The 57,671-nt window shown below is 62.4% G+C and carries 47 protein-coding genes and 1 pseudogene (2 of these 48 only partly in view); 21 read left to right on the top strand and 27 right to left on the bottom strand.

The genetic code is table 11. The features are described from left to right. The 5 genes from E4656_RS08710 to E4656_RS08690 all read right to left on the bottom strand — a co-directional run. Window positions 1-921, bottom strand: the 5' portion of a protein-coding gene (locus E4656_RS08710) for a helix-turn-helix domain-containing protein (protein WP_135482803.1). It extends 6 nt beyond the left edge of the window; the window shows 921 of its 927 coding nt (coding positions 1-921); it begins with the start codon at window positions 919-921; the stop codon falls past the left edge of the window. A 162-nt stretch (window positions 922-1,083) separates the two neighbouring features. Next, entirely contained in the window at window positions 1,084-1,926 is an 843-nt protein-coding gene (locus E4656_RS08705; RefSeq protein ID WP_135482802.1) for a carbohydrate ABC transporter permease, read from the bottom strand. 24 nt (window positions 1,927-1,950) lie between these two features. Then, complete coding sequence (locus E4656_RS08700; RefSeq protein WP_135482801.1) at window positions 1,951-2,910, bottom strand: carbohydrate ABC transporter permease; 960 nt, start codon at window positions 2,908-2,910, stop codon at window positions 1,951-1,953. A 94-nt stretch (window positions 2,911-3,004) separates the two neighbouring features. After that, a complete protein-coding gene (locus tag E4656_RS08695; protein ID WP_135482800.1) occupies window positions 3,005-4,255 on the bottom strand; it encodes an ABC transporter substrate-binding protein in 1,251 nt (416 codons plus the stop codon). Between the two features lie 150 nt (window positions 4,256-4,405). Further along, window positions 4,406-6,325 (bottom strand): beta-N-acetylhexosaminidase, encoded by a 1,920-nt coding sequence (locus E4656_RS08690; RefSeq protein WP_135482799.1) that lies wholly within the window; start codon window positions 6,323-6,325, stop codon window positions 4,406-4,408. A 154-nt stretch (window positions 6,326-6,479) separates the two neighbouring features. Between E4656_RS08690 and E4656_RS08685 the strand changes: the two genes are divergently transcribed. From E4656_RS08685 to nagB, 4 genes are read left to right on the top strand one after another with little or no spacing between them, the layout of a single operon-like run. Continuing rightward, a complete protein-coding gene (locus tag E4656_RS08685) occupies window positions 6,480-7,388 on the top strand; it encodes a glucosamine kinase nucleotide-binding domain-containing protein (RefSeq protein WP_135482798.1) in 909 nt (302 codons plus the stop codon). After that, window positions 7,385-8,158 (top strand): GntR family transcriptional regulator, encoded by a 774-nt coding sequence (locus tag E4656_RS08680; RefSeq protein ID WP_205849152.1) that lies wholly within the window; start codon window positions 7,385-7,387, stop codon window positions 8,156-8,158. Before E4656_RS08685 ends, E4656_RS08680 begins: the two co-directional genes overlap by 4 nt. Next, window positions 8,148-9,323, top strand: coding sequence for an N-acetylglucosamine-6-phosphate deacetylase (nagA, locus tag E4656_RS08675; protein WP_135482797.1), 1,176 nt, complete (start codon window positions 8,148-8,150; stop codon window positions 9,321-9,323). The genes E4656_RS08680 and nagA overlap by 11 nt, the downstream gene beginning before the upstream one ends. 2 nt (window positions 9,324-9,325) lie before the next feature. After that, window positions 9,326-10,120: a glucosamine-6-phosphate deaminase gene (gene nagB / locus E4656_RS08670; protein ID WP_135482796.1), complete on the top strand. Its 795-nt coding sequence runs from the start codon at window positions 9,326-9,328 to the stop codon at window positions 10,118-10,120. Here nagB and E4656_RS08665 read toward each other — a convergent pair. Further along, the gene (locus E4656_RS08665; RefSeq protein ID WP_167855989.1) at window positions 10,098-10,730 is read right to left on the bottom strand and encodes a GNAT family N-acetyltransferase; all 633 of its coding nucleotides are present in this window, start codon (window positions 10,728-10,730) and stop codon (window positions 10,098-10,100) included. The two genes, nagB and E4656_RS08665, sit on opposite strands and share 23 nt — an antisense overlap. A 1,291-nt stretch (window positions 10,731-12,021) precedes the next feature. Here E4656_RS08665 and E4656_RS20750 point away from each other — a divergent pair. From E4656_RS20750 to pykF, 3 genes and pseudogenes are all read left to right on the top strand, one after another. Beyond that, window positions 12,022-12,579 (top strand): annotated as a pseudogene (locus E4656_RS20750) (methyl-accepting chemotaxis protein); the annotation flags it as partial. Between the two features lie 62 nt (window positions 12,580-12,641). Beyond that, window positions 12,642-14,009, top strand: coding sequence for an ABC1 kinase family protein (locus tag E4656_RS08655; protein WP_240753945.1), 1,368 nt, complete (start codon window positions 12,642-12,644; stop codon window positions 14,007-14,009). Window positions 14,010-14,166: 157 nt separating this feature from the next. Further along, window positions 14,167-15,582: a pyruvate kinase PykF gene (gene pykF, locus E4656_RS08650; RefSeq protein WP_135482793.1), complete on the top strand. Its 1,416-nt coding sequence runs from the start codon at window positions 14,167-14,169 to the stop codon at window positions 15,580-15,582. 53 nt (window positions 15,583-15,635) lie between these two features. Here pykF and E4656_RS08645 read toward each other — a convergent pair whose 3' ends face one another. The 4 genes from E4656_RS08645 to E4656_RS08630 form a co-directional block, all read right to left on the bottom strand. Beyond that, entirely contained in the window at window positions 15,636-16,187 is a 552-nt protein-coding gene (locus E4656_RS08645; protein ID WP_135482792.1) for a biotin transporter BioY, read from the bottom strand. Further along, complete coding sequence (locus E4656_RS08640) at window positions 16,177-16,842, bottom strand: energy-coupling factor transporter transmembrane component T family protein (RefSeq protein ID WP_135482791.1); 666 nt, start codon at window positions 16,840-16,842, stop codon at window positions 16,177-16,179. The genes E4656_RS08645 and E4656_RS08640 overlap by 11 nt, the downstream gene beginning before the upstream one ends. After that, window positions 16,839-17,585 carry an energy-coupling factor ABC transporter ATP-binding protein gene (locus E4656_RS08635; RefSeq protein WP_135482790.1) on the bottom strand — a complete coding sequence of 249 codons (747 nt, stop codon included), beginning with the start codon at window positions 17,583-17,585 and terminating at the stop codon, window positions 16,839-16,841. Before E4656_RS08635 ends, E4656_RS08640 begins: the two co-directional genes overlap by 4 nt. Window positions 17,586-17,953: 368 nt before the next feature. Then, window positions 17,954-19,783: an ABC transporter ATP-binding protein gene (locus E4656_RS08630; RefSeq protein WP_135482789.1), complete on the bottom strand. Its 1,830-nt coding sequence runs from the start codon at window positions 19,781-19,783 to the stop codon at window positions 17,954-17,956. 185 nt (window positions 19,784-19,968) lie between these two features. Between E4656_RS08630 and E4656_RS08625 the strand changes: the two genes are divergently transcribed. Then, the gene (locus tag E4656_RS08625) at window positions 19,969-20,730 is read left to right on the top strand and encodes a phosphatase (RefSeq protein WP_135482788.1); all 762 of its coding nucleotides are present in this window, start codon (window positions 19,969-19,971) and stop codon (window positions 20,728-20,730) included. Window positions 20,731-20,738: 8 nt separating this feature from the next. On the opposite strand, the gene E4656_RS08620 is transcribed toward E4656_RS08625, so the two are convergent. After that, window positions 20,739-22,361: a methyl-accepting chemotaxis protein gene (locus E4656_RS08620; RefSeq protein ID WP_135482787.1), complete on the bottom strand. Its 1,623-nt coding sequence runs from the start codon at window positions 22,359-22,361 to the stop codon at window positions 20,739-20,741. Window positions 22,362-22,578: 217 nt separating this feature from the next. Between E4656_RS08620 and E4656_RS08615 the strand changes: the two genes are divergently transcribed. After that, window positions 22,579-23,481, top strand: a complete 903-nt coding sequence (locus E4656_RS08615) for a DMT family transporter (RefSeq protein ID WP_135482786.1) — start codon at window positions 22,579-22,581, stop codon at window positions 23,479-23,481. A gap of 17 nt (window positions 23,482-23,498) precedes the next feature. Here E4656_RS08615 and E4656_RS08610 read toward each other — a convergent pair whose 3' ends face one another. Both E4656_RS08610 and E4656_RS08605 read right to left on the bottom strand, forming a co-directional pair. Then, the gene (locus E4656_RS08610; protein ID WP_135482785.1) at window positions 23,499-24,218 is read right to left on the bottom strand and encodes a DUF3581 family protein; all 720 of its coding nucleotides are present in this window, start codon (window positions 24,216-24,218) and stop codon (window positions 23,499-23,501) included. Between the two features lie 104 nt (window positions 24,219-24,322). Continuing rightward, a complete protein-coding gene (locus E4656_RS08605) occupies window positions 24,323-25,951 on the bottom strand; it encodes a putative bifunctional diguanylate cyclase/phosphodiesterase (RefSeq protein ID WP_167855988.1) in 1,629 nt (542 codons plus the stop codon). Window positions 25,952-26,161: 210 nt separating this feature from the next. On the opposite strand from E4656_RS08605, the gene E4656_RS08600 reads away from it, so the two are divergent. From E4656_RS08600 to E4656_RS08590, 3 genes are all read left to right on the top strand, one after another. Continuing rightward, on the top strand, window positions 26,162-27,160 hold the full coding sequence (locus E4656_RS08600; RefSeq protein ID WP_135482783.1) for a threonine ammonia-lyase: 999 nt from the start codon (window positions 26,162-26,164) through the stop codon (window positions 27,158-27,160). Window positions 27,161-27,224: 64 nt separating this feature from the next. Further along, the gene (locus tag E4656_RS08595; protein ID WP_167855987.1) at window positions 27,225-27,971 is read left to right on the top strand and encodes a substrate-binding periplasmic protein; all 747 of its coding nucleotides are present in this window, start codon (window positions 27,225-27,227) and stop codon (window positions 27,969-27,971) included. Between the two features lie 69 nt (window positions 27,972-28,040). Further along, complete coding sequence (locus E4656_RS08590) at window positions 28,041-29,315, top strand: GGDEF domain-containing protein (RefSeq protein ID WP_135482781.1); 1,275 nt, start codon at window positions 28,041-28,043, stop codon at window positions 29,313-29,315. A 30-nt stretch (window positions 29,316-29,345) separates the two neighbouring features. On the opposite strand, the gene hutH is transcribed toward E4656_RS08590, so the two are convergent. From hutH to hutI, 4 genes are all read right to left on the bottom strand, one after another. After that, complete coding sequence (hutH, locus tag E4656_RS08585) at window positions 29,346-30,878, bottom strand: histidine ammonia-lyase (protein WP_135482780.1); 1,533 nt, start codon at window positions 30,876-30,878, stop codon at window positions 29,346-29,348. After that, window positions 30,878-32,563: a urocanate hydratase gene (hutU, locus tag E4656_RS08580; RefSeq protein WP_135482779.1), complete on the bottom strand. Its 1,686-nt coding sequence runs from the start codon at window positions 32,561-32,563 to the stop codon at window positions 30,878-30,880. The genes hutH and hutU overlap by 1 nt, the downstream gene beginning before the upstream one ends. Before the next feature lie 40 nt (window positions 32,564-32,603). Continuing rightward, complete coding sequence (hutG, locus tag E4656_RS08575; RefSeq protein WP_240753943.1) at window positions 32,604-33,536, bottom strand: formimidoylglutamase; 933 nt, start codon at window positions 33,534-33,536, stop codon at window positions 32,604-32,606. Window positions 33,537-33,739: 203 nt separating this feature from the next. Further along, complete coding sequence (hutI, locus tag E4656_RS08570; protein WP_135482777.1) at window positions 33,740-34,939, bottom strand: imidazolonepropionase; 1,200 nt, start codon at window positions 34,937-34,939, stop codon at window positions 33,740-33,742. 276 nt (window positions 34,940-35,215) lie between these two features. On the opposite strand from hutI, the gene E4656_RS08565 reads away from it, so the two are divergent. Continuing rightward, a complete protein-coding gene (locus E4656_RS08565) occupies window positions 35,216-36,550 on the top strand; it encodes a YjiH family protein (protein WP_135482776.1) in 1,335 nt (444 codons plus the stop codon). 7 nt (window positions 36,551-36,557) lie between these two features. On the opposite strand, the gene hutC is transcribed toward E4656_RS08565, so the two are convergent. The 3 genes from hutC to E4656_RS08550 all read right to left on the bottom strand — a co-directional run bounded on the left by hutC (window position 36,558) and on the right by E4656_RS08550 (window position 39,847). Next, entirely contained in the window at window positions 36,558-37,274 is a 717-nt protein-coding gene (hutC, locus tag E4656_RS08560) for a histidine utilization repressor (protein WP_135482775.1), read from the bottom strand. Between the two features lie 17 nt (window positions 37,275-37,291). Next, window positions 37,292-38,590 carry a D-amino acid dehydrogenase gene (locus tag E4656_RS08555; protein ID WP_135482774.1) on the bottom strand — a complete coding sequence of 433 codons (1,299 nt, stop codon included), beginning with the start codon at window positions 38,588-38,590 and terminating at the stop codon, window positions 37,292-37,294. 66 nt (window positions 38,591-38,656) lie between these two features. Then, window positions 38,657-39,847, bottom strand: a complete 1,191-nt coding sequence (locus E4656_RS08550; protein WP_135482773.1) for a M24 family metallopeptidase — start codon at window positions 39,845-39,847, stop codon at window positions 38,657-38,659. 75 nt (window positions 39,848-39,922) lie between these two features. Between E4656_RS08550 and E4656_RS08545 the strand changes: the two genes are divergently transcribed. Both E4656_RS08545 and E4656_RS08540 read left to right on the top strand, forming a co-directional pair. Then, window positions 39,923-40,765 (top strand): hypothetical protein, encoded by an 843-nt coding sequence (locus tag E4656_RS08545; RefSeq protein WP_240753942.1) that lies wholly within the window; start codon window positions 39,923-39,925, stop codon window positions 40,763-40,765. Between the two features lie 49 nt (window positions 40,766-40,814). Beyond that, window positions 40,815-42,131 carry a peptidoglycan-binding protein gene (locus E4656_RS08540; protein WP_135482772.1) on the top strand — a complete coding sequence of 439 codons (1,317 nt, stop codon included), beginning with the start codon at window positions 40,815-40,817 and terminating at the stop codon, window positions 42,129-42,131. Window positions 42,132-42,150: 19 nt separating this feature from the next. On the opposite strand, the gene E4656_RS08535 is transcribed toward E4656_RS08540, so the two are convergent. After that, a complete protein-coding gene (locus tag E4656_RS08535; protein WP_167855986.1) occupies window positions 42,151-43,737 on the bottom strand; it encodes a putative bifunctional diguanylate cyclase/phosphodiesterase in 1,587 nt (528 codons plus the stop codon). Between the two features lie 181 nt (window positions 43,738-43,918). Here E4656_RS08535 and E4656_RS08530 point away from each other — a divergent pair, with 181 nt between their 5' ends. Continuing rightward, window positions 43,919-44,686, top strand: coding sequence for an META domain-containing protein (locus E4656_RS08530; protein ID WP_167855985.1), 768 nt, complete (start codon window positions 43,919-43,921; stop codon window positions 44,684-44,686). Window position 44,687: 1 nt separating this feature from the next. Here E4656_RS08530 and E4656_RS08525 read toward each other — a convergent pair whose 3' ends face one another. After that, the gene (locus tag E4656_RS08525; protein ID WP_135482769.1) at window positions 44,688-45,074 is read right to left on the bottom strand and encodes a diacylglycerol kinase; all 387 of its coding nucleotides are present in this window, start codon (window positions 45,072-45,074) and stop codon (window positions 44,688-44,690) included. 97 nt (window positions 45,075-45,171) lie between these two features. Continuing rightward, window positions 45,172-47,556 carry an ATP-dependent DNA helicase gene (locus E4656_RS08520; RefSeq protein WP_205849150.1) on the bottom strand — a complete coding sequence of 795 codons (2,385 nt, stop codon included), beginning with the start codon at window positions 47,554-47,556 and terminating at the stop codon, window positions 45,172-45,174. A gap of 130 nt (window positions 47,557-47,686) precedes the next feature. Here E4656_RS08520 and thiI point away from each other — a divergent pair, with 130 nt between their 5' ends. After that, a complete protein-coding gene (gene thiI, locus E4656_RS08515) occupies window positions 47,687-49,180 on the top strand; it encodes a tRNA uracil 4-sulfurtransferase ThiI (protein ID WP_135482768.1) in 1,494 nt (497 codons plus the stop codon). 38 nt (window positions 49,181-49,218) lie between these two features. On the opposite strand, the gene E4656_RS08510 is transcribed toward thiI, so the two are convergent. Together E4656_RS08510 and E4656_RS08505 are read right to left on the bottom strand one after the other, a co-directional pair. After that, window positions 49,219-50,913 carry a VRR-NUC domain-containing protein gene (locus E4656_RS08510; protein ID WP_135482767.1) on the bottom strand — a complete coding sequence of 565 codons (1,695 nt, stop codon included), beginning with the start codon at window positions 50,911-50,913 and terminating at the stop codon, window positions 49,219-49,221. Then, entirely contained in the window at window positions 50,910-51,737 is an 828-nt protein-coding gene (locus E4656_RS08505; protein ID WP_135482766.1) for an HAD family hydrolase, read from the bottom strand. The genes E4656_RS08510 and E4656_RS08505 overlap by 4 nt, the downstream gene beginning before the upstream one ends. A 191-nt stretch (window positions 51,738-51,928) precedes the next feature. On the opposite strand from E4656_RS08505, the gene E4656_RS08500 reads away from it, so the two are divergent. The 4 genes from E4656_RS08500 to E4656_RS08485 all read left to right on the top strand — a co-directional run bounded on the left by E4656_RS08500 (window position 51,929) and on the right by E4656_RS08485 (window position 55,736). Beyond that, window positions 51,929-52,876 (top strand): sensor domain-containing diguanylate cyclase, encoded by a 948-nt coding sequence (locus E4656_RS08500; RefSeq protein ID WP_135482765.1) that lies wholly within the window; start codon window positions 51,929-51,931, stop codon window positions 52,874-52,876. Window positions 52,877-52,951: 75 nt separating this feature from the next. After that, a complete protein-coding gene (locus tag E4656_RS08495; RefSeq protein ID WP_135482764.1) occupies window positions 52,952-54,109 on the top strand; it encodes a glycerate kinase in 1,158 nt (385 codons plus the stop codon). A 268-nt stretch (window positions 54,110-54,377) separates the two neighbouring features. Next, complete coding sequence (locus E4656_RS08490; RefSeq protein WP_135482763.1) at window positions 54,378-55,349, top strand: hypothetical protein; 972 nt, start codon at window positions 54,378-54,380, stop codon at window positions 55,347-55,349. Window positions 55,350-55,409: 60 nt separating this feature from the next. Beyond that, complete coding sequence (locus E4656_RS08485; RefSeq protein ID WP_135482762.1) at window positions 55,410-55,736, top strand: hypothetical protein; 327 nt, start codon at window positions 55,410-55,412, stop codon at window positions 55,734-55,736. A gap of 12 nt (window positions 55,737-55,748) precedes the next feature. Here the strand turns inward: E4656_RS08485 and cydC are convergent, their stop codons facing one another. Beyond that, window positions 55,749-57,422 carry a thiol reductant ABC exporter subunit CydC gene (gene cydC, locus E4656_RS08480; protein WP_135482761.1) on the bottom strand — a complete coding sequence of 558 codons (1,674 nt, stop codon included), beginning with the start codon at window positions 57,420-57,422 and terminating at the stop codon, window positions 55,749-55,751. Further along, window positions 57,409-57,671 carry the 3' end of a thiol reductant ABC exporter subunit CydD gene (gene cydD / locus E4656_RS08475; protein ID WP_135482890.1) on the bottom strand. The gene runs 1,450 nt beyond the window's last position, so only the last 263 of its 1,713 coding nucleotides appear in the window; its start codon lies off the right edge, out of view — the gene reads right to left on this strand; its stop codon occupies window positions 57,409-57,411. Before cydD ends, cydC begins: the two co-directional genes overlap by 14 nt.

Raw genomic sequence — 57,671 nt, 5'->3', positions numbered from 1 at the left:
TTGGTGGGCCTGCTGCATCCACAGCAGTTGATCTTCCTGTTGTACATAACGCTGGCTGGCATCGCGGCGGTACTGGCTGGGTGTCATGCCCTTGAAGTCACTGAACCGTCGATTGAAATTGGCCACATTGTTGAAGCCGACTTCGTAGCAGATGGTAGTGACGTGCTGGTCGGTTTCCACCAGCAGGTGGCAGGCCCGGCTGATGCGCACCCGGTTGACGAAATCCACAAACCGATGACCGGTAGCCTGGCGGAAGAAGCGCGAGAAGTAGGTCTCTGTCATACCCACCAGGCGTGCCATGTCACCCAGGCTGATCGGGCTCTCGTAGTGGGCCATCACATGGTCGATCACCCGGTTGATCTTCTGTTGTGCGGCCTCGTTGGCCGGTGAATCGACCTGCACTGATGACAGCAGGCGATAGTCCGGCCAGGCGGCCAGTTCCTGCATCAGGGCCAGAAAGCGTTGCAGGCGGGCCAGCCCGGTGGTTTCACGAATGCCGGCCAGTTGGCTGCGTACCCAGTGCGGGTCGGTGCCGAGAAACTCCAGCCCCGAGCGGGAGCGCTCGAGCATGGGACGGATTTCATTCAGTTCGGGCAGCAGGCGCATGGCCTCGTCCAGCGTCGAGGGGCTGAAATGCAGCGCCATGTCACGCAACTCGGCCCGGTACTGGTCGCCGTTGCAGACCCAGTTGTGAGGCAGTCTGGGGCCGGTCAGTATCAACTGGCCCGGGGCGAAGGGGCCGATATGGTCGCCCACGAACACCTTGCCGCGCGTGGCCACGATAAAGTGCAGCTCGTAGTCATCATGGGCATGCCAGCGGATCAGTTCGCTGGGAACGCCATGTTCGATGTAGCGCACGGTACCGGCGCGATGATCGGTGATTTCCAGTTCCGGCGCTGTGGTCTGACGCTGTTGGCTCATGGCACTCTCCCGCTCCCGGCCTGACGGCACTCTGCAGGGGCGTTGTGTGGGGTCCCCCAATTACCCATTTAACGACGAACCACCACAAACCACCAGTATGTACTGCCGAAAAATCTGTACTATTTTGTCATCCCTGCCCGAGTCTGCAGGCAGGCCGCTGGTCTACTCCTTCAGGGCGCCCTGCGTAAGCCCGGAAATGAACTGGCGTGATGCCAGCAGGAAGGCCACTATCGTGGGCACCATCATGATGATGATACCGGCGAACATCATGTGCCACTGTACCGAATACTGCTGATTGAACTGCCGGATACCCAGGGTCAGCGGGAAGTTCTCCGAGCTTTGCAGGAAGATCAGCGGCAGAAAGTACTCGTTCCATGACAGCACAAAGGTGAGCAGGGCCACCGTTGCCACCGCCGGCTTGACCAGGGGCAGCATGATACTCCAGTAGATGCGAAACGGCAGTGCACCGTCCATGCGGGCAGCTTCCTCCAGTTCCTTCGATATGCCGCGCATGAAGGACACCAGAATGAACACAGACACCGGCATCATGCTGGCCGATTGCACCAGAATGACCCCCAGCAGGCTGTCCAGCAGGCTCAGTTCGCGCACAATCACGAACAGGGGCGCCAGGGTCAGGCGGATGGGAATGATGACCCCAAGCATGAAACACATGAAAATGAAGGTGCTGCCGCGAAAGGGCATGCGTGACAGCACAAAGGCCGTCGTGGTGGCACAGAACACCACCAGCACCACGCAGGAGACGGCTATGATGGCCGAATTGAGAAAGTAGGTGCCGAAGTTCGCCGATGTCCAGGCGTCGAGGTAGTTGCTCCAGGTCACCGGGTCCGGAAAGCCGAACGGCTCCCGAAATACCTGGCCCACATTAGGCTTGAGGGAGTTCAGGATGGCCGCGCCGAAAGGCAGCAACACCACGGTAGCCCAGGCCAGCAGGATCACCTGGACGACCAGTTGCTCTCGGTGGCTGAGGCGGAAAATCTTGTCCATAACTTGAACCTCTTTTGCGAGCTCTCAGTCTCGGCGCAGATTGCGCAGAGCCAGGATGATGGCCGCCGGCATGATCATGATGGCCGTCAGCAGGCCGATGGCTGCCGCCATGCCGAAGTTGGTGTTCACTGACGCTGCCGAGCCCCCGAAGGCGGTGCGGAACAGATAGGTGCCCATGACATCGGTGGAGCGCAGCGGACCGGCCTCGGGCCCCATGATCAGCAGGGTGTAGTCGGCATTGTTGAACACGTCGACCATGATGATGACGGTAATCAGCACAAAGGCCGGCGCCAGCACCGGCATGACGATATGACGGATGGCCTGCAGCCGGTTGGCACCGTCCAGGATGGCCGCCTCCAGCAGGTCATTGCGCACGGCCAGAATGGCCGACAGCACCAGCATGATCGCGAAACCCATGCGGTGCCAGGAGTAGAAGAGGGCGAGTGTAACCAGCGCCGTGTCTTCACTGCCCAGAAACGGAATCGGAGCCTCGGTGATGCCAAGGCCGGTCAGGGCGGCATTCAGCGGCCCCCGGGTGTTGACGAACAGATCAAGCAGGAAGGCCACCGCTGCGGCAGCCAGCGGATAGGGCAGAAAAAACAGGGTCTGGTAGGTCTTGCGACCCCAGGTTCTGAAACTCAGCAGCAGGGCCAGGCCAGTGCCGATAATCAGGAAGCTGCCGATGACCACGAAAAAGAAGATGACATTCTGGAAGAAGGCATTGAACAACTGGTCGCGGAAATAGGGGTTCAGCAGCACCTGGCGAAAGTTGTCGAGCCCGACATAGTGCATCTCGCCGATACCCCGCCAGCGCACCTGAGAAAGGTACAGCAGACCCAGCAGGGGAATGAAATTGAACAGACCATAGAGGACGACACCGGGCACGAGCAGCAAGGTGCGCTCAAGGCGTTCCCGTATGGCATAGCTCATGCGCCGACGACCTTTGGTGGTATCGGCGGGCGTCGTGGAAAGAGAGCGTGTCATAGGGTTTATCCGGTCAGCATGGATAAAAAGGCCGACCGCCGGAGAGGTTCAGGCGGTCGGCAGTCGGTTGGCTCACAGATAATGGATCACTGTCTCAGCTGCAGTGATCAGCGCCCACATAGCCCCAGCCATTGAGGCCATTCTGAATAGCCTGAGCTGTACTTTCCGCATCGGCCCTGCCCGCAACCAGACGGGCCACTTCATCGGCCACGAGCTGTGCATAGCTCGGCTCGTCGGCATTCAGTTCGTAGGAGAAGAACGGATTGGCAGCCACATTGTTCTCGGCGATCAGCCGCGCTGCGGTCGCGATGCGTTCATCGTCCACATTCAGATCATAGTTGGCGGCCGGGAGGCCGACATGTTCCGCGTAGAGCTGGGCGAACTCTTCCGTGATCACAAACTGCAGTACCTTCTCGATGGCATCCTGCTTGTTGGAGTTCGGGTTGGCGGCCAGACCGAAATCCGGGAAGCCATAGGCCCTACCTTCCGGGATAGGCATGATGCCCAGCTCCAGATCCGGTTCAATATCGAACATGGGTGAGGCCGGTCCGGCGGACCAGATACCGTCGATCATCATGGCTGATGTACCCAGTGCCACATCGGTACGCATGGCGCCATAGTCATCCGCAAGGGGGTTCGGGTTCAGCCAGCCATTGTCGCGCCAGCGTTCAACCGCACGCAGGGCATCCACATAGGCGTCATCAGTAAAACAGGCGTCCCCGGTAATCACGTCGCGGGTCCAGTCATCTCCGGCAAAGCCGGCGATCAGCACTTCGTTGAACACCTGGTTGACCCACCAGCCGGCGCGCGCGCCCACATGCATCGGTACGATGCCGTTCTCCTCCAGCGTGGCGAAAGCCGCTTCCAGTTCGGCCAGGGTCTGGGGTTCACTGATGCCGTGCTGCTCCAGTGCTGCCCTGTTGTAGAGAATCGCCTGCAGCTCCATGCCGACAGGCACCGAGTAGACCACGCCGTCCGAGCCGGTGCTGCCGGTAATGGCGGCAGCACCGAACATGTCCAGATCGACGTCATAGTCGCTGATGGGAGCGATCACGTCTGCGTCCATCCAGGATGACAGCCAGGGCGCTCCGGCCTTGGCAAAGAACAGATCGGGCCGATTGCTCTGCATGTCGACGCGCAGCTTGGACTCGAAATCTTCCGTGGTGGTGTCCAGGCGGACAGTCACGCCGTCAATCAGGTTGTTGTCGTTGATATAGGTCCACAGGGCTTCATCCTGAGGGCGCCAGGTGTAGGTGTTCAGTACGGTGTCCGCATAGACGGCCGTGCCGGCGCTCAGCGTAATGGCTGCCGTCAGACCTGCCAGGGTGCCTTTGATGTGTTTCATGGGGAGTCCTCTTGCCTGTTTTGTTGTTCTGTTGTTTTCGTTCTTGTTGATCAGCCCCTTTCAATACCAACAAGGGCCAATTAAGATACCAAAATAATACCTATTCTGTGCCATTGCAAGATCTGATCGAGCTGTCAGGGCCAGATTGTTTCACCACCCCAGCGCCGGAGTCCGGTAGTGCCAGCCCGCCTGCTGCCAGTGCCAGCGATGCTGCAGGCAGCGCTGACGAAAGTCCTCCAGGTTTCTGGTTTCGGCGCTGGACCAGGCACGTTCGGCCACTGCCAGCAGTCTGGGCAGCAACATGTAGGCGCGGCGTTCGGGCCGATCCGGCAGTTCGCTCCACAGGCAGGCCTGCAGGCCCTGCAGACGGTCCCGGGTGGCGGCATCCGTGTGTTCCCAGCCGGCCAGCGGTTCGTACTGATAGGCCTGTGCCAGGTCCGTGGTGCCGGCCCAGTAGTAGCCCGGCTCATGAAAACCCGGGTCCCAGGCCAGGTCGAGGTAGCAGTACTGGGCCGGTGTAAGCACAACCTGATATCCCTGCTGCGCAGCAGCCAGTCCGGCTTCCACGCCCTGCCAGGAGTAGACCGCAGTCAGCGGGCTGACCATGCCGTCGACAATGATTTCCTCCCAGCCACTGATGGTGCGTCCGTGGGTCTCCCGCAGCCAGGTTTCCAGTTCCCGCAGCAGCCAGCCATGCAGTTGCTCCACCCCGGCCAGCCCCAGTTCCTCTGCCCGCGCCCGGGCCTGTGGGCTGCCGGTCCAGACACCCGCCGGGACCTCGTCCGAACCCAGATGAACGGGTGCGTCGGGGAACAGCTCAACCACTTCGCTCAGGATATTCTTCAGTATGGTCAGCGTGGCGCTGACGCCCGGGTTCAGGGTGTTGTCGTCATAGCTCTGCACGCTCAGGTAGCGGGACTGATCGGCCGGGTCCTGCAGTTCCGGCAGGGCACGCAGCATGGCGCGGGCATGGCCGGGCAGATCGATTTCCGGAATGACCCGGATGCCCAGTGCGCCAGCGTGGCGCACCAAGGCTCTGACTTCATCCTGGCTGTAGAACCCCCCATGAGTATGGGCGCCGGTGCCCATCTGGGGCGGCATGGCCCGGTCCGGTCCGCGCCAGGCGCCGATCGAGGTCAGGGTCGGATAGGTCCGGATGTCGAGCCGCCAGGCTTCGTCATCGGTCAGGTGCCAGTGCAGGCGGTTCAGGCGATAGAGGGCGCAGAGTTCAAGCAGGTCGTGCAGTTCATCGATGGGCACGAAGTGGCGGGCGGTGTCGATGTGCAGGCCGCGGTAGTCGAAACGCGGTGCATCCTCGATGACCACGGGTTGCACTCTATGCCCGGCCAGCCATTGCACCAGGCTGGACAAGCCGGCATGGATGCCGGCGCCGTCGGCCACCGTCAGTTGTCCGCCGTGTGCCTCGATGGTCAGCCTGTAGCCGCCCTGCGGCAGGTCGGGCTGTTGTTCCAGGGTCAGGGGCCAGGCGGCGTTACTGTCCGGCGTGGTGGTCAGTTCCGGCCCGGCATAGCGCCGGAACAGCTGTGCCCAGGCGGTCGGGTCATCAAGTTCAGCCTGATCCGGAGTCCAGACGATGCGGGTCGGGCACGCAAAGGTGGTGGCCTCCGACAGCGTCAGCGCCTGGGGTTGCGGTATCAGTGTCTGCACACTGTCGGGCCGGGACACGGGCACCGGCTGCAGGTCCCAGTTCAGCAGTCCCGGTTGAATGTCCAGCTCGTGACACTGCCCTTCTGCGGTGCGCAGAAAATACCCGTAAGGACAGTCCGTGGCCTTGCGCAGCTTGCGTTTGCAGCTGTGCAGACGCAGTGTCAACTGATCGTCGGGCCCCAGTTGGGGCAGACGAATCCGGTGCAGATCGCCATCGCGACTGATCAGCTCGGCGCCCGAGATTTCACCGGCTTCAAGAGTTTCGGCCAGAGAAAAGTGCAGTTCGGCATTGACCAGCCGAACACCACTGGTGTTGGTGAGCACCAGGGTGAGCTGATAGCTTGCGGCATCCGGTGTGACCTGTTGCAGATGTCCGGCGATCGGGCAGGCTGTATCGGGCACGTCGGGCTCCTTTTGTGCGGACGTTGATTGTCATGGCTCTCTAAAGGTATTATATTGGTATTATCAGGGTCGGGTAAAGCGCTGCTTGCATGTTTCATCCCGGGCACATTGAAGCCGCAACAGGTCAGTATCACGCTATGGGAATACAGTCGGTATGAATTCAGCAGTTACCGAAGAACCGCTCTACGTCGGGGTGGACGGCGGCGGCACAGGCTGTCGCGGGCGGCTGGAAAATGCTGCCGGTGACTGCCTGGCCGAAGCCAGCGCCGGGCCAGCCAACCTCTACCAGCAGCGTGAGCAGGCGCTGGTCGCTGTTGAACAGTGCGTCGACACCCTGTTGCGCAGCGCTGGTATCGGGCCGCAGGGCCAGTCCCGGGTGCATGCCGGCCTGGGCCTGGCGGGGGCGGAGCTGCCTTCAGCCCGCCAACTGGTTGCAGGCTGGCAGCCGCCCTGGGCCTCCGTGCAGGTGGTCAATGATGCGCATGTGGCCTGTCTGGGCGCGCACCAGGGGCAGGATGGCGGGCTGGTTGTCGTCGGCACCGGCATTGTCGGCTGGGCCATCCGCGCAGGCCAGGGGCAGATTCTCGATGGCTGGGGTTTTCCGCTGGCCGATCAGGGCAGTGGTGCCTGGCTGGGGCAGCGGGCCCTGCAACTGACCCTGCGTGCCAGTGACGGCATGGTTCCCGAGACACCGCTGACCCGTCATCTGCTGGCCCGGTTCGCTGACAACCCGCGGCGCATCACCGAGTGGGCCGCAACGGCCCGTTCGGGTGATTATGCACACTATGCACGCACCGTGGTCGAGTATGCCGATCAGGGTGACGCTGCTGCCGAGACACTGCTGCAGGAACAGGCGCGCGAGGTGGGTCTGCTGGTGCAGCGGCTGCTGGACATGCACGCCAGTCCGGTGGCCCTGCTGGGCGGATTGGCTCCGGCCGTGTCAGCGCATTTGCCGGCTGCACTGACCCGTTTTCTGGTGCCCGCGCGTGAAGATGCCATTGCGGGCGCCCTTTATTTCATCAGGCAGAATGCCACCCGTTCAGAGGACTCTATCCGACCATGACTGATATGCAGACGCTGCTTGACTATCTGCGTCCAGACCCCAAACGTCCGGGCTCTCTCTATGTACAACTGGCCCGGGCCCTGAAGCAGGCCATGCATGAAGGCATGCTGGAAGAGGGCGAGTACCTGCCGCCGCAGCGTGATCTGGCGGTGGCGCTGGGGGTGTCCCGCGTGACCGTGCGCAAGGCGATCGAAACACTGGTCGAGCAGGGGTTGCTTATGCAGCGTCAGGGCGCAGGTACTCGCGTACTGAAACCGCAGCAGGAAGCCATACACAAGAACCTGTCGGTGCTGAACAGCTTTACCGAGGACATGGCAGCACGGGGCCTGCCTTCCCGCTCCGAGTGGCTGTCACGGGAGCGGATACAGTCATCGCCGCGTGAAGCCATAGCGCTCAACCTGTCGCCGGGCAGCATGCTGACCCGCTATGCCCGGGTGCGCTATGCGGGGGACAACCCCATGGCGTATGAAGTGGCTTCGGTGCCGGGGCACATCATCCAGTCGGTGGATGAGGTCGGAGCGTCCCTGTATGCCGCTCTGGAGGCTCATGACGCGCGTCCGGTCAGGGCGCTGCAGACCATGACTGCGCGCAATGCCGACCAGCAGGTGGCGGACTACCTGAGCATGACGCCGGGTGAGGCCGTGCTCTATATCGAGCGTCAGGGCTTTGATCAGCACAACCGCCCGGTAGAGTTCACGCGCTCATATTACCGGGGTGACATCTACGACTTTGTCACGGAACTCAAAATGGATACTCGTGATGTACAATGAGCAAACCCGGGTGCTGGTCGGCGCGCGGCTGTTCGATGGCGAGCGCTTTCTGGACCGCCACGCCGTGGTACTGCAGGGCGAGCAGATCGCGGCGCTGACGCCACAGCATGAAGTGCCGGCAGAGCTGCCCACTACCGACCTGCAGGGTGGACTGCTGGCGCCGGGTTTTATTGATCTGCAGGTCAACGGTGGCGGTGGTGTGCTGTTCAACAATGCGCCGACAGTGGACAGCCTGACCCTGATGACCCGAGGCCATCGTACTGCCGGCACTACCCGCCTGTTGCCGACCACCATCAGTGATACCGAAGACAATCTGCAAGCCTGTGTGGCAGCTGTTCTGGCGGCGCGTGCAGACAACCCCGGCATACTGGGGCTGCATATCGAAGGTCCCTTTTTCAGTCACTTGCGCCGGGGGGTGCACCGGGAAGACTATCTGCGCCCGCTGCGCGACCGCGATGTGGACTATCTGATCGACGTGGCCGCCGCGCTGCCCATCCTGCTGACCCTGGCTCCGGAACGCACAACTCCCGGGCAGATCCGGCGCCTGGTCGAGGCCGGCATCCGAGTGTCTGCCGGCCACAGCAATGCCACCCAGGCGCAGGTGGCAGCCGCCATCAGCGAAGGCCTGAGCGGCTTTACGCATCTGTTCAATGCCATGCGCAACCTGGAAGGTCGGGAGCCGGGCGTGGTGGGCGCGGCTCTGGTCGATCAGTCAACCTGGGCCGGCATCATCGTTGATGGCTGGCATGTGCACCCGCAGTCGGTGCGTCTGGCCTGGCGCTCCAAGCCGGACGGGCACCTGTATCTGGTCAGCGACGCCATGGCCACCGTGGGTGCGGCCGATCCGGAGTTCGACCTGTACGGCGAGCGTATTCGACGCCAGGAAGGGCGGCTGATCAACAGCGAAGGCAAGCTGGCCGGTTCCGCGATCGGGCTGGCCGAGGCAGTGCGGAATGTGATCGAACAGGTCGGGCTGCCGGCGGCAGAGGCACTGCGCATGGCCGCGCTCTACCCGGCCACCTATTTTGGCGTCGCAGACCGCCTGGGCCGGCTGGCACCCGGCTACCAGGCTGATCTGGTGCATCTGACTGACGACTGGCAGGTAACCCGAAGCTGGGTGGCCGGCCAGTATGAACTTCACCAACCCGTCGTACAGGCACACTGAACATGCAGGTAGTTATTGTGAGAACGGCCGCCGAGGTGGCGCAGTTTGCGGCCGACCGTGTGGCCGCCCAACTGCAGCGGAAACCCGACTCGGTGCTGGGGCTGGCCACCGGTGCCACCCCGGTGGCCACCTATGAGTTGCTGATTGAACAGTATCGGCAGGGCAGGCTGAGCTTTGCGCGCTGCCATACCTGCAATCTGGATGAGTACCTGGGCCTGGGGCCGGAGCACCCGCAGAGCTATCGCCGGTTCATGCAGGACAAGCTGTTCAACCATATCGATGTGCTGCCGGAGCAGACTCATCTGCCCGACGGCCTTGCCGCCGACCCGGAGGCTGAATGCCAGCACTACGAAAACCTGATCCGGCAACTGGGCGGTGTTGACCTGCAACTGCTGGGGATCGGCCGTAATGGCCATATCGGCTTCAATGAACCCATGTCCAGCCTGGGCAGCCGGACCCGGATAAAAACCCTGACTCCGGACACGGTCGAGGCCAACGCCCGCTATTTCCGGCCAGACGAGTTTCAGCCGCAACTGGCCCTGACCATGGGCATTGGCACCATCATGGAAGCGCGGCAGGTGTTGTTGCTGGCCACCGGCGAGGCCAAGGCGGAAGCCGTGGCCACCATGGTAGAGGGGCCGGTTGCGGCGCGCTGCCCCGCTTCCGCGCTGCAGTTCCATCCGACGGTCTGCGTGGTGCTCGATGAAGCGGCGGCGGCCGACCTGACCCGGAAATCCTTCTATCAGTATGTGGAGGCGCAGGCCCGGGCTCTAGTCAGAGATCCTGCACCATGGTGATGCTGCCCGGTGCGGACTTGTCCCACTCGCGAAAGCCCTGCTTGCGATAGAAGGCCTGCGCGCGGCTGTTTTTTGCATTCAGTACCAGATGTACACCGAATACCGCCTGTTCACGCAGAGCCTCGAGGAACGCCTGCATCAGGCGGCCTCCGTTGCCCCCGCCCTGGGCGGCTGGCAGCAGGTTGATATGCAGATGCGCCGGGTAACGGCTCGCCACCGCCGGTACTGCCGGCGGCTCGTCTATCAGCGCCCGCATGCCGGCTTCCAGTTCGGAGACCGGAGCGGTCGCCTCTGTCCGCCTGGCCTGTACCGTTGGCCACCAGTGGCGGTGCTGCCATTCGGCCAGGCCCTGGCTGGTTCTGGTGCCGACGATGTAACCCTGCGGCAGGCCGTCAATCGTGAGCGTGAAGGCACAGCGTGGATCATAGGCCACATAGGGGCCCATATAGATCAGGCCGGGGATATCCGGGTCATGAAAGTCGGTTGTCGGTGCCAGCCCGCCGTCGGCGGTTTGCAGGCAGATATGATAAAGCCGCGGCAGGTCGGCCGGATGCACCGGCCGGACAGCTGCAGCGCCCGGGCTGTTGCCTGTGGTGTCGGATGTGGTCATAGCGAGCATGGCCGAGTCAGTCGAGTCTGTGAGTCTATTTCAATTGACTCTCGAACCCAATACAGGCCTTGCCTTGGCCAAACCATCGCAGGCGCACTCTGGCTGATTCCGCGCAGAGTGCTATACGCCCGGATGGGCATCGGTGCCTCAGGTTGACAGACTGGTTTCGGTTAATCCCGGTCCGGGGCTAAACAATCGAGCCAGAAAGTCGATAATTGCAGAACCAGCCTGTTTGCATACTGGTTGACTGCCCGGGAGAGGCAGCGCCGATTACCACACACACCGATCACAAGGACCGTCACCCCTCTAACGGGAGAAACAGATGACGATCATAGGGCGCATGCGGGCGCTGCTTATTGCACAGATTGTGGCTCTGGTAGCCATCAGCGGTATCGTGCTGGCGGGATTGCAACTCGCGGGCACTCTGGCGGCCTACTATCCGGACCAGTTGCTGCCCGGTGCGGTGGCGGTGAAGAACCTCAATATAGCCGGGCAGCAGTATTATCTGAACCGTTTCGACCCACGGACCCTGGAGCAGATTCGCGAGCAGGGTGATGTGGCGCTGGAAACATTGCAGGCCACAGCCGGTGCCGGCGATCAGGAACGGGTTGTGCGGGCGGTGCAGGAAATTGCTGATGCCTGGGAAGTCTTGCGAGTGGAAGAAGGGCCTGCGGCCGGTCGTGAAAGCTTCCCCGCTTTTCAGGCCACCATGGTGGAAGTGGATGACATCCTCAATGAACTGGTGGCCGTATCCAGTGCGGAAATCGAGCGCGTGATCAGCCTGATTATCCGCGGTGTTATGCTGATTGCCTCCGTGATCATCCTGGCCTCGCTGGCGCTGTCCTTCTTTATCGGGCGCTCGGCACAACGTGCGGTGGAGGGGCTGTTCAGCCCCATTAGGGCCCTTGCCGGGCGTCAGTTGAATGTGCACTTTGACGAGTCCGGCAAGCACGAATTCAGTCGCCTGGCACGGGATCTCAACAGCATGTCCGGGTCGCTGGTTGAGGCGTTTGGCACCATCCGCAGTCAGGTGCTGGGACTGGCCGAAATTGCCGACGAGTTTTCCCAGTCAAGCGCGCGCGCGTCACACAACATGCAGACACAGCTCTCGGAAACCGACCAGGTGGCGACGGCCATCAACGAGCTGTCGGCGTCTGCCAGTGAGGTGTCGCAGCGCGCCGGGCGGGTCAGTGAAGTGACCCAGCAGGTAGCCAGGGACGCCAGCCAGTCGGGAGACCGGGTAGGCGAGTCGGCCCGCAAGTCGGAGCAGGTCAACGAGTACATGGGGTTGACGCGCGAGCGCATCAATCAGCTGGCCAGCCTGACCGACGAGATCGGCACCGTGCTGGATGTGATACGTGGTATTGCCGAGCAGACCAACCTGCTGGCGCTGAACGCGGCCATCGAAGCTGCGCGGGCCGGTGAGCAGGGGCGTGGTTTTGCGGTCGTGGCCGACGAGGTGCGCACCCTGGCCAACCGGTCGGCGGAATCCACCGATCAGATCAGCAGCGTGATCGAGCGTTTGCGCGCGGCGGCCAATGAAGCCATCGAGGCTTCCGAGCAGGCCTCCGGTCTGGCCTCGGAGAATCAGACCACAGCGCTGGAGGTGAACGCGGAGATCCAGACCATGGTGGGTCAGGTACAGGAACTCACCGACATGATCGCCGAGATTGCCGAGAATGCTCGTGAACAGGAGGGAGTTACCGAGTCGGTCAGTTCCAGCGTGACCCGTATCAACGACCTGGCGCGCGACAACGCCGAATTCGGCGAAGTCATTGCACGCAACGGGGGCACCATTCGGGATGCGGTGCGTCAAACCCGGGCCCAGGTGGAGCAGTTCCAGATCTGAGTGACTGCGCAGCGCGTACACCTGACCTGAATGCATGCGAGTTTTTGGGGAGTGTCAGCGCCGTGGGTACAGAACGTGCCAGCAGAGTCAGAAGTTCACGCCTGGGTCGCCTGGGCCAGATGGGACGTCTTGCCACCGGTATGGCCGGTGGGGTGATGTCCGCGGGGGCCAGACGACTGATCAGCCGGGAACGTCCGGCGCTGCGTGACCTGATGCTGACGCCCGGCAATCTGTCGCGGGTGGCAACCGAAATGGCCCAGTTGCGGGGTGCCGCCATGAAGCTGGGCCAGTTGCTGTCGATGGATGCCGGCCAGTTGCTGCCCGCCGAACTGTCCGTCCTGCTGGACAGACTGCGCGCCGATGCGGATACCATGCCGGGGTCACAATTGCGTGCAGTGCTCGCCGCCGAGTGGGGGGCGGACTGGCAGAACCAGTTTGCCGATTTCAATTTCCGGCCCATGGCTGCCGCCTCGATCGGGCAGGTCCATCGCGCCGTCACACATGACGGCCGTGCCCTGGCCATCAAGGTGCAGTATCCGGGCGTGGCGCGCAGCATCGACAGTGATATCGACAATGTCGCCACCCTGTTGCGTCTGACTCGCCTGGTACCCGCCGGTCTTGATCTGGCGCCGTTGCTGGCGGAAGCCAAGCAGCAATTGCATGCTGAAGCCGACTATGGTCAGGAAGCGGCGGCCATGACCCGCTATGCGGCCTGGCTCGAGCGCGACCCGCACCTGGTGGTGCCCACAGTCGACACCGGTCTCAGTACCGAACGGGTGCTGGCCATGCCGTGGCTGAGCGGTGAGCCGGTTGATCGACTGGTGCATTCTCCGGCCACGGTACGCAACGAAGCCGTCCGCTGGCTGCTGGAACTACTGTTCCGCGAGCTGTTCGAATTCAACTGCGTGCAGACCGACCCCAATTTCGCCAATTTTCTTTACGACGCCAGCGCCCGGCACCTGGTGCTGCTCGACTTCGGGGCCACCCGCGATTATGGCGCCCCTGTGGTCTCCGGTTATCGGGCCCTGCTGACGGCAGCGTTGGATGATGACGCGGCGGCAATGGCCGATGCCGCCTGCCAGATCGGCTATTTCGGGCAGGCCATAACGCCGGCCCAGCGTGATGCGGTGCTGGCGCTGTTCCGGATTGCGACTGAACCCCTGCGGCACGAAGGGGTGTATGATTTCTCCCGTTCGGACATTGCTCAGCGCATACGCCAGCAGGGCATGGCCCTGAGCCTTGAACAGGGGTACTGGCATTCACCGCCGATGGATGCGCTGTTCCTGCACCGCAAACTGGCCGGCCTCTATCTGCTGGCCTGCCGTCTGCAGGCCCAGGTCGACCTGCGCCCGCTGCGCCGCTGGCTGGTTGACGATGCCGCCGCGCAGGATGACGCCCGGTCGCGTTCGGCAGGCTCTTCCACTGCCTGAGCGGAACCGGTATCGGCGGCGCGCGGCCAGCAAATGAAAAGCGAATTGCATTTCCTGTTGTGGTATAATAACGAAATTCCGGCTGGTTCAATGATAATTATGTAGTAGAATTACAGCCCGCCCTCACCACACGACGGACCAAGGAGCAGTTTCAATCATGCGCAAGACAAAAATAGTCTGTACTGTCGGCCCCGCTTCAGAAGACAAAGCCATTCTCACCGGCCTGGCCAATGCAGGTATGGACGTAATGCGTCTGAACTTCTCACATGGCGACTTTGACGAGCATGGGGCGCGTATTCAGGTTGCTCGCGAAGTGGCGGCGGAAACCGGTCGCAACATCGCCATCCTGCTGGATACCAAGGGTCCTGAAATCCGCACCATGGAAGTGACCGGCGGTGCCGTCAATCTGAAGACGGGGCAGTCCTTTACCCTGACCACGGATCAGACCGTGGTGGGCGATTCGACCCGTGTCGCCGTGACCTATGAGCACCTGAACCGGGATCTGAAACCGGGCAACATCGTGCTGCTGGATGACGGCCTGCTGGAACTGCGCGTCACCGAAATCAAGGGCGGTGATGTGGTCTGCGAAGTATTGAACAATGGTGAACTGGGCAACAAGAAGGGCGTCAACCTGCCGGGCGTCAGCGTCAGCCTGCCCGCCCTGTCGGACAAGGACCGCCGTGATCTGGTGTTCGGCTGCGAGCAGGATGTCGACTTTGTGGCGGCCTCCTTCATTCGCAAGGCCTCCGATGTGGAAGAGATTCGGGCGCACTTGCGCGCCAATGGCGGCGACAATATCCGCATCATTTCCAAGATCGAGAACCAGGAAGGTATCGACAACTTCGACGAAATTCTCGAAGCATCTGACGGTATCATGGTGGCCCGTGGTGACCTGGGTGTGGAAATTCCGGTCGAGAACGTCATCTTCGCGCAGAAGATGATGATCCGTAAGTGCAACCTGGTGCGCAAGCCGGTGATCACGGCTACCCAGTTGCTGGACTCCATGATCAAGAATCCGCGCCCGACCCGCGCCGAAGCCGGCGATGTCAGCAATGCCATTCTGGATGGCACCGATGCCGTCATGCTGTCCGGCGAGTCCGCCAAGGGTGATTACCCGGTGGAATCGGTCCGTATCATGGCGCAGATCTGCGAACGCACGGATACCGACATGGACCAGTGGCGCCCGGATCATGTGGAGCACCTGACCGGAGATCTGGCGGTGACCGAGTCGATCTGCCGCTCCGCAGTCGACGTGGCTACTGCGCTGCAGGCGCGCGCCATAGTGGTGTCTTCATTTGCCGGCAAATCGGTCCGCTCGGTGCGCAAGTATTTCCCCAAGGCACCCATGCTGGCCCTGACCACCGAGAACAAGACACTGCAGCAACTCTGCCTGACCAAGGGGGTGACCTCGGAGCTGGTCGCCGAGTTTCAGGACTCGGATACCCTGTTTGCCGAAGCCAAGAAGCGGGTTGTGGCCGCTGGTCTGGCCAAGCCCGGTGACAAGATTGTGGTGGTATCGGGTGCTCTGGTGGCCAGAGGCTCGACCAACAGCCTGTCCGTGCATCGGGTCTGAGTTCGATCTGAGCAAAAAAACCCGGCCCTGGCCGGGTTTTTTGTGGGAATAACTCAGGGCTGTCGCGTCGCCACGGCGCCGGGCAGACCCTTGTAGACAGCCTGGGCCACCAGGCAGGTGATGGCCACCTTGATCAGGTCGCCCGGAATGAACACGGCCATGGTCAGGGTGCTGTTCGCCCAGTTGTTGCCGGTGACCAGCTTGAAGCCGATGATGCCGCAGATGTACAGCACCAGGATGCCGCCGGTGAAGGCGCCGATGGCGGTGGCTGCCAGCAGCGGCAGGCGCTGCAGTTTCTGCGCTACCAGACCGGCAAAGAAGGCGGCCACCGGCCAGCCCAGAAAGAAGCCGACTGTAGGGCCTGCCAGTACGCCCAACCCGCCGCGCCCGCCGGCCAGCAGCGGTGCCCCGAGGGAGACCACGAACACCAGCAGCAGCATCGACAGGGCGCCGCGCCAGGGACCCAGCATAACGCCGGCCAGCATCACCCCCAGAGTCTGGGCGGTAATGGGCACTCCGAAGGCGAACGGAACGGGTGGAATAAAACCGAGTGCAGCCACCAGGGCGGCGTAGAGGGCGATCTGAACCAGTGATTTATCCTTCACTGTGGGACTCCTTTGCAGATGAGTGGGAACGGGATGAGTGGGTTGCATGGCCCGGCGAGGTCTGAATGCCGCCTCTGGCGGCCAGGGCCTCGGCCACATGGTCGGACATGCGGATGGCCTGAATGGTCATCGGAATGGCCAGGCGCCAGACCTGCCGGCCGCCGCCGCGCACGGTCCAGGCCTCCTTAAGTCCGTGCAACTGGGCCAGCAGCACGGGTATAAAGCGGATGACCAGGGCGACCGCGAAGGCGATGCGCGCCGGGTCCGTGCCGACCAGACGCAGGGGCAGCAGCAGGGGTGTGATGGCCGACATCATGGCATCCATGCGTGTGGTCAGGGTGATCAGGTTGGCCAGCAGCACCAGGGTGCTCATGCGCAGCACCAGCGTCAGGCCGGCGGCCAGACCGACGGACCACCACTGCACCAGAAACATGATGGCGAACAGAAACAGCAGGGGTCGCAGCAGGCGCAGTTGACGCAGTGCCTGGCGGCCCACGGAGGCATAGAGCGCCAATACGGCCAGCAGCGCGGCGAGCATCCAGAAAGGATGGCTGACGAAGTACAGGCCAATGCTGATGGCAGCGAGAGACAGCAGTTTCAGCCCGGCAGGGCGGCGATGCAGCCAGCTCTGCTGACCCAGATAAAGGCTGATCATGCCTCGGACGCCTGCGGCTGCATGCGTCCGAGCCGAAGGCTGCGCGCCCGTTCCCGTGCATCCGCCTGGTAGGCGGAAAGCACAGTATCCGGTGTGCCGTCGGCTCTGACGCGGCCGTCTTCCAGCCAGATCAGGCGGTCGAAGTCGGCCAGGGTATCCAGTTCATGACTGATCATCAGGATCTGCTGCGGCAGTCCGTGCAGCAGTTCCAGCAGGCGAAAGCGGGTGGGCAGATCAAGGGCGGAAAAGGGCTCGTCGAGAATCAGCAGGCCAGGTTCGAGCAGCAGGACGGCGAAGATGCAGACCAGTTGTTTCTGGCCTTCGGACAGACTGTGCACCGGGCGCTCGGCCCAGTCCTCGTGGCCATGGGCGCGCAGCAGCGCCAGCGCCTGCTCGGTAGCGCCAGAGACTGAACAGCCCTGATTGCGCAGTCCGAAGGTCAGTTCCTCGATCACGGTGGGGAAGATCAACTGGTGATCCGGATTCTGGAAGATGAACCCCACCGTCGCCGCCATGGCCTCCGGCCCGCGCCCCGGGTCCTGCCCGTGCACACTGACCCGGCCGGTGTCCGACGGCAGCAGCCCGTTGAGCAGGCGCACCAGCGAACTCTTGCCCGAGCCATTGTGCCCGATCAGACCAATGCGCGACTGGTCCAGGCGCAGGGACAGCTCAGTCAGTACCTGCACACCGTCGCGTGACAGGCTGACCTGATCGAGTTCAATAACAGGGCTGGCAGTGCTCATCACGGGTCCTGACAATTCATGATGAGGGGATTGTAAGGGGGCAGTTGGTGGGTTGTCTCTATTACAGGGTTAATGGTGTTTACAAGTGATTTAAAATTGATCGGTTGTTGAGTTGAAAGTCGACAGTAGACAGTGCACAGAAGACAGTAATGTCGCAGCCTGACCACTCAAGGTTGTCAAACCTTCACTGTCGACAGTCTACTGTCTACTGTGCTGGTTTCTGGGTTAGTGGCTGCTGGCAGTCGTCCTGGTTGGTGGGCGGCGCTCAGACCGTCTGCGGCCAGGACGGCCGCAGTCGAGCTGTCAGGGACGACGTTTTTTGCGTGTCTGAGCGCCGCCCACCAACCGTGGACGACGTGCTCTGCGCCTCACTCCTCGCCCAGGAACCCCCCGGTCTGATGCGCCCACAACTGGGCATAAATGCCTCGGCCGTTGACCAGTTCCTCGTGCGTGCCCATCTCCACGATCTGCCCCTGATCGAGCACGATAAGGCGGTCCATCGACATGATGGTGGACAGCCGGTGGGCAATGGCGATCACGGTCTTGCCTTCCATCAGCCGGTACAGGCTCTTCTGGATGGCGGCTTCCACTTCCGAATCCAGTGCCGAGGTGGCTTCGTCCAGCACCAGTATCGGCGCATCTTTCAGCAGCACCCGGGCGATGGCGATGCGCTGGCGCTGGCCGCCGGAGAGCTTGACGCCGCGCTCGCCGACCATGGCATCAAGGCCGCTCTGGCCGTAAGGGTCGGTCAGATCGGGAATGAACTCATGGGCTTCCGCCTGGCGGATGGCGTCCTGCAGTTCATTTTCCGAGGCATCCGGGCGGCCGTAGAGAATATTCTCCCGCACCGAGCGATGCAGCAGCGAGGTATCCTGGGTCACCATGCCGATATGGGCGCGCAGGCTTTCCTGCGAGACCTGGCTGATATCCTGGCCATCGATCAGAACCTGGCCGGATTCCACGTCGTGGAAACGCAGCAGCAGATTGACCAGAGTCGACTTGCCGGCCCCCGAGCGGCCGACCAGGCCAACCTTCTCACCAGGACGGATGTCGAGATCCAGATTGTCGAACACGCCGTGGCCCTTGCCGTAGTGGAAGCGCACCTGGCGAAACTGGACCCGCCCCTGCGGCACGGCCAGCGGCGGCGCCTCGGGCGCATCCATGACTTCGCGCGGACGCGCAATGGTGTTCATGCCGTCATTGACGTTGCCGATGTTTTCGAACAGGGCACTGATCTCCCACATGATCCACTGCGCCATGCCGTTCATGCGCAGGGCCAGGGCGATAGCTACGGCAATGGCGCCTACCGAGACCGCTTCCTGCAGCCAGAGCCAGATCGACAGCGCAGCGACCACAAAGGCCAGTCCGTAGTTGATGGCTTCTACACTGAAATTGATGCCGGTGACCAGACGCATCTGGCGATAGACCGTATCAAGAAACCCACTCATGCCCCGGCGCGCGTAATCGGCCTCACGCTGGGTATGGGCGAACAGCTTGACGGTCTGGATATTGGTATAGCTGTCGACCACCCGCCCGGTCATGATGGAGCGTGCATCGGCCTGCTCCTCGGATACCCGTTTGAGCTTGGGCACAAAATGCAGCTGCACACCGACATAGAGCACCAGCCAGACAACCATGGGCACAGCCAGGCGCCAGTCCAGTTGGGCCAGCAGTACGACCATGGTGATGAAGTACACGATAATGAACACCAGGACATCGAGCAGCTTGACCACGGTCTCCCGGATCGACAGTGAGGTCTGCATGACCTTGGTCGCAATGCGGCCGGCAAAGTCGTTCTGATAGAACGACAGGCTCTGTTTGAGCAGATAGCGGTGAGCCAGCCAGCGGATGACCATGGGATAGTTGCCAAGCAGCGTCTGGTGCACGATGGCGGCTCGCAGCAGGGTCAGGCCCGGCATGACCACCAGCAGCAGAAAAGCCATGCCGGCGAGTTTCCAGCCTTCATCCTGCAGGAAAGTGTCGCGTTCGCTGGTGCTGAGCCAGTCCACCAGTTGACCCATGAAACCGAACAGCATCACCTCGAGCACGGCCACACAGATGGTGACGGCAGACATCATCAGCAACGGGCCTTCCATGCCACGCGTGTAGTGGCGACAGAATGCCAGCAGTGTCTTGGGGGGCTGTGTCGGTTCTTCGACCGGGAAAGGCCGAATCAGACGTTCAAAGAAACCCAGCATGGAGGCAGGCACTCCCTTGTGCAAAAAAGGCCGCAAAGTATAGGCCGGCAAAATACCCGGTGCAGGTGCCAATTGTCATGGCTTTGCACAGAAGTGTGTCATCAGGCTGTGATAAAATGCCGGCATCATCTGAAAGTGCACCCCTGACGGGTTGTTGTCTTGTCGCACAGGTTCCGAGGAGATTCATGCAGATACTGACCGATACCCACATGCACACCGTCGCCAGCCACCACGCCTACAGCACGGTACATGACTACTGGCAGTTTGCCGCCGAGCGCGGGCTGCAACTGTTCGGAGTGACGGACCATGCGCCGGACATGCCCGATGGCGCCCATGGCTGGCACTTTGGCAACATGAAGGTGCTGCCCCGGGTGCACAACAATATCGCCATGCTGCGCGCCATCGAGGCCAATATTCAGCCGGAGGACGGCGGCCTCGGCCTGCCGGAAGGCATGTACCCGTTTCTGGACTATATCATCGCCAGTTTCCACGAACCTGTGTTTCCGCCGGCGGACCGGGCCACCCACACCCGGGCCGTGATCAATACCCTGAAATCAGGGCGCTGCCAGATTCTCGGGCATCCGGGCAACCCCAACTACCCGATCGACTATGAGGAGGTGGTGCGCGCGGCGAAGGACAACAATGTGCTGATCGAAATCAACAACAGCTCCTTCACGCATTCCCGCCTGGGCAGCGAGCCCAACTGCCTGCATATTCTGGAGCTGGTTGACCGCCTGGACTGGAAGGTCTCTTTCGGCAGCGACTCGCATACCGCCTTCACGCTGGGGCATTTCGATGCCTGTATCGCCAGGGCGGAGCAGATCGGCTTTCCGGAAGAGCGGGTAGTGACCGCCAATGCGCCCCGGTTTCTGGCTTTCCTGGCCGAGCACGACAAGCCGGTGGCTACCGAACTGCAGGACTGGGCCCGGCAGTTCGGCCAGCACTGATCATGGTCTCAGTAGCGGAAACGGGCCACCAGAGATTCCAGCTCTTCGGCCAGTGAGACCAGTTCTTCGCCTGCCTTGCTGACCTGCTGGGCGTCTTCGGTGCTCTGCTGACCGAGATCACGCAACGTGGTCAGGTTGCTGTCGATTTCGCGCGCCACCTGAGCCTGCTGTTCGGCCGCACTGGCCGAAGAGGTATTGCGCTCCCGAATGCTGCTGACCAGGCGCGAAATGGCCTGCAGGGCCTCGCTCGCCTTGTGACCGGCATCCAGCGTCTGGCTGGCGGAATCGTTGCTGGTAGCCATGGCCTTGACGGCATTGGCAGTGCCGGTCTCGACGCCTTCGATGATGCTCTCGATCTCGGTCGTGGAATCAGCCGTACGACTGGCCAGAGCGCGCACTTCATCGGCCACCACCGCAAAGCCGCGCCCGGCCTCACCGGCACGGGCTGCCTCAATGGCGGCATTCAGGGCCAGCAGGTTGGTCTGCTCGGCAATGCCGCGAATCACATCCAGCACCGAGGTGACATTGCCGACCTGCTTGGACAGCTCATCCACATCATGGCCGGTGGCTTCCAGATCACGCACCAGTTGTTCGATGGCGCTGACCGCCCGACTGACTTCGCTGAGCCCCTGCGACGTCTGTTCATCGGCCTGTTCCGACTCGCCGGCCGTGTCGGCTGCAGTCTGCGCGACCTCGGCAATGGCCACCGTCAGTTCGTTCACTGCGGTGGCGGCCTGTTCCAGTTCGTCGCTCTGGCGCTGGCTGTTCTGCTCCGAGCGCTCCGTGACGGCCTGCATGGATTCGGACGATTGTACCAGCCTGCCTGTGGACTGCTGGATACTGCTCACCGCATCGCGCAGACTCGCCTGCATGGCGCCGAGGCTGGTCTTGAGCTGTGCCAGTTCGTCGTTGCCGCGCACTGTTATCTCGGTCGACAGGTCACCCTGAGCGATGCTGTCGGCAACCCGGACCGCATCGCGCAGGGGGCGGCTGATGCTGCGGATAAGCAGGGCGCCGACCACAAACATGAGACCGGCAACGGCGAGAGAGACCGCTATGGTCAGCAGGAATGACAGCTGGTAGGCCGCCGAGGCATCGGTTTCGGCGGCCTGTACCTGCTCCTGGTTGTATGCCACCAGCTCGCGCAGGGTCGAGGCGGCTTCATCGGCCACCGGAATCAGCGTACTGTTCCAGATCGCGATGGCATCGGCAGCGCGGAAGTTGGCGGCAAAGCCGATGGCCTCATCCAGCGCTTCCAGAAATTCCTGCTGCAGGGCTTCGAATTCGGCAAACAGTTCCCGCTCGCGGTCCGACTCCATGGTGCCTATATAGGCCTCTTTGGCTTCGTCCAGAGCCGCAGTCAGCTCATCAATCTGGGCCTGCAGGGCACGGCGTTCTTCTGCCGTGACCGAATAAACAATGGCGGTTGCCGGCACCACTACCCGATTGAAGCGATCATAGACATCATTGACGGCAATCAGCCCCGGTACGCGCTGCTGACTGATGACGACAATCTGCTCGTTGGTTGCGGCCAGGCGGCTCAGGCTCAGCAGGCCCCAGGCCACTACAATCACCAGTATCAGCCCGAAGGCGGCCATCAGCCGATGTCTGATGGAGAGATTCATTATCATGGAAAGCTCCAGATGAGGGCTTTATTGTAATTTCGTATCCTCACGGCGGTGAACAATCCGCTCTGACAGTATACATCGGTCGCAACGCAGAAAAATTCAGTATTAATGACTATATCGGCGCAGGAGGGCAGATACGGTCGAACCATGAAAGTGGTCCGTCGGTACCGAATGCACTACACTGGTGCGCCTTCCATGCCAATGACTGAAAGGTTGCCGCTTGCCCACCTTGCCGACACGCACACCACTGGACTGGATACTGTTGCTGTATCTGTCGCTGGCCTGGGGGCTGGCGTTCATGCTGATCGCGCTGGCGCTGCCGTCCTTTCCGCCGCTGACGCTGGTGGCGGTGCGGCTCACTCTGGGTGCGCTGACGCTTTGCATCATCATGTACAGCATGGGCCTGCGCCTGCCCGTCGAGAGGGCCTGGTGGGCACGTTTTGCCACTCTGGCTCTGCTGGGTAACGTGGTGCCGTTTTCGCTGATCTCCTGGGGCGAGCTGTATATCTCCAGCAGTCTGGCCGGCATTCTGATGGCGCTGATGCCGATCAATGTGATGATACTGGCGCACTTTTTCATCGCCAGCGAGCCCATGTCACCGCGCAAGGTGGTGGGCTTTGTCATGGGTTTTGTCGGGGTGCTGGTGCTGGTGGGTACCGAGGCACTGTCGAATCTGGGCGGTGATGCCTTCTGGGCGCAGATGGCCATCATTGCGGCCACAGTCTTCTACTCGGTGACCAGTATCTATACCAAGCGCCTGCCCCGGCTGTCGGTGCTGGTGGCCGGGGCCGGGACCCTGGTGGCCGGCAGCCTGCTGCTGTGGCCGGTGGCGCTGGTGGTGGACCGACCCTGGACGCTGGAAGTGACCTGGGGGCCGCTGGTGGCGGTGGTGATCCTCGGTGTGTTCTCCTCCGGCCTGGCCAACTGGGTCTATTTCACCATTGTGCAGCGTCAGGGGCCCAGCTTTCTGTCCATGATCAACTACATCATTCCGGTGATCGCCTTTGCGGCCGGGGTCGGCTTCCTCAGTGAAGCAGCGAGCGCTGACCGCTATATCGCCCTGGTCATGATTCTGCTCGGTATCGCCATCAGCCAGCGGCGCCGCACCACGGCTGGCATCTGACCGGTGCCGGGCGTCCTTCAGAGCGCCTGCAGATAGGCTTCCTTGTCAGCGTTGAACTTGTCCACCACGGCCTGCATCTGCACTTCATCATAGGGCTGCAGGCCACTGATGATCAGCGTCTTGGTGCCGGTGCCGACCTGGCGGCCGTTATCGGTGACGGCAAAACGGAAACGTGCATCACCGCGCCGCCCGTTGATGTCGAGGGTGCGATCGGCCAGCGTCAACTCCGGGTCCCGGAGCTCAGCAGTGTCCAGCTCGAAACCCATGCGCTCGTAGATCACGAAGGGGCGCCTGGGGTTGAACATGACCTGATGTTCCTGCAGCAGCGGCACCATGATATAGGGGAAGTTCTGACCGGAAAACTTGACGTATTCACGGGTGAAGGACTCGATCAGAGTGGGATCCTGAGTGATGTCGCCACCACGCTCGATCTCCAGCGCCACCCGTTCCTTGTCATCGGTCACGGCAATCTGGTCCTGCACATCTTCGGGTGCAGGGAAGAGCAGGGGCTGGTCGGCGTCCACCAGACCAGCGAACCGAACGGACATGCGTTGACTCAGTCCGTAATGGTTCAGAGCCAGAGAAAACAGCAGATCACCGGGTACACAGAAGCGGCGGTTGTCAGGGTCGTGAATGGGGTTGAAATCACCGGCGACTTCCTTGGCAAAAGCGCTGCCCTGATGTGCGCTGATCACGACGTGGTTGTTCCGGGTCTGGAAATAGGGGTCGAGGAACACAGGTCATACCCTTGTCAGTTGCTGTCCGAGTCGCCCATTGTGGGCATTTGTGTGGCAGAGGAAACCCCATCGGGGGAAAAAGTAATATTCCACGCAGCACAAAGCTACTGCAGCCTCGGCCGCCAGTTCCGGATTTGGTCCAGTGGCATGGGGCGGGCAAACAGAAAGCCTTGTGCCTGCTGGCAGCCCATGTCACGCAGAATCCGGGCCTGAAGTTCATTTTCAACCCCTTCGGCAGTTACTGAGAGATTCAGTGCATTGGCCACGTCCACCATACACTGCATGAGCTGTCTGGCTCTCGGCTCATGTTCCAGGTCCTTCACAAAGGCGCGGTCAATCTTCAGCCCGGTGAGAGGCAGGTGCTTCAGGTAGGCAAACGAGGAGTAGCCGGTGCCGAAGTCGTCCAGACTGACCTGAAAGCCAAGGCTGCGTAATTCACCAATGATCACCCTGGCCAATTCGGGGTTGTTGATCAGGGCGCGCTCGGTGATTTCGATCTCCATCTGACCTGGATCGATACCTGCCTGATCCAGCATCAGGGGGAGATCGAACAGCAGTTCCTTGTCGAACAGATTGCGTACGGCAAAATTGACGCTCACCGTCTGCTCCGGATGCTGTTGCAGGAAGGTCAGGCTCTGCTGCACCACGAACCGTGTTACCGGAGCAATCAGGGTGGTGTTCTCGACTTTGGGCATGAACAGGCCCGGCGCAATGTGGCCGCCATCGGCCTGGCGCCAGCGCAATAGCGCTTCACTGCCGCAAGACTGGCCGGTTTCGAGGCAGATCTTGGGTTGATAGAACAACTCCAGCTCATGATTGCGCAAGCCCTTGCGCAGATTGGAAATCAACAGCATGCGGTCGACGCTGCTTTTTTCCTGTGTCGCGTCATAGGGGCAGTAGAACTGGTTGCGATCACGAGCTGCCAACAGCGCGGTGTGCACGCGCCGAATCATCTCCTGCGAGTCGATGTGGGGCGGGGTGCTGATATAACTGCCTACAGCGAGCTGAATGCGTACGGGAATGCCCTGCAGCTCCCACATCTCCTCACCCAGGTCAGCAATCCGATCAACGACGGAGGTCAAGGATTCCTGGTCGATGTGGCCCACCGTGGCGATCAACTCGTTGCCACCGAAACGATAGACGTCAAGTATTTTGGGTGTATCTTCCTTGAGTTTGCGTGCCAGACCACCCACCAACTCATCTGCCGCATTGGTGCCCATGGCTTCCAGCACTTCATTCAGGTCGGTTACCTGAATCAGCAGCATGGCCAGCGACGAAGCCCTTTGGTCGACTCTGCGGCCGGAGGTCATTTGCGGGAGCAGACGCCCCAGGTCACTGTCCAGAGCGCCCTGGTTGGGCAGACCCGTACGCGGGTCGGTGCCCATGGCGCCCATCAGGATGCGGTTGTTCTGATTCAGACGCTGGAACAGCAGGCCAACAAAAAGGCCGATGAAACCGTACAGAAGCAGGCGCGCAACCCAGTTGGCTGTGGGCTGCATCTCTCCAGTCAGCACCTGCATTGGCATCCATGGGCCGACAGCGAACCCGGCAGCGATGCTCATCAGCAGAGCACCGCGAAGATGATACCAGTTCGCCGCCAGTACAATCGGAATCAGCAACAGGTAGGGGTAGGCGAAACTGGTACCGCCGGTGGCGTAGACGATCAGAGTGCCAAGACCGAGCAGGGTGAACAAATAGAGCAGCCGCGCCCGGTGAGACTGCAGCGAAGGCAAACTCAGCCTCCGCAGCCAGAGGAGGAAGCTGTCAGCCTTCGGTTGGGCGTTGCTGTTTGACATCTGGATACCGTTGCTACTGCTGGACGGAATTATAACATGCCGTTTGACTCATGTTTGACGAGGATACGAGTATTGGTGTTGGTTCGGATTGTCGCATGCGTGTCTCTGCTGCTATAAATCGACAGAACAGAACACAGGGGACTCGCGATGAATCAGGAATTACTGCCCTACCCCTCACTCAAGGAGATCAGGGAAACTGCGGAGCGTCTGCATGGCCGGGTGCTGGAAACACCCGTGTGGCCATGGCAGGCCGGTGTGATTGCCGGTATGGCACCGCATACCGAAGTCTGGCTGAAACTGGAGCTGTGGCAGCAGACCGGCACCTTCAAGGCACGTGGTGCGCTGAACAGTATTGATGCCCTGCCTGCGGAGCAGCGGCAGCGTGGGGTGGTGACGGTCAGCGCCGGCAACCATGCCATTGCACTGGCCTATGCGGCTGCCCAGGCGGGTATCAGTGCCCGGGTGGTCATGCCGGAGTCAGCCAGCCCTGCGCGCATTGCGACCTGCCGCAAGCTGGGCGCAGAGGTCGAACTGGTGTCGGATGTGCATGTGGCCTTTGCGCGCTGTCGTGAGATCGAGGCCAGGGAGGGCAGAACCCTGGTGCATCCGTTCGAGGGGCCGCGTGTGGCCGAGGGCACGGGTACGGTAGGCCTGGAGATGGTGCAGCAGATGCCGGATCTGGATGCGGTCATCGTGCCGGTCGGTGGTGGCGGCCTTATTGCCGGTGTAGCCGCCGCCATCAAGCAGGTTCGTCCCGGTTGCCGTGTCTTTGGGGTGGAGCCCTGGGGCGCTGATTCGATGTATCGCAGTCTGGCTGCCGGTGAACCGGTACAGTTGGAGCGCGTAGATACCATTGCTGACAGTCTAGGGGCCCCGCTGGCAATGCCCTACAGCTTTGGGGTCTGCCAGCGTTTCGTGGATGAGGTGGTCAGGGTCTCTGATGATCAACTCTGTCAGGCCATGTGGCATCTGTTCAACGATATGAAGCTGGTCACCGAACCCGCCACCGCAGCCGGCACAGCGGCTTTGCTGGGGCCATTGCGCGAGCGGCTGGAAGGGTCCCGGGTGGGTATTGTGCTTTGTGGTGCCAATACAGATCATGAGCGCTTTCACCAGTGTCTGCAGCGGGGGCGGGGCTCCATCTGACGGGTCTATACTCGATGCTGAGGGTGGAGTACAGTGTTCAGTATTGAGAGATCGGGATGGTGTAATGCCGAGATCAACCCCAGTGAAATGGTTGGTGTCAGCCCTGTGCTGCAGTGCCTTGGCCGCCAGTGCGTCAGAACTGGACCGGCTGACCTTCATCACGGAAGAATACCCGCCCTACAATTTCGCCCGTGACGGTGCGCTTCAGGGTTTCTCGGTCAGCGTTCTGCAAGCCATGCTGGAGGCTGATGGCAGCGCCAAAGACATCAGCCAGGTGCGAATCTGGCCCTGGGCGCGGGGCTACGAAACCGCACTTGTCGAACCGAATACCGTACTGTTCTCCACCACTCGAACCCGGGCCCGGGAAGATCTCTTTCACTGGGTCGGGCCTCTGGCGCGGGATCGGGTCACGTTGCTGGCGCGGCGGGATTCAGGCATCGAAATCGACAGCATCGATGCGCTCAATGCCTCTGATTATCGTGTCGTGGTAATTCGGGAGGACATCGGCGCCCAGGTGCTGAAAGAATCCGGTGTGAGTGCTGACCGCCTGCGACCTGCCATCAATAACAGCAGCGCGCTCAGCATGCTCCATGCCGGTCGGGTTGAGCTGTGGGCCTACGGAGAAGATGTTGCCTACTGGCTGATGGATGAGCAGGGCCTGGATCCGGCAGAATTCGAATCTATCTATACGCTGAGTGAAGCCTATCTGTATTTTGCGCTCCACCGGCACACGGATGAGGCACTGGTTGGCCATATGCAGGCTGTCCTGGACCAACTGCGCGCTGACGGTACCATAGAGGCTGTGCAGTAATGGCTAGGTTTGTGCACAGGCTGTGCTCCGGGACGGGGTCCTCGACACACGGGGAGCAGAGGTGGTGTGATGAGCAAGGCCGTTAACCGGCACTGGGTATCGCGTTGGCACAGCCTTACCACTCGGCAGGCAGTACTGACCTTTGTGATTGCATTGATCATCAGCATCATTGCCGGCCTGATAGAACTGCTGGACGATGTCCGAGTACTGCGTGCTGATATACAGCAGCAGACCGGTCGCCTGTTGCAACTGGCCGGTGCCACTGCTGCCGAGGCCGCGTTCCAGCTCAATGAAGAACTCGGTGAACAGGTGGTCAGTGGTATCTACAACGGCGGTGATGTCAGCCGGGTGGTACTGCGTGATGATTTCGGGCGGGTCATGGCCTCCCGGGAAACCATAGGCGAAGCGGACAGCGGCGCACTTCTGCGCCATCTGTTCGGCGATATCACGGATTATCATGTCCCTCTGACCTACGACATGGGGGGCGGTCGTGCGGCCGAGGCGGTAGGTGAACTGGACATGCAACTGTCGCTGCGGGTTATCGGGGATGCCTTTCTGGAACGCAGCGCCCTGATTTTCAGTCTGGGTATGCTGAAAGCACTGGTTATCGCCCTGCTGGTCGTGCTGACCTTCCATGTGCTGATTACTCGGCCTCTGCTTCGGGTCTATACCGCCATAGTGACCGTCGACCCGGACCAACCGGGCAACTGGTCGCGGCCGCGCTTCCGCGCCCACCGCAACGATGAACTGGGCAGCCTGGTGCAGGCCCTGGATGACCTGTTGAGAGCCTTTCAGAAGGGGCTGGACCAACGGGATGAACTACATCAGATTTCCACCATCGACGGCCTGACCGGGATACCGAATCGACGTCGTTTTGATGAATTTCTGGCCCGCCAGTGGCTGGATTCACGTCGCCAGAAGAGCCCTCTGGCCGTGATCTTTATCGATATCGATTACTTCAAGCCTTTCAATGACAATTATGGCCATGGCGTTGGCGATGACTGTTTGCGTGAAGTGGCGCGTGCACTGACCCGTGCGCTGCCAAGGGCCACTGATCTGGTGGCCCGTTACGGTGGCGAAGAATTTGTCTGTATACTGCCCCACACCGACCTGGACGGCGCCTGTGCCGTTGCCGAGAGACTTCGCCTGGCCATTCAGGCCCTGGCCATCCCGCATGCCTGGTCTGATGTGGATGATCTGGTGACCGTCAGCATGGGTGTGGCCAGTGCAGTGCCCGGACGCGCCGGAAGCTGGTCTCAGGATGATCTGCTGGCGGCCGCCGACCGGCGTCTGTACCAGGCGAAGCAGAATGGACGCAACCGGATCGTCTCCACAGACGACTGATCTGGGGCTTATGCGGTTGCCTGCCCGGTTCTACAGGCCGGGCAACAGATTGGCCGGCAGCAGGTCATTCAGCCGGCGCTCGCGCAGCAACCGGTCTGCTGCCTCGATATCCGGCGCAAAGAAGCGATCCTCGGCATAGTAGGGCACCTGTTCGCGCAGCCAGCCGCGTGCCTGCTCCAGCACTTCGGTGGTCTGCAGGCCGTTTCTGAAATCCAGCCCCTGACAGGCGGCCAGCCATTCAATGGCAATGACATGGCGCACATTGTCTGCCATCTGCCAGAGACGAAGGCCCGCATTGGGGGCCATGGACACATGGTCTTCCTGATTGGCTGAGGTGGGCAGGCTGTCGACCGAGGCCGGATGTGCCAGCGCCTTGTTGTCACTGGCCAGCGCTGCGGCAGTGACCTGGGCAATCATGAAGCCGGAGTTCACGCCGCCGTTTTCCACCAGGAACGGCGGCAGTTGGGACATATGCGTATCCATCATCAGCGAGATGCGCCGCTCGGTCAGGCTGCCGATTTCGGCGAGTGCCAGGGCCAGGTTGTCGGCCGCCATGGCCACCGGCTCGGCGTGGAAGTTGCCGCCGGACAGAATCTCGTCGTCCTGGGCAAAGACCAGTGGGTTGTCCGACACCGCATTGGCCTCAATGGCCAGTACCTCGGCGGCCTGGCGCAACTGGGTCAGGCAGGCGCCCATTACCTGCGGCTGGCAGCGCAGTGAATAGGGATCCTGCACCTTGTCGCAGTCGGCGTGCGAACGGCTGATGGCGCTCTCTTCACCCAGCAGATGGCGATAGGCAGCGGCCGCGTCGATCTGGCCCGGCTGCCCCCGAACCGCATGAATGCGCGGGTCAAAAGGCGTGCGCGAACTCAGAGTGGCCTCGACCGTAAGTGCGCCACAGACGGTGGCGGCGGCATAGAGATCTTCGGCATCGAACAGGCCGCGCAGCGCATAGGCGGTGGAGACCTGGGTGCCGTTCAGCAAGGCCAGACCTTCCTTGGGGGCCAGCCGCAACGGCTCCAGCCCGGCCTTGGCCAATGCCTCGAAGGCGTCCAGCCACTGACCCTGCCAGCGCGCCTGGCCTTCACCCAGCAGAATCAGGCTCATGTGCGCCAGTGGTGCCAGATCACCCGAGGCGCCGCAGGACCCGCGACCCGGAATATGGGGGTAAACTCCGGCATTGACCAGGCTGACCAGCGCCTCGACCACCTCGGGCCGGATGCCGGAATGGCCCCGGGCCAGGCTGTTGATTTTCAGTGCCATGATCAGACGCACCATATCGTCGTCCAGTGCCGCGCCGACACCGGCGGCATGCGACAGCACCAGCGCCTGCTGCAGGTGTTCCAGTTCACCGGGTTCGATACGTGTCTGGGCGAGCAGACCGAATCCGGTATTGATGCCATAGACGGTGCGGTCCTCCGCCACCACCCGGTTGACACAGTCCACCGAGGCCGTCATTTCAGCGCGGGCGCAGTCCGGCAGTGCCAGTTGCACCTGGCTGGTGTAGATCCGGCGCCAGTCGGCCAGTGTCATGGCGCCCGGTTGCAGAGTCAGGGTGTCCATCAGCTTGAATCTCCGTTCAGCATGGGCAGGTCCAGATTGTTCTCCCGCGCACAGTCGATGGCGATATCATAACCCGCATCGGCATGGCGCATGACACCGGTGGCCGGATCATTGCGTAGTACCCGGCCCACGCGCCGATGCGCTGCCTCGGTGCCATCGCAGACAATCACCACGCCCGCATGCTGAGAATAGCCCATGCCGACGCCGCCGCCATGGTGCAGTGACACCCAGGTGGCGCCGCCGGCGGTGTTCAGCAGGGCATTGAGCAAAGGCCAGTCGGATACCGCATCCGAACCGTCCTGCATGCTTTCGGTTTCGCGGTTGGGGCTGGCCACCGAGCCGCTGTCCAGATGGTCGCGGCCGATCACCACCGGCGCTTTCAGTTCGCCGTTTTTCACCATCTCGTTGAAGGCCTGACCGAGCCGCGCCCGGTCCTTCAGGCCGACCCAGCAGATGCGCGCCGGCAGGCCCTGGAAGCTGATGCGCTCGCGGGCCATGTCCAGCCAGTTGTGCAGGTGGGGGTCGTCCGGGATCAGCTCCTTCACCTTCTGATCGGTCTTGTAGATATCTTCCGGATCACCCGACAGGGCCGCCCAGCGGAAGGGCCCGATGCCCTGACAGAACAACGGTCGGATATAAGCGGGTACAAAGCCGGGGAAGTCAAAGGCATTGTCGACGCCTTCCTCCAGCGCCATCTGGCGGATATTGTTGCCATAGTCGAAGGTCGGTATGCCGGCCTGCTGGAAATCGAGCATGGCCTGCACATGCACCGCCATGGACTGGCGTGCGGCGCGATTGACCACCTCGGGTTCGGATTCGGCGCGCTGTTGGTACTCGTCCCAGCTCCAGCCTGCGGGCAGATAACCATGCAGCGGGTCGTGGGCGCTGGTCTGGTCGGTCACCATGTCCGGGCGCACACCGCGCTTCACCAGTTCCGGCAGCACCTCGGCGGCATTGGCACAGAGACCGATGGATTTGGCTTCGCCGGCCCGTGTATAGCGCTCGATGCGGGCCAGCGCATCGTCCAGATCATCGGCCTGTTCATCCAGATAGCGGGTGCGCAGACGGAAGTCGATGCGCGACTGCTGGCACTCGATATTCAGTGAGCAGGCCCCGGCCAGGCTGGCTGCCAGCGGCTGGGCGCCGCCCATGCCGCCGAGGCCGGCTGTCAGGATCCAGCGCCCCCTGAGCTCGCCGTCATAGTGCTGGCGGCCGGCCTCGACAAAAGTCTCGTAGGTGCCCTGCACGATGCCCTGGGAGCCGATATAGATCCAGGAGCCGGCGGTCATCTGGCCGTACATCATCAGGCCTTTCTTATCCAGCTCGTTGAAGTGCTCCCAGTTGGCCCAGTGCGGCACGATGTTGGAATTGGCAATCAAGACCCGAGGCGCATCGGCATGGGTTTCGAACACACCCACCGGCTTGCCGGACTGGATCAGCAGGGTCTGGTTATCCTCCAGCCGCTGCAGGGTTTCGACGATCTTGTCATAGCAGGCCCAGTCGCGCGCGGCGCGGCCGATGCCGCCATAGACCACCAGGTCTTCCGGCCGCTCGGCCACGTCCGGGTGCAGGTTGTTCATCAGCATGCGCATGGGGGCTTCGGTCAGCCAGCTCTTGCAGCTTATTTCTGTACCGGTGGGTGCTGCGATTCGGCGGCTGGGGTCGTGGCGGTTGTTTGTGATCATGGTGAATCTCCTCGCTCAGGACGGGGCAGCTTGCAGCCGCTCACGCCCAGTGTTGTGTCAGTGTATGGAACAGGCGCGCGGCCACGCGAGCCGAGCGCTGGTCAATGTCGAAATCCGGGTTCAGTTCGGCCATGTCGGTGACCGCGAGCCGGCCGCTGCGGGCTATTTGCACCAGCAGCGGCTCAATCACGTCCAGCGACACACCGCGCGCCGCCGGTGCGCTGACTCCGGGGACGGTGGCTGCCGGGAATACATCCAGGCAGATGGTGAGATAGACCTGGTCGCAGTCGGCCATGAAATCGGTCAGCAGGCCGTGCAGCTCGGGCAGGGCAGCCGGTGTCATGGTGTGGTCTTCGCGGTAGACCACAGCGAGCTCGTCGGCCCGTTTGAACAGGGCCCGGGTGTTGGCAGCGCGGCTGACGCCCAGACAGGCATAGCGGAAGGGCCAGCCCCGGTCTTCACAGGCAGCGGCGATTTGCGCAAAGGGCGTACCGGAGGAGGGGCCCTGACCCGGGTCGCGCAGATCGAAATGGGCATCGAAATTGATGATGCCGATGCGAGGGGTCTGCTCGGTATCTCTGGCTGCCAGATGTTGCGCCAGACCGGTCCAGGTGCCCAGGGCGATTTCGTGACCGCCACCCATGATCAGCGGCGTCTGACTGGCTGCCAGCAAGCCCTGAACGGCATCCGCCAGGCGCTGCTGGGCACCGGCCAGATCATCGTCGGCGCAGACAATATCACCGGCATCGCGCAAGGGATGAGCATGGTGCAGCGCCAGGCTGGACAGGGTGCGGCGCAGGGCGGTAGGTCCGCCTTTGGCACCCACGCGACCCTTGTTGCGCCGCACGCCCTCGTCACAGGCAAACCCCAGCAAGGCAAAGCCGGGGTCCGCCTGACCTGCCCACGGAGTCACCACCTGATGCCAGCGCTCGCTCTTTGGCTCCGGGTCAATACGGCCTTGCCAGCTGTCCATGTCCGGAAGTCTGTCTGCTCTAATAGGATCTGGCATCATCTGCTCCTGTGCCTGTGGCTCCTGTCAATTTGACTCAACACCGTGTCGACCCGGCTGGGGTGCAAGGCGGGGACGCCGTAAATACATCCCTGTAGGCTCGGCTGCCGCCATCCCTGGCGGCAGACGCCCCGCCCTTCCACCCCAGTCCGAATCGACAGCGACGATCACGCCTTATGTACCCCACCGTTGAAGACTCTCTCCACCAGACGCCCGGGTTGAACGGCATAGGCCAGTTCGTTGGGGGCGTCGATGTCCCACAGGCAGAAGTCGGCGGCAAGGCCGGGGGCGATGCGGCCGGTCTGCTGCTGCAGGCCCAGAGCCTGGGCCGCATTGGTGGTGACGCCCTGCAGGGCTTCCTGTGGGGTCAGGCGGAACAGAGTGCAGGCCATGTGCAGCATCAGCGTCAGCTGGAAAATCGGCGACGAGCCCGGGTTGCCATCGGTGGCGACGGCCATGGGCACGCCGTGCTGGCGCAGCAGCTCGATCGGCGGCACTCGGGTTTCACGCAGGGTATAGAAGGCGCCGGGCAACAGGGTGGCCACGGTGCCGGCCTCGGCCATGGCCTTGACGGTCGGTTCGTCGAGCCACTCGATATGGTCGGCAGACAACCCTTTGTAACGGGCCGTCAGTGCACTGCCGCCGAGATTCGACAACTGTTCGGCATGCGCCTTGACCGGTAGGCCATGGGCCTGGGCGGCCTGAAACACGCGCTCGCTCTGGGCCACCGAAAAGGCAATGCCTTCACAGAATACATCCACCGCATCGGCCAGGCCTGCGGCGGCCACAGCAGGGATCATCTCGTGGCAGACCAGATCGATATAGCCGTCCGCGTTGCCCTTGAATTCCGGTGGCAGGGCATGAGCACCGAGAAAGGTGGTCTGTACGCGTACCGGCAGCTCTCGCCCCAGACGACGGGCGACGCGCAGCATCTTGAGTTCGTCTTCTGTCGTGAGACCGTAGCCCGACTTGATCTCGACCGTGGTCACGCCGTCGCGCAGCAGGGCTTCCAGACGGGGCCTGGCCTGGGCATGGAGCTCGTCTTCGCTGGCTGCCCGGGTGGCGCGCACCGTGCTGAGAATGCCGCCGCCGGCGTGTGCAATGTCTTCGTAGCTGGCGCCTTCCAGGCGCTGCTCGAACTCGTCGGCGCGCTGACCGCCGAATACCAGATGGGTATGGCAGTCGATCAGGCCCGGGGTCATGACGCCACCTACCTGCATGACTTCGCCTTCGAGGCCGGCCGCGTCGGTTGTCGGGCAGACCTGCTCTATACGATCGTCGATCACGGCTATGGTCATGGGCACGGGCTGCAGAGTTCGGCCGTCGAACAGTGTGATGTTGTGCCACAGTCGTCTGGGTGCCAGCACATGACCTCCTGTGTTCTGTTGATTTGTATATACAATTAAACAGAGGCGCCGGGATGTCAACCCGATTTTCTGTCGATCTGTAATGGAATGTTACCAAAAAGGCAGGTGCCTCGGCTTGACGCTGGCTAATGAGGGCTGCATTGAGGTGCATGGTCGTGATGTCAATTGTATTGACAAATTGTCACTCATCGATTTTATTGTATATACAAAAACAATACATCGCGTCCTCCGACGCTTGCCCGTTCAACAACCATCACCCGAAGAGGGGCTACACTCATGTCGGAAAACACCAAGGCGACAGGCCAGAGCGGCGGCATCCAGCCGGACTGGAAGCTTGCACTCAAACTGCTCATTCCCAGTGCGCTGGGTTTGTTCATCTTCTTTGCACCCATCACTATTGGCGATACTCGTACCATTCCGCTGGACCATATGGTCAGCGGTCTGCGTTCTCTGCTCGGTGGGGCGGCCGCCTGGGTGGCACTGGCCATGATTGTGGCTGGCGCCATCTATCCGTTTGTGACCGGGCAGTGGAAAGGCACGCTGACCGAACGTACATTCACCGTGCTCAAGCTGCTGGGCGTGATGGCAGCGCTGATGGCCATCTCCGGCTGGGGGCCGGCCATGCTGCAGGCGCCGGACATGCTGCCGTTCCTGTTTGAAACTCTGGTGATTTCGGTCGGTCTGATTGTCCCGGTCGGGGCCGTGTTTCTGGCCTTGCTGATCAGTTTCGGGTTGCTGCAACTGGTCGGTGTGCTGTTCCAGCCGCTAATGAGGCCGATCTGGAAAACCCCGGGCCGCTCTGCCATTGATGCGGTGGCATCCTTTGTGGGCAGCTATTCCATCGGCCTGCTGATCACCAACCGGGTCTATTCCGCCGGTCAGTATTCCGCCAAGGAAGCAGCCATCATTGCCACCGGCTTCTCGACCGTGTCGGCCACCTTCATGATCATTGTAGCGCGCACGCTGGACCTGATGCATATCTGGAACTGGTACTTCTGGCTGACGTTGCTGATCACCTTTGCGGTCACCGCCATTACCGTGCGTCTGCCGCCACTGCGCGGCATGGACAACCGGAGCGAGCGCGCCGAAGACGATGTGCCGAAAGGCAAGCGGCTGTCGTCGGCGTGGCGAGCCGGTTTGCAGGGTGCCGCCGAGTCGCCGGGGCTGGTGGAGAGTGTGCGTCTGAATGTGAAAGAAGGCCTGATCATGGCCATCAGCATTCTGCCGTCCATCATGTCAGTCGGCCTGATCGGGCTGGTGGTGGCCAATCACACGCCGCTGTTCGACTGGCTGGGTCTGGTGTTCTGGCCCTTTGTCGCCATCTGGGGGCTGCCGGAAGCCCTGGACCTGTCCCGTGCTGCCGCTGCGGGCCTGGCCGAGATGTTCCTGCCGGCCCTGCTGATGACCGAAGCCGATCTGGCGGCTCGTTTTGCTGCGGGCGTGGTCTCGGTGTCGTCGGTGCTGTTTTTCTCGGCTTCCATTCCCTGCATCCTGGCCACCCGGATTCCACTGTCGATCCCGCGTATCGTGGCCGTCTGGTTTATCCGCGTGGCGCTGAGCCTGTTCATTGCCGTGCCCGTGGCCTACGGGGTGGTGGCGCTGACCGGTTGACAGCGCGTCACCCCGGCATCGCAGAGCGCAGCTTGTAGCGATCGCCGGGGTGCAGCAGACGGGCATAGCTGATCAGATGCTCGTTGGACCAGGTGCGACGAATCACGCTCAGGCAGGGTTCGTCGCGCCCGATTTCCAACCACTCTGCGGTTTCTGCATCCGGCAGTACGGCTTCCACGATGTGTTCCAGATCACTGATCGGACAACTGGCTACCAGCACTTCATTGGGGGTATGCCGACTGAAGTCCGTGTCCAGATAGTGTGGTACCCAGCGCGGGTTCACATAGCGGTTCTCGAGCTGGATCGGCACCCCGTTCTCACGATGCACGATGATGCTGTGAAATACCCGGCTGCTGACCCGCACACCCAGGCGCAGGGCCACTTCGTCGTCGGCCTTGATGGCCTCGCAGATCAGCACCCGATTGTCATACTCATGGCCGCGCAGTCTCACTTCCTCGGCAATATTGCGAATGTCCTGCAGCGGTGACTCGGCCTTGCGATCCGTCACGAAGGTACCCAGGCCGACCTGGCGAATCAGGTAGCCTTCCTGCACCAGTTCACGGATGGCCCGGTTGGCGGTCATGCGACTGACCCCGAAATCGCGGGCGAGCTGCTCCTCCGGCGGAATCTGGTGGTTGGGGGCAAATTCACCGTTGTGAATGCGCTCGGTCAGGAACTCCTTGATTACCCGGTAGCGCGGAGATTGACCAGCCTGTGCCTTCATCTGACCCGGCACCACCCTCAGCGACTGAATCGGTCGGCGCGGAAGGCGTCGACCGGTATCGAGGGTTTTTCACCGTCCAGCATCTGACCCAGCAACTCGGCGCTGCCCATTGACAGGGTCCAGCCAAAGGTGCCGTGGCCGGTATTCAGCAGCAGGTTCTCCAACTGCCGGACCGGACCGATGGCTGGCGGGCCGTCCGGCGTCATGGGACGAAAACCGGTCCAGGCCTTGGCCATGCCGAGGTCGACGCTGCCCGGGAAACGCTCATTGAAGCCTTGGCGCAGGGTCTGCAGGCGACGCTCGGGCAAGCGCCGATGGAAATCGGTCAGTTCGGCAAAACCGGTGACCCGTACCCGTTCGCCGAGTCGGGTAATGGCCAGCTTGTAGTGGTCGTCCAGCACGGTGGATCGCGGTGCCCGGTGCTCGTTGCGCACCGGTGCAGTCAGGGAGTAGCCCTTGACCGGGTACAGCGGCAGTGACAGGCCCAGTTGCCGGGCCAGTTCCCGGGAACCGCAGCCGGCGGCCAGCACATAGCGATCTGCGCTCAGGTAGCCGGTGCTGCCTTCGGCGTGTTCGGCCTGGTGCATGGCATAGTCCCGGACCCGGATGCCGCGAATACGCGCATAGCGGATATCCCAGCCGGTAATCTCCACGCGGTAACGCAGGTCCACACCCTGCTGTCGGCAGGCCTCCGCCAGACCACGAGTAAACAGCTGACTGTCCCCGGTGGCATCACCGGGCAGATACATGGCGCCGTGCAGGGGGGCTGACCCGAGCAGACCGGGTTCGTGGAGCCGTGCCGCGCGGGGGTTGAGCCATTCATGCTCGATGCCCAGTTCGTCCAGCAGGCGGGTTTTCTGCATCAGAATGGATTGGCGCTCGCGGTTGCTGGCGGTCTCCAGCAGGCCCAGACTGGCCTGGTCATAGTCAATTTTCAGGGTGCGGTCGACTTCCTCGAAACCTTCCCGGCTCAGCATGGCGAGTTGCAGCATGGCCCTGCGATTGACGTCGAACAGGCCCCGACGGGTGGCAAAGTCGGCGGTCATGCACAGAAACTGCAGCGTACGCCCTGATACCGGGAAGCCGATCTTCAACGGGCCCTTGCGGCGCAACAGGCCCTGCAGCCCGGTACGGATCATGGCGGGATCAGCCCAGGGGTAAAGGAAACCATAGGACCGCTGGCCTGCGTTGCCACGACTGGTCTCCATGGCCGGGCCACCATGCGAGTCGATCACGGTGACCTGGTGCCCACGACGGGCCAGCACCCAGGCGGTGGTCATGCCAACCACACCGGCACCAGCAACAATCACTTTCATGCAGCCTCCTTCAATCTGCTCTGGCTTGCCTGTCCAGAGGGCGGGCCCGTTGCAGCCCGACTCGGTTTATCCCCTGACTGCCAGGGTAAAGTCATTGTCTGTGAGGGGGCGGGCCCCTTGAGTACCTACCACCACGGTGTTGCTCAGTCCAACCCCCCGGTATCCAGGCTGGCGCAGACACAGGGGCAGATGGAATACCATGCCGGGCTCGAACACCGGGGTCTGATCGCGTGCGATATAGCCGGTGCCTTCTACCCAGCTCGGTGGAAACTGAGCCCCCACAGCATAGCCGAAGACGCCGGAAAAAAAGACCTCATCGACACTGGGCGCCAGTATTTTTTCGGCCGCACGGGCGGCTTCATCAAAGCTGTGGCCCGGGCGCATGGTGCGGCACAGAGTATCCTGCAACCGGCTGCAGAGGTCCCGCAAACGCAGCAGGGCGTTACCGGGAGGGCCATCTCCGGCAACGGCCGTTCGCATCATGGGTGCCGTATAGCGCCGGAAGGCGGCCCCGAACTCCAGAAACACCGGCTCCCCGGCAGACACCTTGCGCGCCGAGTGATTCAGATGAATGACACTGGTCCGCGGGCCACTGGTGACAATGGGTTGCAGGCTCATGAACTCGCTGCCGGCAGCCAGCAATGCCCGGGCGCCCTGGGCAGCGATGGCCTGTTCGGTGACACCGGGTCGGATGCAGTCGATCGCCGCCTGCAGACCGATACTGGTCAAGTCGGCACTGCGCTGCAACAGGTTGATTTCATAGGCGGACTTGACCCTTCGCTGGCGCTGTACCAGATCACCGACAGGGCGTATGCGATCGGCACCGAGGTGATGTTCCAGTTGCCGGGCCAGGCCGGCCCGCAGCCCGGGCGACCAGGTGTCCAGCCCCAGCACCGTCTGCGCGCCGAGCAGCTCCAGCAGGGGCTCGGTAACGGTTTCGGGGGCCTCCCACAGATAACCGATGATCTGATCACAGACCGCAGTGGTCACGGCGGGACCGGTTTCGATGGACGGCACCTGCAGCACGGACTGGTTGGCCGTGATCAGCAGCGCCGTATGTACCGATACCTCGAAGGTGCTGTAGCCACTGTAATAGTGAATTTCAGCGGGATTCGTCAGCAGTACGGCGTGCAGTTCCCGTTCGGCCATGCCGGCACGCAACCGGCGTAATCGCGTCGCAAGTTCGTCCGGGGGCAGGTGATTTTCAGACCCTTGCAGGTGGGCTGCCAACTGCTCACGATACTGGTTGTGATCCATGTGCCGCACCGATTCAAATTGAATGGAACTGTGCCATACTGCCGCTTAGTCTGATTGAATCGCCCGAGGGTAGCAATGAGTAATCCCAAGCATACGCTGGTCTGGATGTCGGTCTTTCTCGCCGTCGTGGTGGCCATCTGTGCGGCACTGGCCGTGCGCTTGTTCGATGCCTTCATGGCCAACTGGGCTCTGAATGGCACCATTGTGCTGGTGCTGCTGGTCGGCATCGGACTGACCTACCGTCAGGTCATCATTTTGTTCGCGGAGATTCGCTGGGTGGCCCAGTTTCGCACCGGTCGTGTAGGCCTGTCTGTGCTGCAGGAACCACGCCTGCTGAAGCCGCTGGCCCGGCAACTGGGTGATGATTACAAGCGCGACCGTTTCAGCCTGTCGGCGCTGTCGTTGCGCACCGTGCTCGACGGTATTCGCACGCGCCTTGACGAACAACGTGAAATCTCGCGCTATTTCATCGGTCTGCTGGTGTTTCTCGGCCTGCTGGGTACCTTCTGGGGTCTGCTGATTACCATCAGCTCTGTCGGTGAGGTCATCCTGGGGCTGGACATGCAGGGGGAAGATTTCTCGGCTGTCTTTGCCACGCTGCAGGCGGGTCTGATTACGCCGCTGGATGGCATGGCAACGGCCTTCAGCTCCTCTCTGCTCGGGTTGGGCGGGTCTCTGGTGCTGGGCTTTCTGGATATTCAGGCCGGGCATGCCCAGAACCGCTTCTATGATGACCTGGAAGAGTGGCTGACCGGGCTCACCAATCTGGTGGAAGAGGTGCGTGAAGCCCGCCGCAGCGGTGGCGCCGGAGAGGAACCGATCTTCCCGGAAGATCGGGATCTGGAGTCCGTGCTGGAGATGGATCGCTTGCGGCAGGAAAACATTCGCCTGCGCGATGAACTGCAGGGGCGGAACTGAGCATGGGCAGTGTCGGTAGGGTCAGAGTCCGGAGTGAGGGGCTTCAGCGATGAATCGACGTCGACGTTCCAGCAGCAGCATCAGTGTCTGGCCGGGTTATGTGGATGCTTTGTCTGCCCTGTTGATGCTGGTCATCTTCATGCTGCTGATCTACACCCTGACGCAGTTGTACCTGTCGCAGACCCTGTCCGACCGTGATTCCGAGCTGGCCCGCCTGGGCAACCGGCTGACGGAAATATCACGCCTGCTGCGGCTGGAAGAAGAGCGCACCGAGGAACTGGAAGAACAACTGGGTCAGGCCCGCGAGGCCCTGGCGGTCAGTCTGGGCCGGGAAGAGATACTGCAGGCCGAAATGGACCGGCTGGAAGACCAGGTGGCGGCCGACCGCGAGCGCATTCAGGTCTTGCTGGGCACACAGGCTTCGCTGCAGCAGGATATCGCTGCCCTGCGCGAACTGCGTGCAGAACTGGAGCGCGAAGTTGCGGACATGAGTGAATTGCTGACGCAGCGCGACACCGAGGTTGCCGAGCTGGACGCCGAACTGGAAGAGCGGCAGACGGAGATAGGTGCCCTGCGTGATCGCTCGCAGGCACTGGAGGCGCGTCTTGCCGAAGAGCAGGAGCGTACGCTGCTGGCCCAGCAGGAAATAGAAGAGCGCGAACTGCGCATTCAGGATCTGGTGGCCATCAGCGAGGAAGGCGCCCGGGCGCTGGAGGAAGAACTGGAACTGAGTGCTTCCCAGCGCGCCCAGATTGCCCGCCTCAACGACGCGATCGATGCGCTGCAGGCACAGCTGCGCACCATCAGTGCAGCCCTGCGCCTGCAGGAGGACATTACGCAGACACAGGAAGCCGAACTGGCTGATCTGGGTGAACGCCTGAATACCCTGCTGGCCGAGCGGGTCACCGAACTGGAGCAGTATCAGTCCGAATTCTTCCGTCGGCTGCGGGAAGTGTTGGCGGAGCGCGACGATATACGGGTGATCGGTGATCGCTTCCTGCTGCCGTCGGAGCTGCTGTTTGCCACCGGCTCGGCCACCATCGGTGAGGCCGGTCTGGAAGAACTCGACAAGCTGGCGGATCTGGTGCTGGAACTGACCGAAACCATCCCGGAGGATGTCGACTGGGTGTTGCGGGTGGACGGCCACACCGACCAGATTCCCATCAGCACGGCGCGCTTCCCCAGCAACTGGGAACTGTCGACGGCACGGGCGGTTTCAGTGGTGCGGTATCTGGCCGAACGGGGTGTGCCGGAAGCCCGCATGGCCGCTACCGGGTTCGGGGAGCATCAGCCGCTGCAGGCCGGCACCAGTGCAGAAGCACTGCAGGCCAATCGGCGCATAGAGCTCAAGCTGACCAGCCGCTGAAAGGTGTGGCAGAGGCGCCTCAACTGAGGTCGGTCTGGCGCCAGAGCAGGTAGCTTTTGGCCGTCATCGGACGACCGAACAGATAACCCTGGCCCAGATCGCAGTCCAGTTCCCGCAGTATCCGGCACTGGCCTTCGGTCTCTATGCCCTCGGCCACCACCCATAGATCCAGCGCCTGGGCCATCTCGATCAGACATTTCATGACCGTGCGGCTGGAGGCTGCGGATTCCAGATCGCGCACGAAGGCGCGGTCGATCTTGAGGCCGGTGATCGGCAAGTGGGTCAGGTACTCGAAAGACGAGTAGCCGGTGCCGAAATCATCAAGGCTGACCGGAAATCCGTGATTGCGCAGTTCCTGCAGTATCAGGCGGGCACCATGCGGGTTGCGGATCAGCGCCCCTTCGGTGATCTCTATCTCGAGTCGCCCGGGGTCTACCTGCGAGGCTTGGGCCAGTTTGGGCAGATCCCGGATCAAGGCCTTGTCGAACAGGTTGCGTACCGCGAAATTGATGCTCAGCTGTTCCTCCGGATGCTGGCGCAGAAACTCCAGGGCCTGCTGCAGAACAAAGCGCGTCACCGGTGCGATCAGCGAGGTATCCTCCAGCTTGGGCATGAAACTGTCCGGCATGATCAGCCGGCCGTCGACCGCACGCCAGCGCAGCAGGGCTTCGGCACCAGCCGGTCGGTTGGTGATCAGGTCAATCTTGGGCTGATAATGCAATTCGAACTCGCCCGCCTTGAGGCCGCTGCGGATACGGGATATCAACTGCACCCGCTCGCTGCTGCGGCGTTCGAAGGCCGGGTCATAGGGCCGATAGAACTCGGCCTCTTCCACGGCCGTTCGAGCCCGCCGAACCAGCTCCTCGGGGGCCACCCTGAGATCATTCGAATAGTGACTGCCGATAGCCATCTGTACCCGCACTGGAACATCACGCACCTCCATGATTTCCTCTCCGGCCTGGCGCACGGCTTCCACCAGGGGGGCTACCTGTGCCGAGTCGGGTGTGGGCAGCAGGAACAGAATCTCCGAGCCGCTGAAGCGATAACTCTGCACCGACTGGTCGCTGTGGTCGGCAATGCGTGCGGCTACCGAGGCCACCACCTGGTCGGAGGCGTCGGTGCCCAGAGCTTCCAGTACTTCCGCCAGATCCAGAATACGCACAAAGACCAGGGCCACACCACAGTCCTCGGCGTGGCCACGGGCCTGCCGGGCCAGCAAGGCTGCGAGATCTGCGTCCAGAGCGGCCTGATTGGGCAGGCCGGTGCGGCTGTCCGTGCGCAGTGCCCGCGCCTGGGCCTGGTTGGCCCGTCGGAGACGCTGGAACATCCAGCCGGTAAAGGTGCCGATCAGCACGAACATGAGCAGCCGGGCGATCCAGTTGCCCAGCGGCTGGGCCGTAGCGGCACCGACATCCAGCGGCATCAGCGGGCCCAGCAGCAAGCCGGCGGCTGCCGCCGTTATCAGGCTGGCCGGCAGGCCATACCAGGCAGAGGCGAGTACAACCGGCACCAGCAGGACATAGGGGAAAGCATAACCGGTACCGCCGGTCATGTAGACGATGATGGTGCCCAGTGCCAGCAGGGCCAGTACGGTGGAGAGCTGCAACAGAAATTGGCGGCGGCTGGCTGGATGGGAGGGTGAGGCTGTAGGTGGGTTGTGTGGCCACGAACGGCCATTTAGACTGATCATTCCGTTCCCTGAGCTGAAAGTCACTGGGTGTCGGTCTGACCGCACCCTTCTGTTACCCGTATACCACCAAGGATAGATTGCGATGCCGGGGTTTGCCATGCCACAGAATTCATTTCCTCGCTCTGTTGCGAGCGGTCTGCTGCTCACTCTGAGCCTGCTCGCCGGATGTGCCGGTCAGGACAGCGCGACCGTGCTGAACCTGCCGGCAGACCGTTCAGCCATGACCACAGACAGTCGCGGGATGCTGATGTATCAGGCCGATGCGGCAGTATTTCGCGAGTGTTCCACCGGCCAGCTGTTCCCGGTCCGGATGGCCGGCGCCTGGCTTGAGACCGAGCGCCGCTATCTGGAGGCGCGCGGCGAGTCTCCTGCCTGGGTGCTGGCCGAGGGCCAGGCCACCTATGAGTGGGCAGCGCCCATGGAGGGCCCGGAACGGTACCACCTGACCTTTGACGATATTCCGGAACTGACACTTGGGCAGTTCTGTGGCCAGTCAGCCGAGGCGCTGCTGGATCAGGTCTGGGCGGTGGTGCATCTGGACGGCTTCGGCCTGGACCGCTTTGCCGATGGGCACCGGCCCACGGTGAAGCTGACCGCGGATGAAGACTCTGCCGCCGGCGACTATGCCGTCAGCGGTTCCACCGGCTGCAATCAGTACGGCGGCCAGCTCACCCTGTCCGCTGAGCAGATGGCTTTCGGCAGCCTGGTCACCACCCGGATGTACTGCATGAATACGGCCGACATTGAAGCCCGCTTTCTGGACATGACCAGAGAGGCGGTCAGGGGCAGCCTGGAAGGCGACACCTGGCACTGGTATGACGCGGAGGGCCGCTGGCTGGCAGCGCTGCAGGCCTCCGACCGCTGACTCAGGGCAGGAGGTCGGCCAGGCGGGCTTCCCAGAGCACTACAATCCAGGTCAGGGCCATCAGCAGGAGGCTGATAAAGACGGCGGCGGAGCCCATGTCCTTGGCGCGCCCGGACAGTTCATGCCATTCGCTGCCCAGACGGTCTACCACCGCCTCGATGGCCGAGTTCAGCAGCTCCACGATCAATACCAGCAGACCGGACCCCACCAGCAGAAGCCATTGGGGCAGTGTCTCGGCCACCAGCACGGCCAGCACGACGGCGACCCCGACCAGAATCAGTTCCTGCCGAAAGGCGGCTTCATTGCGAAAGGCGGCGCGTACCCCCTGCAGGGAATAACCGGTGGCCTTGATGATGCGGCTGAACCCAGTGGCTCCGGCCTTCTTCATGCAGATCTCCCGTGACGTTCCTGTGACTACTGTGCCTGGCGCGGACACCGGCAGATTATTACAACAACCCGGGTGCATTGCACAGCCTGGTGTCGAATCAACCTCTAAGTTGCCACCATGCGGGCAGCAGCGCCTGTATGTCGGGGTTCGCATAGCGGTCATCCAGCAGCCAGATCACGCCCTGATCGGTCTCGGTGCGGATCACGCGCCCGGCAGCCTGTACCACCCGTTGCAGTCCCGGATACAGGTAGGTGAATTCGTAGCCGGCGCCGAACTGCTGCTGCAGGCGCGCGCGCTGACATTCATTGACCGCATTCCACTGCGGCAGCCCCAGGGTGGCGATAAAAACACCCAGCAGCTGATCTCCGGGCAGGTCAATGCCTTCGCCAAAGATGCCGCCCAGGACGGCAAAGCCAATGCCGGGTGTGCGGGTCCGGAAATGCGCCACAAAGGCGTCCCGCGCGGGTTCCGACATGCCTGCATGCTGGCGCCACTGGGGGATGTCCGGGGCCTCCCCAGCCAGTCGGTCGGCCACCTGATCAAGATAGGCAAAGCTGCTGAAATAGGCCATATAGGGGCCGGGGGTCTGCCGGTACTGGTGGACCATGCACTGTACAATGGGGTCCAGACTGGCGGCGCGGTCCCGAAAGCGGGTCGACAGTTGCCGGGCAACGCGGACCTCCAGTTGCTCCGGTCTGAACACCGGCGGCAGGCTCTGCTGCACGGTGCCTGCAGGCAACCCCAGCAGTTCCCGGTAGTAGGTCATGGGGCGCAGCGTGGCGGAGAACAGGATGCTGCTGTGTCCGGTCTCCAGCCGTGGTGCCAGAAAGGGCGCCGGCACCAGATTGCGCAGGCAGAGTTCACTCCGGTTGCGACCCGGGTGCAATGTGATGTCGAACAGACTGTGGGTATCGAATGATTCGGTCAGAAGCTGGAACTGCCGGGCCTCGAAATAGAACGCCTGCACGTCCGGCAGAGCTTCTGCAGGGTGGTCCGCGAACCAGTCGCTCCAGCTCTGCAGGAACTGACGCAGCGGTCCGGTCAGCACCGTGGGCGCCTGGTCTGCCTCCTGATAGTGGGCGGCGCGGACTGTGGTATCTGCCGCCAGGCCTTCCTGCTGCAGGAGTGCATTCCAGCCCCGGTTCAGTCGATCCAGAGTCCGGCGCACCGGGGCGGGTGCCTGTTGCCGCGCTGTCAGCAGAGCCTGTTTGCGCAGGCTGACACTGTACATGCTGCGCGCGCGCTCCAGCAGGTTGTGTGCCTCATCCACCAGCAGGGTCAGCCGCCACTGCTCCTGCACGGCCAGCGCATGCAGCAGGGCGCTGCGATCAAAGTAGTGGTTGTAATCGGCCACGATGACATCGCTCCAGCGGGCCAGCTCCTGGCTCAGATAGTAGGGGCAGATCTGATGCCGCAAGGCCACCTGCCGGACTCGTGCCTGGTCCAGCAGTGGCCAGTCCACCATGGGCGTCGAGTCCGGTGCCGTCAGCGCTTCCTGGCGAGCGGCCGGCAAGCGGTCATAGAATCCGGCTGCCAGCGGGCAGGCATCACCGTGGCAGGCCTTGTCCGGGTGTTCACAGGCACGCTCGCGGGCGACCAGTTCGAGGGCGCGTACTGGCAGCGCAGGCTCGGGGCCGCTGCGCAGGCGGCGCAATCCATCCAGCGCCAGGCCCCGGCCGGAAGTACGAGCACACAGCCACAGCAGACGGTCCTGTTGGCGTTCGGGCATGGCGCGCAGGGCAGGGAACAGGGTGCCCAGCGTCTTGCCGAGCCCGGTTGGCGCTTCGAGCAACAGGGTGCGGCCGGTATGCACGGCCTTGTAGACGGATTCGGCCAGACCCCGCTGGCCGGGGCGAAATTCTGCAAACGGGAAACGGAGACGGCGCAGCCCCTGATCACGCTGACTGCGGTGCCGGGCCTCGCGGCGCGCCCAGTCGACGAAGCGGTGGCAACGCGCCAGCAACGCCGCTTCCAGCTCGACGGCGGTCCACTGTTCGCTGAGTTGGGTTTCCTGCTGGTCGTCGATGTTGAAATAGATCAGGCGCAGGGTGATCTCGTCCCAGTCCCGTTCATGACAGAGCAGCGCTCCGTAGGTCTGCACCTGGGCCCAGTGCAGGGTGCGCTGGTTGGCGCCCTGCCGACTCAGGTCACCGCGGTGGGTCTTGAACTCCTCGACGCAGCGGGCCTGGCTGTCGAGTGCATCAACCCGGCCCTGCAACTGCAGGCGGACTCCGGAGAGTACCAGTTCACGCGTCACGCTCACTTCCAGGTCGTGCGTTCGGGCGCGGCGCTGACCCATGACCTGGTGCCCGGCCTGACCCTGCTCGGCGGTCGGCGCCGGCGTAAAGCGGAGATCCAGGTCGCCATAGCGGTCACAGAAATCGCACAGTGCCCGGATGCCCACCCGGAAGCACAGTGACGGCGCCTCAACGGCGGGTTCGTCAGCGGGTGGAGTACTGGCTGCAATGGGAAGCTCGGTCATGGTGACAGCATACCTGAGCACAGTTTTTGCGTCAGGGTGATCGAATCGGTAAAATGCCGTCCCTTTTTGCAGAGGCTGGCTGGCACGACGGATACCGAGTCGTGCGATGGATGAGCCACACGAATTGTTCATGCATTATCTCATCAAGCTCCATCCGGAAATCACCATCAAGTCCAAATCGGTGCGGGACCACATGATCAAGTGCCTGCGTCACAATGTGCGCATGGTGATCCAGCTCGATGACCCTCAGGCGCGCGTGCAGGGCGGCTTCGACAGCCTGGAAGTGCACCTGAGTGAAACCTTGGCGGCTATAGGGCGCGACCGGGTGGAGGCGGCACTGGGCCGTATTCCCGGCCTGCATGAAATTCTGGCCGTGGAAGAATTGCGTGGCGAGTCACCGGAACAGATCGCCCGCCAGGTTCTGCCTTACTGGGTTGATCAGGTTGCCGGCAAGCGTTTCTGTGTGCGCGTCAAGCGCCGCGGGGACCATGCATTCACCTCCTCGGAGCTGGAACGCTATCTGGGCGGTCAGGTGCTGGCCGCCGTGCCGGATGCTACGGTCGACCTGACCCGCCCCGAGGTCACCCTGACACTGGAACTGAAGAACACGCGGCTGCTGCTGATTACCCGGCGCTGGCCGGGTGTTGGGGGCTATCCGCTGGGTACCCAGGAGAATGCGCTAGCGCTGATTTCCGGCGGTTTCGACTCCCCGGTGGCCGCCTGGCGCATGATGACGCGCGGAGCGCGCACGCATTTCCTGTTCTTCAATCTGGGCGGTCCGGCCCATGAAGCCGGGGTGCGGGAAGTGGTGCTGCATCTGTGGCGTCAGTACGGACGTTCGCACAAGGTCTTTTTTACCTCGGTACCGTTCGAGCCCGTGGTGGCGGAAATTCTGCGCGTCATTCCGGACGGCCTGATGGGGGTGGTGCTGAAGCGCATGATGCTGCGCGTGGCCAGTCAGTTTGCTGAGCACTGGCAGATTCCGGCGCTGGTGACCGGTGATGCGGTGGCCCAGGTGTCGAGCCAGAGCCTGACCAACCTGAAGGTGATTGATCAGGTGACCGATCAACTGGTGCTGCGCCCGGTGATCACGGAGAACAAGCAGACCATCATCGACGAGGCGCGCCGTATCGGTACCGCGCCCTATGCCGAGAGCATGCCCGAATACTGCGGAGTGATCTCGCGGCGGCCCAATATCCGTGTCCGGCGCGCTGATATAGAGGCGGCCGAGGTGCCCTTTGATTTCTCGGTGCTGGAAAACGCGCGGGAACAGGCGGTATCGACCCGTATAGATCGGCTGGAGAAGGCGCCGCCTCTGGTGTCCGGCGAGTTGCTGACGCTGGACATGGAACAGGCACAGGCGCGGCCCGGCCCGGTGCGCATTGTCGATATCCGACCGGAGCACGAGCGCTCTGTGGCACCGCTGCAATCGGCAGGCCTGCCGGTCGATGTCATCCCGTTCTATGAGCTGCAGAGCCGCGCCGGTGAGCTCGCTGCCGACACCACTTGGCTGCTCTACTGTGAGCGCGGGGTCATGAGCCGCATGCAGGCGCTGCACCTGGCCGATCAGGGCGTGGCCAGCGTGGGTGTTCTGGTACTGGCCAAGGAAGGCGCTACGCCTTGACGATGTCATGACCGGCCATCTCCAGCGTCAGTATAGTCCTAATCGAACAGCGTTTCAGAATCCGACTGCACATAGAGCACTTCTGCCGGTACCTCATGCCTGGCGCAGTATTGCAGCCAGCGGATCTGGTTGTCCTGCAGACGATCACCCGGGCCCTTGATTTCAAGCAGCCGGTAGCTGTGCGCGGCGGGATAGAACTGCACCAGATCAGGCAGGCCGCTGCGGTTGGCCTTGACGTCGAACAGGATGCGCCGAAACAGCAGTTCCAGGTGTGTCGGTGGCAGGCAGGCCAGGGCCAGTTCAAGCAGAGGACGCGTCATCAGACCCCAGTGCACAAAGGGGTTCTGCACACCCTGTCGGCTGTGCCAGTAGTGCCAGATCCGCGCCTGATAGTCGCCTGCAGTCAGCAGGGCCAGGGCCTGCTCGAACCCGTCCTGGCGGCGGCGGTAGAATTCCGGTCGGGTCAGATCAGCCGGCGCACTCTGAAACGGATGGAAGAAGGCCCCGGGCAGCGGCGCAAAGATGACCGGCCAGCACAGCAGGCCAAGCAGGCTGTTGATCAGGCCGTTCTCGACCCAGTATACGGGGGCATCCGGGGTCTGCAGGTGGTCTGTGACCTGTGCCTCCACCCGGTTGCCTGCCAGTGGCAGCTGTATCGTCTGTTCGGTCCAGCCGGGCGCCGCGGGTTGTGCCGGTGGTGGTTGCCCGGCTTTGCGACTGAGTCGTTTTGCCATGCGGGCGGCCTGTTGCTGTTCGGCCTCATTGTCCGGTGCGGCCAGCACCTGATCCAGCAGGCTTACGGCTGCTTTCACCTGCCCCTGCAGCTCCAGCACCCGAATCAGGCGCGGTCGGGCCTCGGGCACGGCAATGTCGGCGTAGAGGCGGGCTGCGGTCTGCAGGTCGCCGCTGCGTTCAAATCGATAGGCCAGGCGGTACAGGACGCGGTCGCGGCGGGCCGACAGCCAGTTACTGCCGGGCAGGTCAGCCGGGATGTCGCGCAGTATGTCGGCCGGCGGCTCGCCCTGTTCCAGACGCTCCCGGCACTGGTGCAGACACAGCCAGGCATCCACCTCGGCCCGGCGGGCAAAGGGCCGGGCCGCATCATCGAAGGGCACGGTTTCATAGCGGAACAGGCCCAGCTCGGCCAGCACGAAGGTGGACCACTCCTGACGCAGGTTGCCGAAGAACATAAGCCGCAGGCGTTCGCAAAGATCCATTACTGCCAGGCCATACAGCGTGGTCGGCGCCTGTGGCCACCAGTCTGACCAGGCGCGCGGCTCCGGATACAGCTGAGCCAGCGCCGCGACCAGGTCGCGCTTGCGTGCACTGGCGCCGGGCCGGGGCAGATCCTCGTGGGTGTCGGCGAGCCGAATAGCCAGAGCCAGCAATTCAGGCCGGGTCAGTTGCCGGCTCAACTGACTGATGTCTACTGCCGGGTTGAGTGTCAGCAGGCCGCTGCGGAGCAGCGGTTCTGCGGCCTGTTCAGTGTCGCCTATCTCTGGGTAGGTCAGCCGGTCAGCCCGAAAGCAGTCGCCCTTGCGCATTACCATGCGCACCAGCAGGGCCTGCGAGGGCTCGGGCAGTCGGCGCAGGGTTTCGATGAAGTGCTGTTCGGCGGCCGCAAGCAGGTCCGGGTACCGGCGCACGACCCAGTCCAGCACAAAATGAAAGTTGCGCAGGTAATACAGCGGGTCGCTCAGTTCCGGGCGTACGGTGATCTCGCGGCGGGTCATTCCAGATTGAAACGCTCACGCAGAAAGCGGGCAATGCCGTCCTGATCATGGTGTCCGATTACCGCTGTGGCTCGGCTCTTGATATCATCCGTGGCATTGGCCGGGGCATAGCTTTCATCGGCCAGGCTGAACATGCTGACATCATTGTCGCTGTCGCCGAAGCAGATGATGCGCTCGAAACCCAGTTCTGTCTTGAGGACCTCCAATGCGCTGCCCTTGCTGGCCGCGCTGTGGTGAATGTCCATCCAGGCGCAGCCCGGGTTGTAGATGGATTCGCCGGCATAGGCCACCAGATGGTCCATGTCGACCAGGCGCAGGCCGATGGCATCAGCCGCTGCCTGAGGGCCCAGCGCACTGATGTTGGTGATACGGGAGCGATCATGCAGTGCACTCAGATCCCGCATGGGCACTTCCGGATGATGGCGGAGCAGCTCGCCGTACAGGTGTTCGCCCATGGGATCACTGATGACGGGGTGATAGATGGCGGGTTGGTCATTGTCCTCCAGCGTGCATACAAAGGGTGTCATCTGCTGGTCGGCAAAGGCATGCAGTACGGCGTCGATTTCTTCGGCGGTCAGAAAGTTCGGGTGTCGGTACTGGCTCTGACGGGGGTCCCATATGATGACCCCGTTCTTGTAGACATGCGGCAGGGTGAAATCGTGTCCCGTCAGACAGGGGCGCGCGGCATGCAGCGTGCGGCCGGTGGCAATGGTATAGGCAATGTGGCGCTCACCGAGGCGGTGCAGGGTATCCCGGGTATAGTCGGATATGCGCTGTTGCTGGTTCAGCAGTGTGCCATCCAGATCAAAAACCACCAGATCCATGCCGTGTCCCCATTGTCGGTGTTGACCATTGCCGTTGCCGATAAGGTACTGCAACCATGGCCGGATTGCGATCCCGGGTGACGATAAAACAGAGCAGATTACCCCTGCCTGACTTTGATGATGCAGGGGCCTGACAATTGCTCTATAACTGGATAGGGTCCGTATTTTCCGGGTATCAGGCGGGCCAGTGGTTGGAGAGGATCATCGTGCAGGCAGACCGCAAGCAGGAACTGGTCAACACCATGGAACTGCTGTTCGGGCGTTCCAGCGTTGTTGTGTCGTTGTTTGATCAGCACGACATGCTGATATACGGCAATCAGACCTACCGGGACCTGACCAGGCTGGGCGCAGACGAACTGCTCAGTTGGAGCGACATCATTCGCCGCAATCATCAGGCAGCAGATGGCCTCAATATAGAAGCCGAGGATGTGGAGCTCTGGCTTGCACGAGCCAATGAGCGGCGCTGGCGATTGCCCTACCGGGAATTTGAAATTGATCTGACCGGCGGGCGCTGGATTCAGATGACCGAAACCCTGATTCCGGACGTCGGCCTGCTGGGTGTCGGCGTGGAAATCACCTCCTCCAAGGCAACGGTGTCCTCCCTGCGCCAGGACTATCTGCGCGCCATGGTCGAAGCCGAAACGGATCCGTTGACCGGGCTGGGCAATCGGCGTGCTCTGGAGCGTCTGACGGCGCTGCTCGAAACGGCCGGCCACCGCAAGGGAGTGTCGGCATTGATGATTGATCTCGATGATTTCAAGAGCTACAACGACCTTTATGGCCACCTGGCGGGTGACCAATGTCTGAAGCGCGTAGCAGAGATTATTCTGTCCAGTCTGCGCGACGAGGGGGACTACCCGCTGCGCATCGGGGGCGAAGAATTTCTGGTGTTGCTGCATGCGACTTCGGTACATGAGGCCATGCGCATTGCCGAGCGGATTCGCAATCAATTGACCGAGGCCGCGCTGCCCCATCGCGGTGCGTCGGCAGGTGTGGTCAGTATCAGTGTGGGCGTCGCCGAGGCGATGCAGGTCGATGTGGGCAGTGTTGAGCGCCTGATCGGGCAGGCGGATCGGGCGCTGTACCGGGCCAAACAGGCCGGGCGCAATCAGGTTCGAGGCCTGGAGGACGATGACTGATACGACCGGTTGCCGCCATTGGCGGTACAATCCGTGCATGTTGCCCTGTACGCAGCCCGTCGGAGTGTGTTCATCATGCGCATAGTCATTTGCCCCGATTCGTTCAAGGAAAGCATGACCGCTCTGGAAGCCGCTCAGGCCATCAAGGCCGGCCTGTGCAGCGTATGGCCACAGGCGAACTATGAGCTGTTGCCGCTGGCCGATGGCGGCGAAGGCACGGTACAGGCATTGCTGGACGCTACCGGTGGCAACTGGTGCGAGGCGTCGGTGACCGACCCGCTGGGTAAGCCGGTGCAGGCACGCTTTGGCCTGCTCGGTGACGGGCGGACGGCGGTGCTCGAGATGGCCGAGGCCTCCGGCTTGCAGCGCGTGCCGCCGGGGCGCCGAGACCCCCGCCTGACCAGTTCAAGGGGCACCGGTGAAATGATGCTGGCGGCACTGGAACAGGGCGTTGAGCGCCTGATTCTGGGCATCGGCGGATCGGCCACCAACGATGGCGGCGCCGGCATGCTGCAGGCTCTGGGCGCGCGGCTGGATGATGCTCAGGGTGAACCCATAGGCCCGGGTGCGGCCGGTCTGGCGCGGTTGGCCTCGATGGATTTCGGCGGGCTGCACCCGCGTCTGCGCCAGTGTGAACTGGAAGTGGCCTGTGATGTGACCAATCCGCTGCTGGGCGACACCGGTGCCAGTGCCGTGTTCGGGCCGCAAAAGGGTGCGGATGCTGCCATGGTCGAACAGCTCGACAAGTGGCTGGCTCATTATGGGGCCCTGCTGGAAACCACCACCGGACGTGCCGTTATCAACAGCCCTGGTGCGGGTGCTGCCGGTGGCATGGGGGCTGCGTTGATGGGCGCCCTGGGTGCCAACCTGAAGCCGGGTATTGATCTGATCATGGCTGCAGTGGGTCTGGCGGAGCGGCTGCAGGGCGCCGATCTGGTGGTCACCGGCGAAGGGCGCCTGGACAGCCAGACCCTGCAGGGCAAGACGCCAGCCGGGGTGGCGCGCCTGGCGGCCGCAGCCGGTGTGCCGGTGATCGGTCTGGGCGGCAGCCTGGCCGATGACACCGGGGTACTGATGGAGCAGGGTTTTGTCGTGGTATTGGGTGCGGTGCAGCGCCCGACCGATCTGGACACGGCGCTGGTGCTGGCGCCGGAATGGTTGGCTCGCACTGCAGAACAGGCGGCGCGGCTGATGGCACTGGGGCGTCAACTGACGCTTCCAAATGATTCCTGACAATCCTGTTGGTGATTCGACAAGTTCAATAAAAGTATTCAAAAGTAGTCTTATTCAATGCCAGCCTACTGCATTAATTCAGGACAGCAGCCTGATAATGCCAAAATTGTGATCTTCCTCGCACTTTATGTAATCGGTTACATTCCTTCCTTGATAGGCCCTGAGAACTCTTGATAGCTTCTCTTTGCCCATTATCCGCCCGTCCTTCCGGACAGGGATTTCCGGGCTCCCAACAAGAAGCTGGGCGAACCATTAAGGATGATAGATTATGCACTTTAGAAGCTTGCCGGCCCTGGCGGCGGCAATGACCGTGCTCGTTCTGACAACGGGCTGTAACTCGAGTTCCTCCACTGCCAATAACTCCAGTGCCGAGACTGATGCCGACATCAATGTGGTTGGCCTGCGCACTCAGGTTCAGTCTGTGAGCAATCACTATCACGAACTCTATCCTGACGAGTTCTACTACACACTCCAGTTCCAGGTTGCCGTTGCCGGAGAGAACCTGCCGGACGATGTGCACTCCATCGAGGCCTGGTATCCGGAACGGGAAGAATGGAGCCATCTGACCGATACCGCCATTCTGGTTGGTCCGCACGCCAACGATATGTACTACAGCGACGGCGTGTTCTACTCCAATCACCTGTACAGGCCAGCATCCTGGGGTGGCGGTCCGGATGTGTACCAGCGACTGCAGCTCGATGGCTGGCAGATCCGTGTCACCGACCGGGACGGGGGCGTTCATCTGCTTGATCTGACCCTGGATGTACCGCCGGAGGATGCCGACAGCAGTGCTGACCATGTCGAGGCGTTGCAGTATCAGGATTCGACCCCGACCGATATCCGAACTCTGGGCCTGGTCTCCGGGACCATCAAGGATATCACCCCGGAGAGGGTCACTCTGGATGTCAGTTACGAGGATCCGCGTGTGCATTCGTTTCACATTGTGGTCTACAGCGCCCTGGAGGAAGAGGACAAGGAACTGCGTCCCCTTGGCGAAACGCAAGAATACCGCGTGGAAGACCTGAATATCGCTGCCGATGGCCAGGCTCTGGAGCTGACCTTCAGCCGTGATGATCTGATCTGGTGGGGGCGCCCCGGCAACCCGGAGCAGGAGTATTTCACCTCCGACATCGTCGAGTACCGCATTTTCGCCCACAGCGCCCCGGTTGAAAAGGAGGGCTTCCCATACCCCGAGGCCGCTTTCAGTTCCATCCATCGCCATGAACTGCCCGAGCCCTGAAACGGGATAGCAGGCTCGTCAGTTTCATATCGATAATCGTTTTGCATGCAAGGAAACAACATGATCAAGGATTGCTCTTTACTCGGAATGCGAGTGGTGCTGGTGGCGGCCTTTCTGCTCCTGCTGACAGCCTGTGATACCTCGGGCGGAGGCAGTGACGTGACACGACCGGGGGGCGCCTTCGGGGTCACCGACGCAGTGGGTTATTTCAAGGCGCACCACCCCCGTGAGAACGCCAGCTTTGGCAGCGCTGTTGCACTCTCCGCCGATGGTGACACCCTGGCGGTGGGCGATCCCTGGGAATTCGGGACAGCCGCTGGCGTTGGTGGCAATGCAGCGCTTCCGAGCCCGGAACTGACCCGGTCAGGTGCCGTTTTCCTGTATTGACCAGACAGGACACTAGGAAGACAGGTGCACGATTCTGTCCACGGTCGGCAGGGCGGTTTCGTCATGCCCCAGCGCCAGCAGTGTCTTGCCCGGCAGCCAGGCGGCCAGCACCTGACGAATGCCGTCGGCGGTAAATCGGTCGAGGCCGCTGAAGGGCTCATCCAGCACCACGATCGCGGGGTCTTTCAGCAGCAGTCGGGCCAGGGCCAGGCGCCTGGCCTCGCCACCGGAAAACTGCCGGCCGGTTTCTCCCACCGGGGTGTCCAGCTGCCGGGGCAGTTCCTGCACCAGCGTATCCAGACCCACCTGATGCAGCGCTGCCCAGAGGTCGGCATCACTGGCCTGCGGGCAGGCCAGGAGCAGGTTGCTGGCCACGGACTCATTGAACAGATCAGTCTGCTGGGTCAGGTAGCCGATACGTGCCAGCCACTGCGCTTCGGCAAGCGCGCTCAGGTCGGTGTCATTGACGGTGATCTGGCCTGCAGTGGGTTGCAGCAGGCCAACCAGCAACTGCGCCACGGTCGATTTGCCACTGCCCGAGGGGCCGATCAGCCCGACCTGGGCGCCGAAGGGCAGTTCCAGATCGAACGCCTGCAGCGCCGGCAAGTGCGGGTTGACCGGGTAGTGCAGGCTGACCTGCTGCAGGCGGATATGCGGCCGGTCCGGCACTGAAACCGTGGCAGCCGGTCCGGCCTCCGGGACTGCCGTATCCTCGTTCAGCCGGGCCGCCGCGGCGACCGTGGCGCCCCAGTGCCCGAAGGCCTTGGGCAGCAGGGCGAAGGCCTCGCCCAGTGCCATCACGGCCAGTGGCAGCATGACGGCCACCGGGCCGGTTATCTGGCCGGCATTGAAGGCCAGCAAGGCAGCAATCAGACTCAGCACCACGGCGCTCTGCACACCCACTGTGGCCAGACCATTGGCGCACGCAATCTGCCGTGCTACCTGATGCTGGCGCTGTTGCAGCAACTGCTCGTGCCGCTGCTGTTCGACCTGATGGCGCTCCAGCATGCCATAGGCAGTCAGTTCGCTCAGGCCCTGCAACTGTTCGATGCTGGTAACGCGCAGTTGTTCCAGGCGCGCTGACAGTTCGGCACTGGCGGCGCGGCTGCGGCGGGCCAGGCCCCAGGTCAGAGCCAGCAACAGGCAGCTCAGGCCGAGGCCAATGATCAGCCCGGTTGCGGGCAGAAAGATCATGATCAGGCCGGCCACCAGCGCAATACCGGCGGCGGTGACCAGGGGCGGCGCCAGCAGGCGCAGGTAGAGGTTGTCCAGCGTATCGATGTCGGCGGTCAGCCGGTTCAGCCATTCAGCGGCGCGCAGCCGCCCGAGGCGGGTGCCGTCCAGTCGGGTCAGTCGTGCAAAGGCGGCGGTGCGGAGCTCGGCCAGCAGGCGCAGTACGGTGTCATGGTTGTACAGCCGCTCCAGATAGCGGGCCACGGTGCGGCTCAGGGCGAAGGCGCGAATGGCCCCACCGGGTACATAGATATCCAGTGTGGCTGCCACCCCGGCGGCCAGCAGCAGACCGGTCAGCGCGGTGGCGGTAATGAACCAGCCGGAGACGGCCAGCAGCCCGATGGCCGAGGCCACGGTCAGCAGCATCAGCGCGGCGCCGATCCAAAGCCGGCGCTGCTGCTGCAGAATCAGCTTCAGCCAGGGGGCCAGAATGCTGTGATCAGAGCGTTTCATCGGATGCCGGGCCTCCGGTTGCCGGGGCAGTGGCGCGCCCCTGGGTCACGATACGCTGGGCGGCGGCCAGCAGGTGCGGATGGTGAGTGGCGACAATCAGGGTCCGCCCCTCGTCCACCAGGGCCTGCAAGCCCTGGATGATATGGGCTTCGCTGTCTGCATCCAGACCCGTGGTAGGCTCATCCAGCAGTACCAGCGGCGAGGCGGACAGAAACACGCGCGCCAGTGCCAGGCGCCGAGCCTGGCCAC

This window comes from Natronospirillum operosum, assembly GCF_004768465.1.
Lineage (GTDB): Bacteria > Pseudomonadota > Gammaproteobacteria > Pseudomonadales > Natronospirillaceae > Natronospirillum > Natronospirillum operosum.
Note: the sequence above shows the minus strand (reverse complement) of the source record. Positions and strands in the feature narration are given on the sequence as shown.

What these genes read in the sequence shown, in the direction of transcription:
- E4656_RS08705 (WP_135482802.1), bottom strand. Translation starts at nt 1,926, where the DNA reads ATGGACAAGATTTTCCGCCTCAGCCACCGAGAGCAACTGGTCGTCCAG.
- E4656_RS08700 (WP_135482801.1), bottom strand. Translation starts at nt 2,910, where the DNA reads ATGACACGCTCTCTTTCCACGACGCCCGCCGATACCACCAAAGGTCGT.
- E4656_RS08695 (WP_135482800.1), bottom strand. Translation starts at nt 4,255, where the DNA reads ATGAAACACATCAAAGGCACCCTGGCAGGTCTGACGGCAGCCATTACG.
- E4656_RS08685 (WP_135482798.1), top strand. Translation starts at nt 6,480, where the DNA reads ATGAATTCAGCAGTTACCGAAGAACCGCTCTACGTCGGGGTGGACGGC.
- E4656_RS08680 (WP_205849152.1), top strand. Translation starts at nt 7,385, where the DNA reads ATGACTGATATGCAGACGCTGCTTGACTATCTGCGTCCAGACCCCAAA.
- nagA (WP_135482797.1), top strand. Translation starts at nt 8,148, where the DNA reads ATGTACAATGAGCAAACCCGGGTGCTGGTCGGCGCGCGGCTGTTCGAT.
- nagB (WP_135482796.1), top strand. Translation starts at nt 9,326, where the DNA reads ATGCAGGTAGTTATTGTGAGAACGGCCGCCGAGGTGGCGCAGTTTGCG.
- E4656_RS08665 (WP_167855989.1), bottom strand. Translation starts at nt 10,730, where the DNA reads ATGACCACATCCGACACCACAGGCAACAGCCCGGGCGCTGCAGCTGTC.
- pykF (WP_135482793.1), top strand. Translation starts at nt 14,167, where the DNA reads ATGCGCAAGACAAAAATAGTCTGTACTGTCGGCCCCGCTTCAGAAGAC.
- E4656_RS08640 (WP_135482791.1), bottom strand. Translation starts at nt 16,842, where the DNA reads ATGATCAGCCTTTATCTGGGTCAGCAGAGCTGGCTGCATCGCCGCCCT.
- E4656_RS08635 (WP_135482790.1), bottom strand. Translation starts at nt 17,585, where the DNA reads ATGAGCACTGCCAGCCCTGTTATTGAACTCGATCAGGTCAGCCTGTCA.
- E4656_RS08630 (WP_135482789.1), bottom strand. Translation starts at nt 19,783, where the DNA reads ATGCTGGGTTTCTTTGAACGTCTGATTCGGCCTTTCCCGGTCGAAGAA.
- E4656_RS08625 (WP_135482788.1), top strand. Translation starts at nt 19,969, where the DNA reads ATGCAGATACTGACCGATACCCACATGCACACCGTCGCCAGCCACCAC.
- E4656_RS08620 (WP_135482787.1), bottom strand. Translation starts at nt 22,361, where the DNA reads ATGATAATGAATCTCTCCATCAGACATCGGCTGATGGCCGCCTTCGGG.
- E4656_RS08600 (WP_135482783.1), top strand. Translation starts at nt 26,162, where the DNA reads ATGAATCAGGAATTACTGCCCTACCCCTCACTCAAGGAGATCAGGGAA.
- E4656_RS08595 (WP_167855987.1), top strand. Translation starts at nt 27,225, where the DNA reads ATGCCGAGATCAACCCCAGTGAAATGGTTGGTGTCAGCCCTGTGCTGC.
- E4656_RS08590 (WP_135482781.1), top strand. Translation starts at nt 28,041, where the DNA reads ATGAGCAAGGCCGTTAACCGGCACTGGGTATCGCGTTGGCACAGCCTT.
- hutH (WP_135482780.1), bottom strand. Translation starts at nt 30,878, where the DNA reads ATGGACACCCTGACTCTGCAACCGGGCGCCATGACACTGGCCGACTGG.
- hutU (WP_135482779.1), bottom strand. Translation starts at nt 32,563, where the DNA reads ATGATCACAAACAACCGCCACGACCCCAGCCGCCGAATCGCAGCACCC.
- hutG (WP_240753943.1), bottom strand. Translation starts at nt 33,536, where the DNA reads ATGGACAGCTGGCAAGGCCGTATTGACCCGGAGCCAAAGAGCGAGCGC.
- E4656_RS08565 (WP_135482776.1), top strand. Translation starts at nt 35,216, where the DNA reads ATGTCGGAAAACACCAAGGCGACAGGCCAGAGCGGCGGCATCCAGCCG.
- hutC (WP_135482775.1), bottom strand. Translation starts at nt 37,274, where the DNA reads ATGAAGGCACAGGCTGGTCAATCTCCGCGCTACCGGGTAATCAAGGAG.
- E4656_RS08555 (WP_135482774.1), bottom strand. Translation starts at nt 38,590, where the DNA reads ATGAAAGTGATTGTTGCTGGTGCCGGTGTGGTTGGCATGACCACCGCC.
- E4656_RS08550 (WP_135482773.1), bottom strand. Translation starts at nt 39,847, where the DNA reads ATGGATCACAACCAGTATCGTGAGCAGTTGGCAGCCCACCTGCAAGGG.
- E4656_RS08545 (WP_240753942.1), top strand. Translation starts at nt 39,923, where the DNA reads ATGAGTAATCCCAAGCATACGCTGGTCTGGATGTCGGTCTTTCTCGCC.
- E4656_RS08540 (WP_135482772.1), top strand. Translation starts at nt 40,815, where the DNA reads ATGAATCGACGTCGACGTTCCAGCAGCAGCATCAGTGTCTGGCCGGGT.
- E4656_RS08530 (WP_167855985.1), top strand. Translation starts at nt 43,919, where the DNA reads ATGCCACAGAATTCATTTCCTCGCTCTGTTGCGAGCGGTCTGCTGCTC.
- E4656_RS08525 (WP_135482769.1), bottom strand. Translation starts at nt 45,074, where the DNA reads ATGAAGAAGGCCGGAGCCACTGGGTTCAGCCGCATCATCAAGGCCACC.
- E4656_RS08520 (WP_205849150.1), bottom strand. Translation starts at nt 47,556, where the DNA reads ATGACCGAGCTTCCCATTGCAGCCAGTACTCCACCCGCTGACGAACCC.
- thiI (WP_135482768.1), top strand. Translation starts at nt 47,687, where the DNA reads ATGCATTATCTCATCAAGCTCCATCCGGAAATCACCATCAAGTCCAAA.
- E4656_RS08510 (WP_135482767.1), bottom strand. Translation starts at nt 50,913, where the DNA reads ATGACCCGCCGCGAGATCACCGTACGCCCGGAACTGAGCGACCCGCTG.
- E4656_RS08505 (WP_135482766.1), bottom strand. Translation starts at nt 51,737, where the DNA reads ATGGATCTGGTGGTTTTTGATCTGGATGGCACACTGCTGAACCAGCAA.
- E4656_RS08495 (WP_135482764.1), top strand. Translation starts at nt 52,952, where the DNA reads ATGCGCATAGTCATTTGCCCCGATTCGTTCAAGGAAAGCATGACCGCT.
- E4656_RS08490 (WP_135482763.1), top strand. Translation starts at nt 54,378, where the DNA reads ATGCACTTTAGAAGCTTGCCGGCCCTGGCGGCGGCAATGACCGTGCTC.
- E4656_RS08485 (WP_135482762.1), top strand. Translation starts at nt 55,410, where the DNA reads ATGATCAAGGATTGCTCTTTACTCGGAATGCGAGTGGTGCTGGTGGCG.
- cydC (WP_135482761.1), bottom strand. Translation starts at nt 57,422, where the DNA reads ATGAAACGCTCTGATCACAGCATTCTGGCCCCCTGGCTGAAGCTGATT.